We start from the raw sequence: 57671 nt of genomic DNA on the forward strand, positions 1-57671 counted from the left end.
CGTTACGCTCAGCTGCATAGGCGCGGTGGTGGGTGCCAGGCTTCTGGCCTGGAGCCGACGCACCAACCCGCCTCTGGTGAGTATGGCTAACGTTAGCAACGAGCTGGCGATTGTGGGCGGCTCGGCGTTTATTGGCGCGGTCATCAGCGCCGCAGTGCTGGGCCAGATTAATGGTGATTTGAACCTGCCCGACTGGCTTTGGCCGGTGCTGGCCGCGGCCGTGCCCTGGGTGTTTTTCATCGCCGGACTTGGTGGCGTAAACCCGATTGTGATCGGCACCCTAGCCGGCGGTATTCTGGGTGCCGTGTGGCCGGGAAGCGCTCTGGTGGGCTTGGGCTTTGCCATGGTCACCGGTTGGGGAATTACCGCCTTTGGCACACCGTTTGCCGCTAACGCGCTGATTATGGAACGTCTGACCGGTTACAAAGCGGTAGACGCGTCACTGCGCTGGAGCCTCAACCTGGCTCTGTCAGGGTTAACCGCCGCCAGTGCGTTGGCGGCTGGCCTGACGCTCGTTCTGGCGTAGCTCGCTTGCTCGTTACGGCTTTGTGGCATCTTTTGAGATGCGCCCGGCGCCCCGGCTTTATGGCAATCACCTATGGCGTATGCCAAAGCCCTCTGTTACTGTCTGCGCCATCCTGCCTCTAGGGATTCCGCAGTTTTAGGCTTAAAGCCTACATGCGAACCATCCATACGACCTGTCAGAGGACGTCACCCCGTTAACGGCGTGTGACCGTAGTCGTCTTTTACGCCATGAATCTTCATGGCATCTGCCCGCATTCGCCCAAAACGGTGTTCGTGGAGGCAGAATAATCAAGAGTTAATCTATTATGAGTTTTTCTTCACTCGGTTTGTCTGAGCCGCTAGTCCGTGCCACTTTGGACCAAGGTTATGAAACCCCGTCACCCATTCAGTTAAAAGCTATTCCAGCGGTATTGGCCGGTAAAGACGTGATGGCCGCCGCGCAAACCGGCACCGGTAAAACTGCTGGTTTTGTTCTGCCAATCCTGCAAATGCTGGAGCAAAACCCGCGTACCGGCAAAGGCCCGCGCGTGTTGATTCTGACGCCTACTCGCGAACTTGCCGCCCAGGTGCACGACAGCGTAAACCTTTATAGCCGTTACGTGCCAACCCGCGCGGCTGTGGTATTTGGCGGTGTGAAAATCAACCCGCAGATGATGAAGCTGCGCAAAGGGCTGGACGTTCTGGTGGCAACACCCGGCCGCCTGATGGACCTGTATCAGCAGAACGCTGTGCGTTTCAACGAAGTAGAATTTCTGGTCCTGGACGAAGCCGACCGCATGCTGGATATGGGCTTTATTCGCGATATCCGCAAGATTTTGGCCATGCTGCCTGCGAAGCGCCAGAGCCTGCTGTTTTCTGCAACCTTCTCCAACGAAATTCGCACCCTGGCTAAGGGCCTGCTGAACGACCCGGTGCAGATTGATGTTGCCGTGCGCAACACCACCGCCGAAAGCGTTATTCAGTCGGTGTATCCGGTGGATCAGAGCCAGAAAACGGCGCTGTTGAGCAAGCTGGTGCGCGACAACAGCTGGGAACAAGTGCTGGTATTTACCCGCACCAAGCACGGTGCCAATCGCCTGACCGAGAAGCTGGGCAAAGACGGTATTACCGCTGCTGCGATTCATGGCAACAAGTCCCAGGGCGCCCGTACCCGTGCTTTGGCCGAGTTCAAGCAGGGTGATATCCGTGTGCTTGTGGCTACCGACATCGCTGCCCGCGGTCTGGATATAAAGCAGTTGCCCCAAGTGGTGAATTTTGAACTGCCTAACGTGCCGGAAGACTACGTTCACCGCATTGGCCGTACCGGCCGCGCGGGCGAAAGTGGCCACGCGTTGTCGCTGGTGAGTGCTGACGAACTCAGCATGCTGGTGGGTATCGAAAAGCTGATCAAGAAGCAGCTGCCGCGCAAGGAAGTAGAAGGCTTTGAGCCGAAGAACCACGTGGCGCTGAAGCCAAAAGCCAAAGCGGACCCGAGCAAAGCCCGTAATCGCAGCGGTGGAAACGGTGGCGGCAATGGCCGGCCAAGTGATAAGCCAGGCGGGCGCAGCGCAGGCCGTAGCCAGAATGGCAATGGCGGCCGTTCAGGTCAGCGTCAAAACCAGGGTGCTTGAAGCCATAATGGCTTGAGGTAGCAGGTTAAAAAATGCGGAGCTTCGGCTCCGCATTTTTGTTTACGGAATTTGAAAATAAAAACGGGGCCATGTAGAAACAGGGCCCCGTGGAAGTCAGTGCTTTCAGAGTCTGCTGGGCCGGTTGCTCAGCAGACTATCCGCAAGGGATCAGAATTTGTAGGTGAAACCTACCATGTAGACCATCGGGTCGATTTCGACTTCAAATTTTTCGGTAGCAGCTAAAAAATTGCCCGCTGGACCATAAACTGATATTTCAGCATCGGTGTTGATATCAGCCCACCAGATAGCCGCGTTCAAACCAAAGTTCTCGCTCAGCATATAGTCCATGCCGATTTCTACAGCAATGCCTACGCTATCGTCTAGGTCGAGCTTAGTTGAGCCTGCGACAGGTACACTTACGGTACCGCCCAATCTTGTATCGATAACACTAGTCAGCGTGTCTGAAGTCTTTTCTTCAAAGAAAGTGGTGTAGTTTACGCCCAAACCCACGAACGGCTGGAAAGCTGAGGAGCTATGCATTGGGTAATATTGCAAAGTCAGCGTTGGTGGCAGGTGTTTGGTTTCGCCTAGTTTGGCATCGGCAGATATATCGCCTGCACCAGTAATATTGTGTTTGAAGGGCGTTGCGCCGAGTAGGCCAATACCGATGTTGCTGGTAAACATGTAAGTCGCACGAATGCCCAGCTGAGTATTGGCGTCAACATCAACACGGGAGTTAGCTGTAGGAAATGCGCCGATGCCAGAAACGGTAATTTGCTCACTAGACGCATCCGGCGCAACATGAGCAGCACCAGCGCGAACAATAAAATCACCCGCTTCAAAAGCCTGAGCAGCCGGCGCAATCGCCATTACAGCTGCAGCCAAAACACCAATTTTTAAAGTATGGGACATGGTAAATCTCCAGGGTTCGATTCGTATTGGCTGTAAGAGTAATGGTTGTTACAAAGGCAATCTTGATTTAGCGCAATAATTAAAAAAAGAGGAGCGCTATTTCAAGGCACCTTTGATTCAGCTCAAGTAATGAATGTATTGCGGGGTGTTTTAACGCCGTGGCCAGTAGCGTTGCATTTCCATAAATAGGAAAGACGCACTCCAGCCCACCAGTACCAGCCCGGTCAGGCCTTCAATACCGGTCAGAAACCGTAAATTACCGATAGGCTCAATGTCGCCGTAGCCTACAGTGGTAAATGTGCTGAACGAAAAGTACACGCAGTCCAGAAGGGTGCCATTAAAGTTACCAACCAGCAGCCCCCAACCCAGGGTATGGTGCATAGCAAAGTACGCTATGGCAAAAGTCCATACTTCCAGGGCATGAGCGGCCAGAACCCCCAGCACGGCCACAATCAGGCGGAAATGGTGATGATTACCCATTTGCCCCAGTACGCTGCTCAACCGCACCAGTACTTCGTGATGAATCAGCACCACGGTCACAACCAGCGCACTGAAGGCAATAGTGGCGATAAGCAGGCTTCCGGGTTCTTCTACAGGCAAAGGTGAATCTCTCCACGCTGGGTGACAGGCCCGCAGAGCGGGTGAGCTTACCCAGTTTATAATGGGTTCTTGCAGGTATTATGGTTGGGTTTGTTTTTTCTGTCACCCGATTGGCGCTATGATGCAAGTCTAAAAATGTAGAGTAGTTCCCACAGGAGTGAAGGCGATGTTTGTGAAAAAAATCTCGGCAGTCGTGTTGATGGCCGCTACCCTGACGTTTGCAGGTTGTGCATCTGTGGGCCAGGATTTTGCCACCCACAATGTTGACCAGATTACGGTCAATGAAACTACCCGCTCAGAAGTGCAGGCGTTGTTCGGTGAGCCTTGGCGTACCGGTATGAAAGACGGCAAGCGCACCTGGACTTATGGCAAGTATCGCTGGTCTGCGTTTGGCGACGACAAAACCGAAGACCTGATTATCACGTTCGATGGCAACGGAGTGGTGCAGTCTTACACCTACAACGCCACCCAGTAAATCGAGGAACGTGAACAAATGAACGGGCTGCATTTGCAGCCCGTTTTTTTTTAATCGATTTTACATTGCTAAACCCTCTTTATAGCGCTGAGTAGGTCCACTTCCTTACGGTAAATCCGGGATGACGAGACTATGCTTGGCGCCCAAAATCTCCTTCTGTGGAATCCTTCGGTAATGATTGAGTTGTTTTTCTCGACCTACATCAGTAGCTCTATCCGCTTTTTGTTTTTGTTAGCGCCATTTTTTGTGGTGACCATGTTTCTGGCGCTAACCCGCGGGCTGCCGGCGGACGAGAAAACCGCGATTATTCGTCGGGCCTGCATATCGGCGCTGGTGTTGGGTGTGATTTTGTTTTTTGCCGGTCCGCTGTTATTTGGTGCCATTGGTATTACTCTAAATTCGTTCCGCATTGGTGCAGGCACACTGCTGTTTTTGACGGCCATCAGCCTGGTTAACAATGGCACTCGCAGCCACGCCACGGGTTTACCGGATGACAATCGCGACGATATTGCGGTGGTGCCCCTGGCGATTCCGGTCATGATTGGCCCGGCGACTATTGGTGCAATTCTGGTTTACGGTGCGGAGCTGAAGCAGGTTGCGGCGGTGGCCGGGGGCCTGTTGGGGTTGGTGTCGAGTTTGCTGATTCTGGCGGTGTTGTTGCGGTTGTCGGGTTATCTGGAAAAGGCGATGGGCAAGAATGGCCTGAATATTATGTCTAAGATCAGCGGGTTGATTTTGTCGGCTATGGCGGCGGAAATAGTGTTGACCGGGTTGTCCGGGTTTATTGCGGCTTCGGGATTGGTGGCTAGGTAACGAGCTGGAGCGGGAGCAACGTCGGGGACAGATTTGAAATCTGTCCCCTTTTTTTGTCCCCATTTTGTTCGTCACTCTGCCGCTCGAGGACTCTATTTTTTCGAACTCCGTAGCGCTGGGTTGAAGCCTCTTGCCGGGTATTTTCTTCTTTGGGTCAGGCCGATCAGGATCAGCGGTATCACGATCATCAAGCTGCCAGCCAGGAACCATAAATCTGGGACTTCGTTAAACCATATCCAGCCGATGGCGACGGCCCAGATCAGGCCGGTGTATTCCGCGCTGGTGACCTGGTTGGCGTCTACCTGGCGGTAGGCCAGCAGTACGGTGATGTTGTAACCCAGTATGAACAGGGAGGAGCCGGCGGCGATGATGACCAGGTCGGTGGTCCAGCGTGAGCCTTGTTGCCAGTCCCAGATTGCCAAGGCGCCGGCGACGGGGATGATCAGCAGGTAGTTCAGGACCAGTTTGTGCACGGTGGTCTGTTGTTTTGGCAGTTTGCGCACCAGTACAGCGTTAATGGCCAGTGAGAACGCCGAGCCCAGGGCCGCAAACGCTGCCCAAGTGAAGTCTATGGGTCTTAATATCAGAATAATGCCGGCGAAGCCGCTGAATACGGCAATCACGCTCAGGGGTGTCAGGCGTTCGCGGAAAATCACGACGGATAGCAGCATCACCAGTATGGGCGCGGCATAGAATACGGCGTTGGCGGTGGCCAGGGGCAGGTTGGCCAGGGCGATGATCATGCACAGCATGCCAATCAGGTGAACATGGGCGCGGATGGCGTGAATGCCGGTGCCAGCAAAAAACTGGCGGCGGTCTATTTTTTTTGCCAGCGGTAACAGCAGCAGCAGAGTTAGCACGCAGCGCAGGAAGGCGAACTGGAATATGGGCGCGCCGGGCTCCAGCAGTTTTATCAGAACGTCGGAAATTAACGCCATGGCGTTGCCGATCACCAGCAGAAAGATGGCGCTGCCAACGGTTTTGCCAGCCATGAATAACCTCAGAAAACGCGGAATGGATGCAGCAGGGCAGTATAGCCGTGGCTCTGGTCAGCCTGAATGCCGTTTAGTACCTATCTAATGTTTAAGCACCTATCTAATATCTATGTTCCTACTTAATGGTCAAGCCATTTAAATAAAGGCGCCGGCAATCTTTGGGGGATTGCCGGCGCAGCGATCAGTCTCCTGCGGGCCGCTCGACCACTTTCCGTTTTCCGGTGGCGCACTTTGACAGCTCTTTCAGGCCGTCGCTGTCAAACGCATCCACGCGAATAACGTCGTAGAGCGCGGCAAGCGCTTCTTCCAGTTTTTCGCACTCATCGGCTTTCACCACGCCTTCGGCACAGGCCCAGTCGACCAGTTGTTTGCGTTCGTGGCCCATCAGCAGGGCAATGCCGTCTAGGTCATCTTCATCGCGGTTTCGAATAGCCTGGTGTAAGCGGGCACGCATATCGCTGGTTTCGTTGGCCAGGCGGTAAGCGTTCAGCACCCGGCCCAGAGAGTCGCTGCTGTCTGTGGGTATGTAGGCGCCGCGGTGAATGCGCTGGCGCAGCGGGGTGTCTTCTACAATGCTGGCAGCCACTTTGGTGCCCAGGCGATCGTCGGGGCCATTCAGGCCCGTCGCGCCCAAAGGGAACACCAGCAATCGCAGGGGCCAGCGTAGGGCTGGAACCGGGAAGTTGATGATGGCTTCACGCATGGAACCCTGCAGGTCGCGCAGGCAGGTTTTCAGGCACCATTCCACCATGTGGCGCTGTTCTTCCGGGTAGCCTTCTTCGTGCCATTGTTTGATTACCGCAGTGGCGTAATACAGCTGTACCAGGCAGTCGGCCATGCGCCCGGACAGGCGCTGACGAGCCTTCAGGCCGCCGCCTACGGACAGCAGAGTAACGTCGGTCATCAGCGCAAGGGCCGCCGAAAAGCGCGCCAGTTGGCGATAGTAAGGTTTCAGGTTGCCCTGGCGCGGCACTGGTTCGGCCAGGCCGCCGGTTAAGCCCAGTACCAGTGCGCGCAAACCGTTGCGGGTGGTGTGTGCCAGGTGGTGGTAAAACACGCCGTCGAACTTTTTGGCGGCCTGATTTTGGTCTTCCATGCCAGCCGCAGCGATTTCGTCAACAATAAACGGATGACAGCGGATGGCGCCCTGACCAAACACCATCAGGCTGCGGGTAAGAATGTTGGCGCCTTCAACGGTGATACCGATGGGTATAGCCTGGTAGGCGCGGGCCAGGAAATTGCGTGGCCCGGTGATAACCCCGCGGCCGGCTACTATGTCCATGGCGTGGTTGATCACAATGCGCATCAGGTCGGTGTTGCGATATTTCAGCAGCGCGGAAGGCACGGCCGGGCGTACGCCGCGGTCTAGCATACCGGCCGTGAGCAAGCGCGCGGCGTCCATCATCCAGGTATAACCGGCGATGGGTTCCAGCGCTTCTTGCACGCCTTCAAACTGGCTGATGGAGCGGCCAAACTGTTCACGGGTAAGCGCGTATGAGCCGGTGGCCAGGCTGGCAACTTTGCCGGCGCCTGTGCCCAGAGCCGGCAGCGAAATAGAACGGCCTATGGACAGGCATTCCAGCAGCATGGTCCAGCCTTTGCCCAGCATGTCCTGGCCGCCGATCACCTGATCCATGGGAATAAAGACGTCGTTGCCCCAGGTCGGCCCGTTCATAAACACCGTGTTCATGGGCAGGTGGCGGGCGCCGGCGTGAACGCCATCGGTTTCCCGCGGCACCATCACGCAGGTAACACCAATGTCGGCGTTGTCGCCCAACAGGGCGTCGGGGTCATACACTTTGATGGCCAGCCCAATCAGGGTGGCCACCGGCGCCAGCGTAATGTAACGCTTGTTCCACGTGACTTTCAGGCCCAGTACTTCTTCGCCCTTCCACTGGCCTTTGCACACAATGCCTTTGTCTGGAATAGCACCGGCATCGGAACCTGCCACCGGGGATGTCAGGGCAAAACAGGGGATTTCCTGGCCGCCGGCCAGGCGCGGCAGATAGTGCTGTTTTTGCGCATCGGTGCCGTAGTGCATCAACAACTCACCGGGCCCAAGAGAGTTGGGCACCATCACGGTAACCGCAGTGGACACGCTGCGGGTGGATATTTTCATCACGATTTCGGAGTGCGCGGTGTTAGAAAAACCCATACCGCCGTCCTTCTTGGGTATGACCAGTCCGAAGAAGCCGTTGCCGCGTATGAATGCCCAGACTTTTTCGGGCAGGTCGTAATGCTCGTGGGTGATTTCCCAGTCGTTCAGCATGGCGCAGAGTTCTTCCACCGGGCCATCCAGAAACGCTTGTTCTTCGCTGTTCAGGTGAGCGGGCTTTGCGCCCAGCAGTTTTGACCATTGTGGCTTGCCCGAAAACAGTTCGCCGTCCCAATCCACCGAGCCAGACTTCAGCGCTTCGGCTTCGGTGTTCGACAACTGTGGCAAGCGAGAGCGCACCCAGTTCAGCAACGGCTTGCTGAATTTATTCAATCGTAGATCGCCGGGGTTCAGCAGAATTAACGCCAAAGCCAAGGCAAGCCCGCCGACTATAAAGCTGACCAGATGCCAGTCGTCTTGGGCCAGGCCAATCAGCGTAGCAACGCTCAGCACAACGCTAGCCGTTTTTCCGCCAATACTGAGGTAAATCAGCACCAGCGCGCTCAACAACAGAAGCACAACACTCATGGCAACTCCTTGTCACAATGAAAAATGTCCGGAACAACCCATGATGCCCAGAATAAACACTATAGCAGGCCTCCGTAGAGCGGGTCGCACTCTGCGCCCTGTAATGATTTGTAATATTGCTAAAATAATGCAATAAAAATCGACAGTCAGCAGCACTGAAGCGAGCTGAGGGCGTGATCACCACCCCCGTTGCATGCTTAGCCCGATAATCAGCAAAGCCAGTGTGGCAAGCAGGCAGGCCACGTTCATGGCCAGAACCGGCTGTAAGCGGTGATGATCGTCTGCCACCTGGGGTAATTTGAAGGCAATCCACAGCGCCAGAGGCAGGGTTATGAAGCCCAGCGCTGTTGCCATTGGCAACCAGCCGCTGACCAACGCCAGCGTCAGTACGCCATAACTGGCCAGTAACATGGTTCCGGCCAGCCACGCGGCTTTATAAACACCCAGCACGATCACCGCGTGATAACGTCCGCCGTGGCGGTCGGCTTCGGCGTCGGGAATCTGGTTCATCAAAAGCAATGTGCTTACCAGCAGCAGACTGATGACAGACACCGCGACGGCCGCGGCGTTGATTGGCGCCCCCAGTGCTACCAGAGTCCCCAGTACCATCACCGGGCCAAACCCCAGTCCGGGAGCCAGCAGGCACAGTAGCGGCGAACGGGTAATCCAGCGGGTGTAGGTAACCACCAGAGCAACGCCGGCGCCCCCCAGTACCAGCATCGGCACGCCCCGTTGCCATAAAAAATACAGGCCAATAGCCACCACCAGCCCTAACGTAACCAGTGCCCCCAGCAAAACGGAGCGCGCTGCTGAAGGCAGCTGCGGCAGGGCGCCGCTGCCGCCTGAAAACGGCGTACGGCGGGTGTGCAGATCCAGCCCGGAGGTAAAATCTTCGTACTCATTCAGCATATTCACCGCGGCATGGGCCAGCAGCGCACCCACAAACACCAATAGGGTGTCTAAGAGAGGCGGCGGCGGAGCTTCTGGCTGCCGCCATGCCAAGGCAACGCCCAGGCCCACACACAGCGGAGCCATCACCAGAAAGTTTGGACGGGAAGTGCGGATAACGACGGCGGTTTCAGACATGGATTACGGGGCCTTGTGATGTATGCTGATACTTTGCTATCAATCAATTATAACCTCAAGCTTGGGTTAGGCTCGCATTGGCGAACGGCTTTGCTTGTGGCAATTTCAGGGAGTGACCTGTGTCCCACGCAGATTTTGATCAGCCCATAAACCGGGAAAACACCCATGCGGTAAAACTGGACGCCCGCGAAGCGGTGTTCGGCCGCGCCGATGTGCTGCCGGTGTGGGTGGCCGATATGGATTTTGCCGCGCCGCAAGCGGTTACCGATGCGCTCAGCGAGCGCGCCCGGCACCCGGTATACGGTTACACCATGTTCCCCGACAGCCTTTACAGCGCCATGGGCGACTGGTTTCGCCAGCGCCACCAATGGAGTTTTCGGCGTGAATGGGTGCTGATGGCGCCGGGTGTCGTGCCGTCATTAAATGCCGCGTGCATGGCGTGTACCAAGCCCGGCGACGAGGTGATTATACAGCCGCCAGTCTACCCGCCGTTTTACAGTTCGGTGCGACAAACCGGGCGCCAGGTTCTGGAAAATCCGCTGCTGGCGGAAAAACAGGAAGATGGCAGCTTGTACTACCGCATGAATCTGGCCCACCTGGAGCAATGTGCGGCGCGCTCGCAGGCAAAGATGCTGGTGCTGTGTTCACCCCATAATCCTATCGGGCGGGTGTGGTCTGAGGCCGAGCTGACGGCGGTGCTCGACATTTGCCGACGCCACAAACTGGTGCTGCTGAGCGATGAAATTCATTGCGACCTGGTGTTTTCCGATAGCCACCGGCACCGTATGCTAGCAGCCCTTGCGCGCCCCGATGATCAGTTGATCACCGCCATCGCCCCTAGTAAAACCTTTAATATTCCCGGGCTTGGCTTGTCGGCTATGGTGATTGCCGACAGCGGGCTACGGCAGAAAATGGCGGATGTGCTGGAATCTTTTCACATGCCCCAGAGCAATCCGTTCAGCGTAACCGGTTTTGAAGCCGGTTACCGCCACGGTGGCCCTTGGCTGGACCAGTTGATGGGCTATCTTCAGGCCAACCGCGACTTTGTGGTGAACCAGGTTGCCCAGCGCCTGCCTGGCATAGAGGTGAGTGCTCCCGAAGGGACTTATCTGATGTGGCTGGACTGCCGCGCACTGGGATTAGACGACAATGGCCTGAAACGCTTGTTTGTGCAGCAGGCCGGTGTGGGTATGAATCCAGGGGTTTCGTTTGGCGCCGCTGGCAGCGGTTTTATGCGCCTGAACATTGGCTGCCCGCGAGTCACCCTGGAGCAGGTGATCGAGCGTATCCAGGCGGTGCTTAGCACTCGGCAGTAGATTCGCGGTTAGTAGTGGGGTGGCGGCTTAACCATCGTTGTCGATGAGGTCGTCACCGCTTTGAACAGCTTGCAGGCTCTCTTCAACCGCCGCAGTGTCAGCGCCATTAAGCTCATCACTGGTGTGGAAACCCGGGGTGTTGGCTTTGGTACCCAAATGGTAGGCGGCGAATCCGGCCATAACCACCTGGTCTACCGCCATGCCGATCACGCGGCCGCTGCGGGTGGCACGCACCGGATACTGGGCGTTGGTAATGGGGTCGGTAACCTGGCCCATCAGATCGCCCTTATTCACCTTGTCGCCTAAGCCCACCTTGCTGAACAGAATGCCGCCCTGATCAACCCGCACCCACAGTGAGTCGTAGTAAACCGGCTCGGGTGCGCCCCACACAAACATCCGTGAAATCATTTCCTGTTTTTCCAGCAGGCTGATCAGGCTGTTAACCCCGGCTTCTATCTGGTGTTCTTGAATTCGGTGGGATTCCCTGGCTTCCAGAGTGACCGCGCGAATACCTGCGTTAACCGCTGCGGTACGCAACATGCCGGGTGAACCGCTGCTGTGTACCACCGCCATGCGGTCAAACCCGCGGGTGAAGGTTGCCACATCCGGATTATTCATATCGGCGCGCAGCTGGGGCAGGTTAGTGCGTTTTTGCGAGCCTGTGTGAATGTCCACCAGCATATCGCAGTGGTTGATGACTTGGGTAAACAGCGAGTGGGCAATGCGGTCCGCCAGGCTGCCGTTGATGCTGCCGGGGAAGTGACGGTTGAGGTCGCGGCGGTCAGGCAGGTAACGGCTGCCTTGCTGAAACCCCGGCAGATTCACGATAGGAATACCCACAACCCGTCCGGACAGTTTGGTCGCGTCCAGGTCATACAGAGTGCGGCGTACAATTTCGATGCCGTTTAGCTCATCGCCGTGAATGGCCGAGGTCAGGCACAGGGTTGGGCCGGGATTGACGCCGTTGACTACCAAAACCGGTGTTGGCTGCGACAGGCCGGCAATCTGGATGTTGGAAGACCAGGCCAGGCGGGTTGAAATGCCATCATCACCCTGTGTTTGCTAGCCATACTACCTCTTTCGATCGTAACTCCCAGCTTTTGCCGAGGCTAAAGGTCGACAGATTAGAGCGCTTTATAGGCGGTTGATATGGCTGTGACAAAGGTTTAATGCCGTTTTCATGAAGCCTTTTCCGGATTTGACATAATAGCCGGCGGATTGAACTAACATTCCAATGTCGTGTTTTTTTACTAACCAAGGAGTCGGACCTATGGACCTTCTGCGTATTCTGATTGCCATTTTGGTGCCGCCGCTGGGCGTTTTTCTGCAAGTGGGCATTGGCAAGCATTTCTGGATCAACATTGTGTTGACCCTACTAGGCTACATTCCTGGCATCGTGCACGCGGTGTGGGTTATTGCCAAAAAATAGCCGCAGGAAAGTAGCGCCGTGAAATAAAGACCGGGCGCAGAATGCGCCCGGTATAGGCGTAGTCAGGTATGGCGGGTTGCATGCCAGGCGTCGCCGTTTGAACTGGCGCGGTCCTCCTGCTCCAGCTTTAACAGGTGGGCCAGCGCCGAGCGCGCGGCCACACCGTGAATCGCCGCCGGTACGTCGTCATAAGCGCTGGCGGTAAGCTTTTCCAGGCTGACCGGTGTCAGTTTCTTCAGCACCCGGGCAATTTTGTGTTCGCGGGTCAATCGGTGGGTAATTAAATAATCTACCGTTGCCTCTGGCCGCGCCATCACGAAGCCATGGCCGGGTGCAATAAAACTCAGCGGCTCGGCCAGTAAATCATAGAGCGATTCTATGTACGCCTTCATATCGCCGTCTGGCGGGTTAATCACCACGGTGGAACCCTGCATGATGTGGTCCCCGGAAAACAGCATTCCCTGCTCCAACAGCAAATAACACAGGTGATTCGACGCGTGCCCCGGCGTGTGCAACACCTTCAGGATGCCGGCGTCTGTGACAATCAGATCGCCGTGATCAGGCTCGTCATCCGGATTGAAACTGCTGTCCTGTGACGCGCCTGCCGGTGCGGCGCGGCCGATCAGCCGACAGCCGGTGCGGTCTTTTAGCAAGATGGTAGCCGGTGAATGGTCCTGATGAGTGTGAGTCACCAATACCTGGTCAACACGTCCACCGGTTAGTGCCAGAATCCGCTTGATGTGGGCGGAATTTTCCGGGCCCGGGTCAATCACGGTGAAACGATCGTGGCCCACCAGGTAAGTATTGGTGCCTGGCCCGGTCATCACGCCCGGGTTGGGCGAGGTCAGGCGGATAACGCCTGCGGCAATTTCTACCGGCTCGCCGGGGACAATCACTGCGTTGGTGGTGCCTGCGCCTTCCGGGTCAAGCTTGCGAGCTTCATCGTAGGCCGGCGCGTCGGGCTCCAGAACGATGGATTTATCGCGCCGTCTGGCGGGCCAGGGCTCACTGGGCAATGGCTCGGGTGGATTGGCGTGGGCGTAACGCATAACCGCGCCGGTGTCGGTGAAATCGTGCAGCACCCGCAGGGTGCGCAGGGTCGGCAGGCTGAACAGGCGTTCGCCGCTGCGATATTCCGCCAGGCCCTGCTGCGGGGTTATCCACAGGTGGTCAATGGTTTCTTCGCCATCGTGGCTGGCGATCTGGTTTTCCGGGGTAACCGCCACAAAAAAGCGGGTGTCGAAACGTCGCGGAGGCCCCGGCGGGGTTACCCAGTGGCTCAGGTAAGCCAGCCGGTCCAGAGGCAGAATCAGATTGTGTTGCAGGCACAGCACCTGCAAGCTCACGTCGCCGCGAAACAAGGCCTGCCGTGACTGGTGAATGGGGTGGTCTGCGCCGACCAGTTCGCCGTTATCGTTAACTGCCAGCAGCAGGCCGGCTTCTTCGAAGCATTCCCTCAATGCCGCCACCATGTAGTCTGCGCCGCCCTCGCTTAGGCTCATGATCTGGCTGATGGCACTATCGTCAGGGCCGGCAATGTGGGCGCGGCAGGCTTGGTCGGCGTCATCCACCGCGCCGCCGGGAAAAACGAAATAACCCGGCAGAAAAGAGGCTTTCCAGGTACGTTGTAGCAGCAGCACCTCAAGACCCTTGTCGCTATCGCGGATCAAAGCAAGAGTGGCAGCAGGGCGGATATCCATAAAATCACCAGCAGTCAGTGGTCAATACGGCGCAATTGGGATTTTTGCGTGATTATGCCAACATACCTCATTTCTCGGCATAGGCGAATGGATTGTGGCTCGAATAAAACTGGAATTTCCCGAACAGGTGTTTTGTTTTCAAACTCGTCTGGCAGTGCGCAGCACCGATCTCAACGGTGCCAATCATTTGGGTAACGATGCACTGATTTCCATGCTGTCAGAGGCACGGGTGCAGCTTCTTTCCCATCACGGGATTGACGAAGTCGGTCACAATGGCCTGGGCATTCTGGTGACTGACCTGGCTACTGTGTATCAGGCCGAAACCTACTACCCGGAAACCCTGGTGTTTGACGTAGGAATAACCGACTTTAATCGCTACGGCGGTGATTTTGTATTCCGCGTAACCCGCGAACGGGACGGCGCTGCAGTGGCGCAGGCCAAATACGGTTTTGTATTTTTTGATTATGGTGAAACACAGGTAACGCCCATGCCGGATAGCTTTCGCTTGAAGTTCGCCGTCTGAGGCTCGTTTAACGTTCGCCTAACCGGCATTACGGGCAGTTACTTCGCCGGGTCCTTGCCTGCTTTTTGCGGACAGCCTTGCCATTCCGGCGCGGTAAAGCTGCCAGGCGATAATGCCGGCCAGCAGATTGCCCACCAGCGCGCCGGTCATCAGGCCGGGAATGCCATTAAGCTGGCTGCCCAGCCAGAGCATGGGCAGGTAACACAGAAACAGTCGCAAGGTGGAAATTAGCAGCGCCCGCAGCGGCAGCCCCAGGGCGTTGCACACCGACACCATCAGCATGCAGGCGCCCAGCCCGCCGTAGCTCAACGGCACCCGCCATAGATAGCTGGCCAGAATACTTTGCACCTCAGCATCGGTGGTGAACAATTCGGTCACCAGGCCGGAACCCAGCAGCCACAGCAGGCCAATGGCCAGCTGCCACACCACCAAAAAACGCACCGCCAGACCCACAAGGCGACGAATATTTTCTATTTCACCCCGGCCCAGCATGCGCCCGATCATTTGCGGCATCGACATAGTCAGCGCCAGCACCACCACAATCGAGAAAAACTCCAATCGCGAGCCCAGCCCCCAGGCCGCGACGGCGGTAGAACCAAAACTGGCGACCAGCGCTGTGGCCAGTACCGCGGCCATTGGCGGCATCATCTGGCTGACCATGGCCGGCGCCATAATGCCGCCCAACTGGCGCACCGCGCGCACCAGCTGCAGGCCGGCCAGGTCAAACCCGAGCCAGCCGCGCTTGAGCAGCAGCGGATAGATCAGCAGAGCGCCCAGGCCGAAGGCGGTGGCGGTGGCCCAGGCCGCGCCGGGCAGGCCCCAGCCAAAATAAAAGATGTACAGCCAGTCCAACCCTATATTTAGCAGGCTGGTGGCCACCATAACCGCGCCGGGCAGTTTGGTGTTGCCGTGGGAGCGGCACAAGCTGTAACCGAAATACACCATGGCGCCGATCCAGGCTGCAATCAGCCAAGGCGCCCAGTATTGGCGAATAACCGGCCATAGTTCAGGCTCGGCGCCCAGCAGGGTCAGAATCGGTTGCTGACCGAACCACACCAGCAGGCACAACACCAGCACCAGCACAGCGCCAATCAGCACCACCAGCCCGCCCAATTGGCGCGCGCGATCGTTGTTGTTCAGGCCCAGGGTGCGGGAAATTACGGCGGTGGTGGCAATGCCCAGGCCAACATACATACCGCTGACCAGTTGCTGCATGGGAATGGTAAAGCCCAGTGCTGCCAGCGGGTCGCGGCCAAGCTGGCCGATAAACGCGCTGTCGGTAAGCTGAAATGTCATCAGCGATAACACACCGAACAGCATTGGCCAGGTCATGTCGTAAAGCTGGCGAGGCAGGCTGGCGCCGGCGCTGGCGTTGGTGGGTAATTGACTCACAGGGGCAATCCGGATGTCGGTTCTGAAGGAAGTCGGGCAGTGTAACAGCAAGCGCCGGGGCATTGGATGCTTGCGCGTTGAGTTGAATAGCAACGCAAAATAAAGAAACCGGCACCGCAGGCGCGATGCCGGCACTCGTTATGGCAGATTACAGAGCGTTCAGAGCGGCGTCGTAGTTGGGTTCGTCTTTAATGTCGCCAACCAGTTCGCTGTGCAGCACCTTGTTGTTCTCGTCCAGAACAATCACCGCGCGGGCGCACAAACCTGCTAACGGGCCGGTTTGCATAGCAACGCCGTAGTCCTGCTGAAAGCTGTAGTTGCGGAAGCTGGACAGGGAAATGACGTTGTCCAGGCCTTCGGCGCCACAGAAACGGGCAAAGGCAAAGGGCAAGTCTGCGGAAATCACCAACACCACGGTGTTGTCGAGATCAGCGGCTTTTTCGTTGAATTTTCGGGTAGATGCGGCACACACGCCGGTATCTATGCTGGGGAAAATACTCAGAATTTTACGCTTGCCGTCCCAGCTGCTGAGTTTAACGTCTTCCAGGCTGTTGTTGGTCAGAGTAAAAGGTTGGATGGTTTCGCCAGGTTGGGGGAAGTTTCCGCTCAATTCTACGGCATCGCCGCCAAGTGTTACGTTGCTCATAACATTCTCCTTAAGGATGGAAGTGTCAGAAAAACAGACTTTATAATACCGGTGAACTTACTCTTTCTAGTCTAAATTGGATGCATTTGCACGTTTTCGGCCGCCAGGCGCCCTATTAAACACTCGCTTCCGGCTCGAAACCCGGTGCAGGGAAGCGTTGTACCAATAGTACATAGCTGGCGAGCGCGGCGAACGTCGACGTTGCAATCACCAGTGCCATCACCAGCGACGTGCCATCGTGTAGGTAGCCTACCAGAGCACCGGAACCGGCGGCTATGGTCATCTGTGCGAAGCCGAACAGCGAAGAAGCTGACCCTGCCATGCGCGGGAAATTTGCCAGTGCGCCGGCCATGGTCTGGGGCAGTACCATACCGGTGCCGCATAGAATTACCGCCTGGGGCAGCATAACCGCCCATACCGAATACACCTCAGCCAGCGCCAATGATGCCATAACGGTGCCACCGGCCGCAGCCAGTAAAATACCACGGAGCAAGATCTGATCGGGTGACAGGCGTGTGCCCAAGCGCACCGCCAGCAGGTTGCCCACTATGTAGCCGGCCACCACAAAGGCAAAGTAGAGCCCGAAGTGCTGCGGCGACACCCCCAGAAAGTCGATGAGTACGAAGGACGAGCCGGAAATAAAGGCGAACAGGCTTGAATACATCAGGCTGTTGGTCAGGGTATAACCCAGAAAGCTGATGTCGGTGCCAATCAGGCGATAGTTCTTCAGCAGTGATGAAGGCCGAAGTGGCTGGCGGTATTCCGGGCGCATGGGTTCGGGTATGCCGATAGCAACAATGGCCATCATTGCCAGGGCGTAACCGGCCAGCACGTAAAAAATCGATGCCCAACCCAGATGGGTCACCATTACGCCGCCAATGGTGGGAGCCAGCGCCGGAGCCAGGGCCATAATGCTGGCCAGAATGGCCATGATGCGAGCTGATTGTTGTGGCGTGTAAATATCGCGCACCGCAGCGCGCCCCAGTACCGGGCCGGCCGAACCCCCAAGCGCCTGCAAAAAGCGAAACAGCATCAGGCTGTCAACGTTGGTGGCGCGGGCACAGCCAATACTGGCGAGGGCAAATATAAAGAAGCCGGCAATCATGATGGGTTTGCGGCCAAAGCGATCGGCCAAGGGGCCACAAAACAACTGCGCCATGGCAAAACCGGCCAGATAAAAGCTCAGAGTAAGCTGAACATCGCCGATGCTGGCGTTCAGGTCGCTGCCAATCTGCGGCAGTGCCGGCAGGTACATATCGGTTGCCAATGGCCCCAGCGCCACCGCGGCAGCTAATAATATGGTGGTCCAGATACTGGTTAAGGCAAGCATGACATATTCCGTAAAAGCGTTGATTCGGGCAGGCAGTTTACGGATTTAAAGGCAGCGGGTAAGCCGGTCAGTTGTCATACAACCTATGAATGATATCGATTGATTATTGCGTCATTCCATTCATGGTGGCCGCCACCGCGTTTATCTGGTTGCGCAACCAGCGGTGGGCAGCATCGTTCTGATAGCGCTGGTGCCAGATCATCAACAGGGTAAAGGGCTTGTAGTCGAAGGGCAGTGGCACCCAGGCGGCCCGCGACAACAGCTGCTGACCCATACGTTCCGGCGCCACTGCCAACATGTCGGTACCGTATAAAAGGCTGGCAAGGGCCGAGAAGTTCGACACGCTCACTCTCTTGGTGCGGCGCAGATTGCGTGCGTTCAAGGCTTGGTCCAGCCCCGGTTGTTCAGCGGAACCCAGCATCAGGCTGATGTGATCGGCTTTGAGAAAATCTGCCAGGGTATGAGGCGGCTCGCGCCGGGCCGGATCATAAAATACCACCATACGGTCGGCCATCAGGCCACGTTGCATAATATCGCCGGCTTCTGGCGGGTGAGGCGACACAATCAGATCGCAGGCTTCCTGGCGTAACAGCTCGGCGCTGGGAATGCCGGCAGCAATCACCTGCAGGCGAATGCCCGGCGCCTGCTCACGCAGAATGGCCAGCAAGCCGGGCAACAGAAGGTCGCGCTCGTAATCGTTGGCGGCGATAGTAAACACCATATCGGCGGTTTGCGGGCTGAACGGCGGGCCGGAAGACAGCGCGCGCAAATCATCCAGCACCTGGCGAATATGCGGGCCGGCCTGTTGGGCGTAGCGGGTAGGGGTAATGCCACGCCCGGATTTCACAAACAGCGGATCACCCAAAGCCTGGCGTAAGCGTTCCAGGGTGTGGCTGACGGCTGACTGGCTGACCCCAAGCGTTACTGCGGCCCGCGATACGCTGCCTTCGTCCAGCACCACCAAAAAGGTGGCCAGGGCGCGCAGGTCCAGATTGAAAGGTTCAACAGGGTTCATCAGCGGGAGTCCGTTTGTGTTGCCATAATGGTGCCACAATAACGCAATTACGATACCACGCTGTTAACAGTAGAAGGCATTCGCCTCTGCCCAAGACCTAACGTGGTTGTTATGATTAGCCAACTTGAAATTTCAAAATGGAATGAACCCATGCTCAGTTTTTTACCTGCGCCGGTGATTGGTGTACTGAACTCGTTGCTGTTGTTACTGAACACCCTGGTGTGGTGCCTGTTGTTATATATTCCGGCGCTGTTGAAGCTGATTATTCCCCACAAGGGGTTTGGTGTGCTGTGCACCAAGCTGATTATTCGCGTGGCCGAAATTTGGGTAGCGTGTAACAGTGGCTGGATGAAACTCACCCAGGGCACCCGCTGGGAAGTGACCGGGGCCGACGAGCTGAAGCAGGAAAGCTGGTATCTGGTGCTTAGTAACCACCAGAGCTGGGTGGATATTCTGGCCATGCAGCGGGTTTTTCACGGCAAGGCACCGTTTCTGAAGTTCTTTCTGAAGCAGCAGCTGGTGTGGGTACCGGTGATCGGCTTGGCCTGGTGGGGGCTGGATTTCCCGTTCATGAAGCGCTATTCGCGCCAGTATCTGGTAAAGCACCCCGAAAAACGCGGTGAAGATATGAAAGCCACCCGCCGCGCGTGCGAGAAGTTCCAGCACACGCCCGTCAGCATTATGAACTTCGTAGAAGGCACGCGCTTTACGCCGGCCAAGCACGCCGCCCAAAAATCACCCTATATTCACCTGTTACCGCCCAAAGCTGGCGGTGTCGGTTTTGTGTTAGACGCTATGGGTGACTCCGTCAAAACATTGGTGGATTTGACCATTGCCTACCCCGGCGGTGCGCCGACCTTCTGGCGGTTCTTGTGTGGCCAGGTACCAGAAATCAAAATGGAAATTCACACCGTGGCCATTCCCGACAACCTGAAAGGCCGCGACTACATGGCCGACTCTGAATACCGCCGCAACGTAAAGCTTTGGCTTGCCGAACAGTGGCAAGCCAAAGACCAGCGCCTTACGCAGATGCTGGGACAGGCTCCTGCTTCGGCTCCTGCAGCGTCAGATTGATCTGACGGCGTTCGTCATCCACCCCGGCCAGGCGCACGGTAACGGCCTGGTCGAGTTGGAAGATGCGGCCATTTTTGTTGTGAATCAGACGCAGGGTGACCGGGTCAAAACTGTATTTGCCATCCAGGTCACGGCAGCTGACAAACCCTTCCAAACCGTTGCAATTTAAGCGTACAAAAAAGCCGGCGGGAATGGTGCGGCTGATAACGCCGCCCATATCGTCGTCGCCCAGGGTTTTTGCAAATTCGCTTTTAAGCCAGTTCTCTACGCCGTTGGCGGCCTGGCGAGCCTGTATCAGGGTCGCCTGAAGTGTGCTGAGTGCGTTGTTGTCCAATTCTTCTAGCGGCGCCTGCCAGATCAGTGACTTGATCACCCGGTGCACGTAAAAGTCAGTGAACCTGCGTAGCGGCGAGGTAAACGTGGTGTAGGCAGCAAGCCCCATACCCTGGTGCGGTGCGGGACTGAAAGCCAGCTCGGCGCGGGCCAGTTGGCGCGCGACAATGGATTTCACCGGGGCATCCGTGTTCAGGCTGTCGGCGGTTTTCATCAGTGTTTTGAAACTTTCTGCCTGGGCAACGTCCAGCTCTGCAAGCTGGGGCGCGTGTTGTTCCAGCAGCTTGCGGATGTTGTCGTGACGGTCGGCGCGCAGGCCGCTGTGACAAATAAACAGGCCCTTGTTGTGCTGTGAAAGAAAGTCGGCGGCGCAGCGGTTGGCCGCCACCATGCATTCTTCTACCAGGCGATGGGCTTCATTTTGAACCGTCGGTTCGATGCTGCGAATCCGGCGGTTTTCGTCCAGCCGCAGGCGGAAGTCCGTGCGGTCACCACTAATCAGAGCGTGTTCGACGCGCCAGCGACGCAGCGCCGTAGCGGCTTGGTGCAGCTGGTCGAGGCTGTTAGACACAGTTGGCGACAGAGCTTTAATGTCGTCGTCTTCGCGGCCGTCAATCAAGTTGGCAACCAGTTCATAGCTGAGCTTGCCGTGGGAGCGGATGCTGGCCTGGTGAAAGCTGTAATCGCCCAGACTGCCATCGTTGTTAACCTGCAGATCGCATATCAAAGCCAGGCGCGTAACGTCAGGCTGAAGCGAACACAGGCGGGTGCTGGCGGCGTCGGGCAGCATCGGCAGCGGCTCGCCCGGGAAGTAAATGGCAGTGGCACGGCGCATGGCTTCGCGCTCGGTGGCGCTGCCTGGCTCAATCAGTGCGGTGGGGTCGGCAATCGCAATCGACAGCGCCCAGCCGGTGGCATTTGGCACCGCCATCAGGGCGTCGTCCATGTCTTGGGTGCCGGGGCTGTCAATGGTGACATAGGGCTGCGAGCAGCGGTCTTCGCGGCCGGCGCTGTGCGCGGCTATGGCGTCTTCACTGAGTGCCTGGGCGTGTTGCTGCACTGCCTCTGGCCAGGCGTCGGACAAATCAAAGCCGGCCATGGTCAGCGCCCGTTCAATACCGGCGTCGCCGGCCTGGCCTATTACCCGCAGTACCCTGGCCTGGCCTTTGCCGTCTTTGATCGGATGGCGGTGCAGGCGGCAATATATGTAATCACCGGGCTGGGCATCGTTTCGCTCTTTTGGCGGTATGAAAATCCAGCGGTTAATGCCCGCGGTTTCCGGCACCACAAAGTGACCTTTGCCCTTGACCTGGTAGCGGCCTACGAAGGTATCCAGCGAGCTGTTCAGCAGCTCTTCCACCAAGCCTTGGGTTTTGCCTTTCTCGACATCCTGTTCGGTGATGGTGATGCGGTCGCCAGGAAGCACTTTTTGCATTTCCTCGGGCGGAAGAAACACATCTCTGCCGTCATCCAGGGCAACAAAGCCAAAGCGGCCATTGGTTGCTTTTACGGTGCCGGGCAAGACCACTTTGTGTTCTTCGATATCGGATTTCAGCTGGCGCAACTGGCTGAGAGCGTCGGCATTGAGCATGAAGTAACCTGGCTGATAAAAAATGAATGTTGCCGCGCAGTATAACTGTAAAGGTGCAATGAGTCAGACCCGTTCGGCAATGAAAGCGTGACTGATGCTTTATTTGTTGGGTCAGCCCGGGATTTGATGGTCTTTATGTGCGGCCTGTTACATAACGCCAGAACCGAAATTATGCCGACCGGCGCATTGGCCGGCCGGCGTAACCGCACCCCGAAATATCGCGGCAATCAGTTGTGTTCGGCGAACACCCGGGTCTGGCCGTTGGCGTTGAATAACAGCACTTGGTAGGGGTCTTTGCGATCGCCCATTTCCATTCCCGGTGAGCCTGCAGGCATGCCCGGCACGCTCAAGCCGCGGGCTTGGGGCGTTTGGCTTAACAGGCGCTTGATGTCGTCCGCAGGCACGTGGCCTTCAATCACGTAGTCGTCGATAAACGCGGTGTGGCAACTTGCCAAAGCCGGTGTCAGACCGGCTTCGATTTTCACCGGCGTAACATTGTCGACTTCGCTGACGTCTACCTCAAAGCCGTTATCCTCTAGATGCTTTACCCAGTCGGTGCAACAGCCACAGGTGGGCGACTTGTAAACGTGAATGTTGCGCTCAGTTTCAGCGCTGACCAGAGCCGAGCCAAAGCTGAGGCTGGCGCCAAGAATAATGGCCAATGTGCGTTGTTTCATCGTTTTTACCTTTGTGTTTTGGAGTCAGTTGTGGCGAGCCAGAACCACCAGACGACGGCGGCCATCAACGCTAAACCTGTGAGGTTGACCAGAAAAGATGTCATTGGTTCTGTTCCTGATTGGCTGAGTTGTTTATTTTATGACTGGTTTTGAACATTCGTAAACGATTGGCGTTGGTGACCACGGTGACCGACGACATCGACATGGCTGCACCGGCAATGATCGGGCTTAACAAAATGCCCCACACCGGATACAGCAGGCCGGCGGCAATGGGGATACCCAGGCTGTTGTAAATAAACGCGCCGAACAGATTCTGGTGAATGTTCTTCACCGTGGCGCGGGATATTTCTATGGCGTCGGGAACCCCGTGCAGGGACCCGCGCATCAGAGTAATGGCGGCGCTTTCAATGGCTACGTCGGTGCCGGTACCAATGGCAAAGCCCACATCGGCGGCGGCCAGAGCAGGGGCATCGTTAATGCCGTCACCCACCATGGCGACTGTGTAGCCCTTTTTACGCATGTCATTAACCACGTCGGCTTTGTCTTCCGGCAACACTTCGGCGCGGTAATCGTCAATACCGGCGCTGGCGCAGATGGCTTTGGCGGTGGCGTCCACATCACCAGTGACCATCATCACTTTGATGCCAGCTTGGTGCAGCCGTTCAATGGCGGCCCGGGAATCGGACTTGATGGCATCGGCAACGCCAATGACGCCTAGCACTCGGGTGCCCAAGGCTACAAACAACGGGGTGCCGGCGTTGTCGGTTATGCTGCGGGCGGCCTGGTCCAATGGGGTGACATCCAACCCTTCATCTTCCAGCCAGCGCCGGTTGCCCAGGCGCAGGGTGTCGCCGTTGTGTTCCCCGGCTACGCCCTTGCCATTAAGGCTGTCAAAGCCGGTTATGTCGGCCGGTTGGAGTTTGTTCTGCTGGGCTTTTTCCATGATGGCGTAAGCCAGCGGGTGTTCGGAATGCTGTTCCAGACCGGCGGCCAGGGCCAGCAGGTGGCTTTCGTCACCCTCTACTACGACATGCACTTGGGTAACCGCAGGTTTGCCTGCTGTGATAGTGCCGGTTTTATCCAGAATCACCAGATTGATTTTGCCGGCTGTTTGCAGAGCTTCACCCTGGCGGATCAGCGCGCCGTATTCGGCGGCTTTGCCGACGCCAACCATCACCGACATAGGCGTGGCAAGGCCCAAGGCGCAGGGACAGGCGATGATCAGTACGGTGGTGGCGGCCACCATCATGTGCGCAATCACCGGGTCTGGGCCCAAGTTGTACCAGGCCAGCGCCGCTGCGATAGCAATCAGCATCACGCTGGGCACAAATACCGAGGAGATTTTATCCGCCAGGCGGCCTATCGAGGGCTTCGAGCCCTGAGCTTTTTTCACCAGGCGAATAATCTGCGCCAGGGCAGTGTCGCTGCCTACCCGTGTGGCTTCGTACACAATACTGCCACGGGTGTTCAAGGTGCCGGCAGACACTTCGTCGCCCTCGGCTTTACTGACCGGCATGGGTTCGCCAGTAAGCATGCTTTCATCAATGCGGGTGTTGCCCTCGCGCACCACCCCGTCCACCGGCAGCTGTTCACCGGGCCGAACGCGAATCTGGTCGCCTTTACGCACCTGTTCTATAGGCAGGTCCTGCTCCTGGCCGTCGCGGATCACACGGGCGGTTTTGGCGCGCAAGTCCAGTAGCCGGCGCACGGCTTCAGAGGTTTTGCCTTTGGCCCGCAGCTCTAGGGCCTGGCCCAGATTGATTAGGCCGATGATCATCGCCGAGGCTTCAAAATACACGTGGCGCGCCATCTCCGGCAGCGCTTCGGGGAAGACTGCCACTACCATGGAATAAATCCAGGCGGTGCCGGTACCGAGGGCCACCAGGGTGTCCATATTGGCGTTGTGATGAACAAAGGCCTTCCAGGCGCTGGTAAAAAAATGGCTGCCGGCGGCAATCATCACGCCCAGGGTCAGAATGCCCAGGTTGATCCAGGTGGTCTGGTTACCGGCATCTACGGTCATCGAGCCGAAACCCATGCCCCAGACCATCAGGCCAACACCCAGTGACAGACTGACCGCCATTTTTACCAGCAAGGTGCGGTAGCGTTCGCGATCCTGCTGCTGACGGTTTTCATCTGCGGCGTCTGGGTCTTCAATCACGCTGGCGCCGTAGCCGGCACTTTCGATGGCGTTTATTAGCGCTTGCGGGGCTACTTGGCCGCTGGCAGTGGCGGTGTTGTCGGCCAGGTTCATGTGGGCGTGGGTAACGCCGCTGACCGATTTCAGAGCTTTTTCTATGGTACTGACGCAAGACGCGCAGGTGGCGCCGGTGACCGCCAGTTGAATGCCATCGTTGCTGTCATTGTTCGCGTTGCTATTGCTGGCGGCGCTGGCCGGCTTTGGCACAGGGGCGCCTGGCTCATCAGCATCACTTTTTTCGCTGCGACAGGATGGCGTTGTGTTGCTGGCACAGCAGCTTTTGACGACGGTGGATCCGGCATCAAGAATCTGCGCCGGGAAGCCCGCTTCGGTGATTCGGCGGGCGGCGTCGGCGGGGTCAATGCTTGGGGGTAAGGTGACAGTTTTTTGCTCTATGTTCACATCCACCGCGGCGCTGTCGTCGACCAAAGGTGCTAATGCCACGCGGATTTTACGGGCGCAGCCCTGGCAGGTGGCACCGGCAATGCTGAGCCGGTTTTCGGTGTTAGCGGCTGTGCTGTCCATGATTCAGGATTCCTCCGTCAGACCAGGCTCGGCCTGATCCCAGTGTTCAATTAAACGGCAGATGGTATGGCCGTCCGGCGTGCCATCGGGCATGCCTTGCCAGGCGTCCAGAGCTTTTCGCATGCGCTGGTGCAGCTGCTGGAGCTCGTCAATCTGGCGTTCAACATCAATCAGGCGCTGTTCAAACATGCTGCGCACCATAGGGCAGGGGGAATGTTTGTCGTCAGCCTGATTCAGAATGTTGCGGATCTCGGGTAGGGAAAAACCGAGCTGGCGGGCCTTACGGGCAAAGCGCAGGCGACGCAGGTCTTCGCTGGAGAACTGTTGGTAGTTGTTCGCCGGATCGCGGCTGGGTGCCAGTAGTTTTTCGCGGGTGTAGAAGCGCACAGTGTCGGGCGTTACCCCAGCGGCACGGGCCATGTCCTTTACTTTCATAAACTACCTCATCGCCTTTTACGATAAGTATAGCTTAGAACCTGTTAGCCGCTCACAGGTCAAATGTTACGAACGCGTTGTCAGCCTTTGGCGCGCAGAAAGCAGCCGCAGTGCTTGCATTGATCTGGCACCATCAGTTTGGCTTGCCAGCCCAGCTTTTCGCTACAAGCGGGACACGTCAGTTTTAGCTGCATAGCCACAATCGGCGCCACCAACACCACCAGAATGATGCCCAGCCCGCCCCAATCATCGCCGCTGGACAACCCCAACTGGCTGCTGAACACCAGAATGATGATTAATGCTGTAAAGGCGAACAGAAAATAATTGCGGTTCCAGCGTTCCCAGCGGCGCAGGCGTGCGTCTTGTTCGGTGCTCAGATAATGTGCCATGGAGTCTCGCGGTTAAAGTGGGTTTTCAGCGTGCCGTGGCTTCAGCCACTGCTCCAGCTGGTCGGCGGGAATCGGACGGCTGATCAGATAACCCTGAGCCACATCGCAGCCTTGCTGGCGCAAAAAACTGAGCTGGCTGGTAGTTTCTACGCCTTCGGCGACCACCTGGATGCCCAGGTTGTGGGCCAAATTAATAATTGCAGAGGTAATGGTGGCATCGTCCTGACGTTCGGTGACCTGGGTGATGAACGAGCGGTCAATTTTTAGCAGGTCAATCGGGAAGTCTTTGAGATAGCTCAGCGAGGAGTAGCCAACGCCGAAATCGTCAATTGCCAAGCGCACGCCAAGTTGCCGCAGGCGTTTGAGCTGGTCCAGATTGTGGTGGATATTGCTCACGAATATCTCTTCGGTTAGCTCGATTTCCAGCTGTTGCGGTGCCACACCGGTGGTCGCTAACGCCGACTGTACATAGTCCAGAAGGTCAGAATTTTCCAGTTCGCGCCCGGACAGATTCACCGCAATTTGCAGATTCTGGTAAGGGGTTCCACGCCATTCGCTGAGCTGATTGCAGGCGGCCGTCACCACCCAGCGACCAATATCGGTGATGCGTCCGCTTTCTTCGGCCAGCGGTATGAATTCACCTGGCGTCAATAATCCGCGCCGCGGATGCTGCCAGCGAATCAGCGCTTCTACGTTGTCGATGCGATTGCTGTGCAGGTTTAGCTGGGGCTGATAATATAGTACAAATTCATTATTGCTAAGGGCAAGGCTGAGATCTTTTTCCAGTTCCAGGCGCAATACTTCCCGCTCTTGCATGCCTTCGGTATAAAACTGGTAGCTGTTGCGTGCCTGCTGTTTGGCCCGGTAGAGCGCGATGTCGGTATTGCGCAACAGGGTTTCGGCGTCTGGCCCGCTTTGCGGGTATACGGCAACACCCATGGTGGCGGTAATCTGAAGTGGGTTGCCTGGCAGGCCAAAAGGTTGAGCGAAAGTCTGCTTTACTCTGCCCAGAAGGTGGATGACATCATCAACGGCGGTGACCTGCTGCTGACAGATCAGGAATTCGTCACCGCCGGCATAGGCCACCATAATACGTTCATCCGCCAGGCCACTAAGGCGCTCTGCGACCCTGCTGAGAATTTCATCGCCAACCTGATGCCCCAGCGAGTCGTTGAGCATCTGAAAACGGTCCAGGCCCAGCATGATTAAAGCTACCTGTCGTGACTTACGCTCGGCCATAGAGAGGGTGTACGAAAGATCGTCCATAAAAAAACGGCGGTTGGCCAGACCGGTGAGAGGATCGGTGGATTCCAGTCGGGCCAGATCCTGCTGGATGGCGCTGCGTTGGGCGATCTCCCGGTCCAGTTGGCTGCGGGTTTTCAGCAGTGCTTGATTGCGGCTCAAAATCCCCTGAGCCAGAAGCGTTGCCACACTGATAACCAGCCCCAGAGTCAAAAGACTGGCTAACGTGAGCCAGGCCCAGGGGCTGCGTTGGTTCTGCACCCAGGTGTGGCTGGGGCGCAACGTCAGGCTCCAGTCTATGGTGGGTAAATCCAGGGCGATCTTGCTACTGAATTCGCTACTGATAGGCAGCGACGGGTTCAGCTGAGATTCAAGCTTGCCGTCTTCGTAAATATCGACTTGAAACAGTGCCAACGCGCGGCTGTTCAGCAGGGTCTGTACCAGAAGATCTACCTGGAAAACCCCGCCGATAAGACCGTTGTTATCGTCGCCGGTACCCACCGGCGCGTAGACTACAATCCCTCTGCCACCCTGGTACAGGGGAATAACCCCTGAAACATCCACGTTGCCCGTCAGCATTGCGCTCTTCAGTGCCTGAACCCGCTCAACATTGAATGCAACTTTGTAGCCAACCAGTTCTGGCCAGTCTTTCGACTGCTCAATCCAGCGAATGTAAAAATCACGATCAATCCACTCAATTGCCTGGTAAACCCTGAAGTCTTGCAGATAGTTGCGGGCATCATTTCGCCACTGGGCTTCGGTAATTCCTCCGTTGAAGTGCAGACGATCAGCGCTGCGGCGCAGGCCCAGCAACAGGATATTGAATTCCCGCTGTAGATTGTTGGCCATTATTTCGGCCTCTGTGTTCAAATGCGCCTGAATTTGGCGACTGTCTTGCTGGCTTTGACCAAATCGCAAACCCAGGGCCAGCAATAAAAACAGGGAAAAAATAAACACCGGCAGGGCTGGATGCAAAAGCCCTTTTGCCACAACACGCTGTGTTGAATCGGTGTTTTTCATCGAGCTCTCTAGGGTCGGGGTATAAGTCGGGGTATTTCCATTTTTGGACAGCGGTCCATCACCACTTTCAGGCCCGCCTGTCGTGCGCGCTCGGCACCTTTTTGATTAATAACGCCAATTTGGAGCCACAGCGCCGGAATGTTCATGGCGATCGCCTGGTCGATCACCGTGTCAGTGCGTTGCGGAGCCAGGAACAAGTCCGCCATGTCTACCGGGACCGGCAATGACTTAAGGTCCGCATAAACGGTTTCACCCAGCAGCTGCTGGCCGGCCAGACCGGGATTAACGGGTATTACCCGGTAGCCTTGCTGTTGCAAGTAATGCATAACCTTGTGGGAGGGCCGGTTGGTTTTTTCACTGGCGCCCACCAACGCTATGGTGCGGACCTGCTGCAGAATGTCGAGAATCTGCGAATCAGACGTCTCGGGCATAGTGTAACGCTCCTGTCAAAGAAGAAAATAACAATGTAAGTGCTGCTATTTATCCAGTGTCCCGTCTGGCCAATGTGAGCCTGATTAACGGTTGGTGCCGATCAGATTGAAGAACTCGAGGCGGGTGGCCTGTGATTTGCGGAACTGGCCGAGCATCATCGAGGTCTTCATTTTCGAGTTCTGTTTTTCGACGCCGCGCATCATCATGCACATGTGCTGGGCTTCGATCACCACGGCCACACCTTTGGCGTTGGTCACACTTTCAACCGCTTCTGCGATCTGTCGGGTCAGATTTTCCTGGATTTGCAGCCGCCGCGCATACATATCCACAATGCGGGCGAACTTGGACAAGCCCAGTACCTTGCCTTGGGGCAGGTAGGCAATGTGGCACTTGCCGATAAAAGGCAACACGTGATGTTCGCACATGCTGTAAAGTTCTATGTCCTGTATCACCACCATTTCGTCCATGGCGGATTCGAACACGGCGTTGTTGACCAGGTCGTTCAGATCCTGCTGGTAGCCGCGGGTTAGAAACTGCATGGCTTTTGCCGCGCGCAAAGGCGTGTTCCGCAGGCCTTCGCGGTCACAGTTTTCACCCAGGCCGTCAATAATGGCGCGATAATGGCCAGCAAGATCGTCTGTCAGGGGATTGCTCATAAATAAGGGTCCGGTTTACTGAATCTGGCAAGGGCAGAAGCTTAAGACAAATTGGCCACGATCTCTATGGGTAAACATTGTGATTATGGTCAGCTGTTGCCCTCATGGCCGGCGGCTTTGGTTTTATAAAGTGTTGGCGCAGGATTGTGCCAGGCCCCAATGGTTATACTTTGTGGCCTTCTCCAATGCGCTCCCTATAAGGAAAAACCATGACCGCTATTCATATTCGCACACCGGCTTTAACCATTCGCGCCGGTACTCGTGCCATGAGGCGGTTACGGGATAACCCGCTAAGCGCCGGGGATGTTCACGTGGTTCCTGGTGCTGCCGGCGGGCCAAAAGCCCTGGGCCTGAGCGGCCTGGATAAAACTCTGTTTGGGCATTGGCTGCCGAGCGCGCCGCAACCCAGAGCGTTGGTGGGTTCGTCTATCGGCAGCTGGCGCTTTGCGGCGGTGGCGTCGTCTGATAACCCGGTTGCCCAGTTGGAGTTGCTGGCGGAGCTGTATACCCAGCAGCGTTTTACAAAAGGGGTCAGCGCCGCCGAGGTAACCCGTAAAAGCCTTGAGTTTCTGCAGCAGTTATTGGGCGGGCGCGAGCAGCATATTTTGAACCACCCGCAGTATCGGCTCAGCGTAATGGTGGTGCGCAGTTTGGGATTATTGCAGCACGATAGCCGCGGTCGTCTGACCCTGGGGCTGCTACACGCCATTGGCAGCAATATGCTGGGGCGCCGGCACTTGGGCCGCGTTATGGAGCGGGGTATTGTGCAGGACAGCCGCGCACCGGCACCTTTAGAGGAGCTGCGCGATTTCGCCAGCCACACCATTGCCCTGACTCAAGACAACCTGCTTCCGGCGTTGCTGGCCTCGGCTTCAATTCCAATTGTGATGTCGGGAGTGGCGAACATACCCGGAGCGCCAGCAGGGCTTTATCGCGACGGCGGTTTGCTGGATTATCACCTGGACCTGCCGTACCAGCAGCCCGGTGTTGTGCTCTATCCGCACTTTACCGACCGGATAATTCCCGGTTGGTTCGATAAGTCTTTACCTTGGCGTAAGTCTAAAGCGTCACATGTGCAGGATGTGCTGTTGGTGGCGCCCTCGGCGGACTATCTGGCGAGTTTGCCCAATGGCAAGCTGCCGGACCGTCGTGACTTTGAAAAGTATCTGGGCGATGACGCCGGCCGCGAAAAAATCTGGCGTAGGGCGATTGCGGAAAGTGAGCGCCTGGGTGATGAGTTTATGGAGCTGGTGGAAAAGCAACAGTGGGGCTCAGTGATGCAGCCGCTCTAGCCTGACTCCCGCAGTCATTTCTTGAAGACACTCTATTATGTCCACTCCCTGTAATCCTGCGTTGTGATAAAGGCTGCGTAGTGACCTGCTATCGAGCAGGTTTATGCACGCTGCTTGCCGCCAACCGCGGACACCAGCAGGAAACAGCTGAATGCGGTAACCACCACCGACGGCCCCGCCGGTGTGTCCAGTTCCCATGACAGCGTCAGCCCGCCGGTCACGGCAATAAAGCCGAACCCCATCGCCATGGCCACCATCTGTTCAGGTGTGCGTGCCAGGCGTCTTGCGGTGGCGGCGGGAATTATCAGTAACGCCGTAATCAGCAGCACGCCAACAATTTTCATGGCGACCGCAATGACAATAGCAAACATCAGAATCAGCGCTAGCCGCAGGCGTTCTACCGGCACCCCTTCCACCCGCGCCAGTTCTTCGTGAATGGTGCTCATCAGCAGACCACGCCACAGCAGTGCCAGCAGGCAAAAAATGGTGGCGGCACCGCCGTAAATCCACCACAGATCGCTGCGGCTCATGGCCAGCAGATCACCAAACAGCAGCCCGGTCAGATCCATTCGCACCGAGGGCATAAAGCTGAGGGTGACCAGGCCAATGGCCAGCGCGCTGTGGGCCAGTATGCCCAGCAGGGTATCGGTAGCTAATGTTTTGCTGCGGGAAAACAGCACCAGCGCCAGAGCCAACCCCAAGCAAGTGATAATCACCCCGACATTAATCGGCACCTGAATCACAAAGCTCAGGGCAATGCCCAGCAGCGCCGAATGAGCCAGGGTGTCGCCGAAATAGGCTAGCCGCCGCCAAACCACAAAGCAGCCCAGAGGCCCCGCGACCAGAGCCACACCCAGGCCACCAATCAGCGCACGCCAGAAAAAATCATCCAGAATACTGTCAATCATGGTGGTGCCCTGAGCAGGTAGGCACTGCTTCGGCGTCGGTAAGCGTGCCATCGATAGCGGCGCCGTTGCCAATAACGTTACCGTGCAGGTCATGGCGGTGATTGTGATGGTGATGGTACACCGCCAGTGATTCGGCAACGGCGGTGCCGAAGGTTTCAATAAAGGCCGGATCGTGGGGGATGTCTTCCGGAAAACCGCTGCAACACACGTGCTGGTTCAGGCAGATGACTTTGTCGGTGGCGGCCATAACCAGGTGCAGGTCGTGGGAGATCATGATAACGCCGCAGTTGAGCTCGTTCCGAAGTTGACGCACCAGATCGTAAAGTGCCGCCTGGCCATTGATGTCGACCCCCTGGGCTGGTTCATCCAGTACCAGTAGGCCGGGCTGGCGGGCCAGCGCACGGGCCAGCAGCAGGCGCTGTTTTTCGCCGCCGGACAGATGATGCACAGAAGCTGCCATCAAGTGGGCCACGCCGGTGCGCGCCAACGCCTGTTGGCAGCCTTTGCGATTGCAGCCGCCCAGGGCCATAAAGCGTTCCACACTCAGCGGCAGGGTGGTTTCGAGATTCAGGGTTTGTGGCACATAGCCAATCACCAACCCCGGTTGCAGGCTAATCGAGCCAGAAGTGGCTTTCTGGATGCCCAGGATGGTTTTGATCAGAGTGGTTTTGCCGGCTCCGTTGGGGCCAATAATGGTGATGATATCGCCGCGCTTTATACTCAGAGATACTCGATCAACAATCAATCGGTCATTGAGCGTCACCGATACCTTGCTCAGTTCTGCCAAAACCTCATTCATGATGGCGTCGGCTGATCAGTGCTGTCGCTCTGACAGCGAGGGCACAGGCCGGCAATTTCCAACGTAATCTGCTCTACCTGAAACGCTTCGGCTGTTGCAGCCTGGTTAATGGCCGCGGTTATGTTCGGGGCGGCCAATTCCAGCACGTTGCCACAGCTGCGGCAGATCAGAAAGGTGGCGCAGTGGTGCTGGCCCGGGTGGTCGCAACCGGTGAACGCGTTAAGCGACGCAATACGGTGTACCAGGCCGTGCTGCTGCAAAAAATCGAGGGCGCGATACACCGTTGGCGGCGCAGCCTTGTGGCCATCGGCGCTTAACTGAGCCAACACGTCGTAGGCGCCCAAAGGTTTGTGGGACTGCCAAATCAGCTCCAGCACTCTCTCCCTGACCGGGGTTAGCCGCGCCTCGTTACGTCGGCAGATTTCCTTGGCTTGAGCCAGGGCCTGATCAACGCAAAGATCGTGATTGTGGGGGCGATAGGGTAAAGCGCGGGCGGGCATGGCGAGCATCCGATAAAATTTGCAACATTATAACAGTTGCTATCCTTGCTGCCAGGGTTTCCACACCCTTGGGTGAGGCCTCAGCGTAATTGCTGTACCAGGCTTTCTAAATACTCCAGATTGGGAATCCAGGCGCGCTCGCCGTCTACTTCGACTTCCATCAGGTCGGCGGCGCCGGTTGGGCTGTCCAGGCGCTGAATCTGGCTTTGGTTAATACGATTCTGGCTGGGTATACCCTGAGTCATCAGCGCAATAAAGGGCTGTTCGCGGTGTTCTTCGACGATGCTGTTAAGAATAACTACCCGGCCGCGGCGATTATTCGGTTGTGCCAATTGGCCGCCGCTGGCGGCGTCGTAGGATATAACCGGCAGCCTTAGCCCGCGCCAGTCCAGATAGCCGGCCAGCCAGGCGGGTGCGTCGGCGTTTGAGTTGATGTCGGGGCTGTAGTCCACCACTTCAGCCAGTGATACGTTGGGCAGCAACAGCTGGCGGCCGATCATTGGAATCATGACGCAGGCCAGGGTCTGGTTGTTATCGCTCATAAGTTACCTGTCAGCCTGCGGATGGTTTCTAGCAGAGTTGTTTCCTGGAACGGCTTGCCCAGGTATTCGTTAACGCCAATGGCCAGTGCGCGCTCACGATGTTTTTCTCCGGTACGGGAGGTAATCATACAAATGGGTGTATTTCGCAGAGTGTCGTCGTGGCGAACAAAGCCGGCCACTTCGAAACCATCCATACGCGGCATTTCAATGTCCAGCAAGATGATGTCAGGCTGGTAATCCTGCAGCTGGGCCACGGCATCCAGGCCGTCTTTGGCAGTAAGCACTTCCATGCCGTTGCGCTCAAGCAGGCGCGACGTCACTTTACGCACGGTTACAGAGTCGTCGACCACCATCACCAGGGTGGCGCGCTGGTTCAGCCGCGGATTCTGGCGTGTCTGGTCTGCTTTGCCGCCGTGGCGCTGCTGATCTGACAGTATGTCGGAGCGGATCATTGCTGGCAGATCAAGAATAACCACCACATTTCCATCACCCAGAATGGTGCCGCCGGATACGCCACGCACCGAGTTGAACTGGGGCCCCAGAGATTTCACCACAATTTCGCGGCTGCCCACCAGGCTGTCTACTTGCAGTGCCATGGGTTGCTCTGCGCCGCGCACCAAAATAACCGGCAGGGGCAGTGCCTGGCCCTGAAGCTTGGGCTGATGTTCGCTGTTCAGTAGATTGCCAAGGTATTGCAGGCGATACTCCTGACCGGCGTACTCGTACAGTGGCGCTTCAGGTTTGTAATATTCTTCCAGCTCGTAGGTGCTCACCCGCACTATGCCTTCAATGGTGTTCAGCGGTATGGCGTAGAAATTATCGCCGCTGGTGACCATCAACGCGCGGTTGACCGACACGGTAAACGGTAGCCGAACGGTAAATACGGTGCCGTGGCCGGCGTTGGAGTGAATGTCGAGGCTGCCACCCAGCTGTTTGATTTCTGACGCCACCACGTCCATGCCGACGCCGCGGCCGGATACCTGGGTAACCTGCGTTGCGGTGGAAAAGCCCGGAGTCATGATCAGCTGCAGAATCTCGCGCTCTGTCAGCACATCATTCGGGCCGACCAGGCCCTGACTGACGGCTTTGCTGTGAACCTGCCCGGTAGAAATGCCGGCACCATCGTCCCGCATACGCAGAACAACGTCGCCGCCTTCGCGTTGCAGCGACAGGCTGATTTCCCCTGTTTCTGCTTTGCCTGCGGCCAGGCGCTCGTTGGGCGCTTCAACGCCATGGTCCAGAGCGTTGCGCAGCATGTGCTCCAGCGGTGCAATCATCCGCTCCAAAATGTTGCGGTCCATTTCGCCTTCGGCGTTATACACCTCAAAATTGACTTTCTTGTCGAGCTCGGCGCTGATCTGACGCACAATACGGCGTAAACGCGGCACCACGGAGGTGAACGGAATCATGCGGGTCTTCATCAGACCTTCTTGCAGTTCCGTATTGATACGCGACTGCTGCACCAGCAGGGTTTCGGTATCGCGAATCCGGTCGGCCAGGGTTTGGCGCAGATCGATCAGGTCCGAAGACGATTCCGACAGAGCCCGTGATAGCTGCTGTATCGACGAATAGCGGTCCATTTCCAATGGGTCGAAGTCTTCACCGTAATCGGGTCCGAGTTCTTTTTCGGCGCGGAACAGAATCTGGGTTTCGGTTTCGATATCCATGCGCCGCAGCTGTTCACGCAGGCGCTCAATGGTGGCGGCCATCTCTTCCAGAGTGTGACTAAAGTCGCTGGTTTGCTGTTCTAGACGGCCGCGGGCGATACTGCTCTCGCCCGCAAGGTTGACCAGGTCGTCAAGCAGCGGTGCCGACACCCGAATGGTCTCTTGCGTGGTGCGCAGAGTTTTACGGGTTTGGCTGCGCGCCGGCTTTGGCTTGGGCACTGTAACAGCGGGTATTTGCGGCTGTTCTGGTGCCGGCGCTGGCGTTTCCTGTGCGGCGGTCTGTTGCGGCGGATGCAGTTGGTGCACCTGCGCGATCAGATCCTGAGCCGGCGGGCAGGCTTTTCCAGTAGCGATTTGTTCTACCATGGCGGCCAGGCGGTCGTGACAGGCAAACAGAGGTTCGTACAATTCTGGTCCGGGCTTCAGCTCGTCCCGCGTAATCAGCTCGAACAAGTCCTCAAGAGCGTGTGCCAGATCACCCATGGCGTCTGCGCCCGCCATTCGTGCGCCGCCTTTCAGGGTGTGCACGTCGCGCTGCAATTCGGCGGCAAGCATGCTGTTTTCGGGATTCTCGCTCCAGCTGTGCAATGCGCTGCCGGTGGCGTTGATCAGGTCATAGGCTTCTTCCAGGAAGATGCCCATCAGTTCCGGGTCGGTGGTTACGCTGTTGGTGTCGTGTGCGACGGGGCTTGGCTCCGTTTGCAAAGCAACCGTGGAATGATCGGCGCCAGCGCTTGCAGCGTTGCTGGAATAACGTTGTATTTCTGCGATCAGGTCGGGCGCTGAGCGCGGACTGTCGCCATTTTCCAGGGTTTCTACCATGCTGGCCAGACGGTCGTGACAGCTGAACAGCAGGTCAGACAGCACCGGCGATATTGCCAGTTGCTGCTGAACCAGCCCTTCGAACAGGGTTTCCAGTTCGTGGGCCAGATCACCAATACTGACCACTTTGCTCAGGCGCGCACCGCCTTTAAGGGTGTGCAGGTCCCGTTGCAGCAAGTGCAGTAAATCGTGATTGCCGCTGTCATGACTGAAGCGCTGAAGTGCGTCGGCGGTGCTGTCGATTAACTCGCGGGCTTCTTCCTGGAAAATTTCCAGCACTTCGTGATCTATGTCGTCTTCCGCATCCGGGGTGTACTGCGGCACGGGTGCTTCAAATGCTATCTCAGCAGCTGCGGGTTCGTTGTCTATGTGTTGGTGATGGTTCAGGTCTTCGACTTCCTGGAACTCGGCAAGGAAGGCGTCGCTGGCTAGAACATCATCGGTAAGATCCATGATTTGCTGGCGCAGCGGATCTGCGCTGTCGATGGTCAGTCCGGCGGCGGCCTGGTCCATCATGTTGATGAGTTGCTCATGGGCGAGGTGCAGGCAGGCCTGAAGTTCGGGTTCTGGCTCGCGGTCGCTGTCAGCCAGAACGCTGTAGCTGCCTTGCAACGCCGCTGACAACGCGGCTATGTCGTCCAGACCTACAATTTCGGTAGCCGCGGTCAGCAGCGTCAGTTCGTGACGCAGCTGTTCGAGGGCATGGCCATTAGCGGGGCTGGCAATCCAGCTGTCCAGTATGCTGCTGGCATTAAGCACGATGTTGATGTCGTCGCTGAGGAAGAGTTCTAGCAAAGCGGAGCTGCCATTGGCCGACGATGGCTGGGCACCATCGGAGCTGGCGCCCATTAAGGTAGCGCGAGCCAGCTGTGCCAGTTGCTCGAGAAACTCGCGACTGCCCGGCAGTTCTGCCAGTGGCTGGCTGTGCAGTTGCAAAAGACCCTGGTTTAACAATGACACGCTTTGCTTTAGCAAGGAGATAGCGTCGCGGTCGCACCGTTTGTTTTCGGCGCGGGCGTCTTTCACAAAGCGTTCAAGGGGGGTAACCAAATCGGCAATGGGCGTTATGCCGGTGGTGTGAGCGCTGCCTTTGAGGGTGTGCAATGCCCGTGTCAGTTCGTCGGTATAGGCCGCGGTTTGTTTGTCTGCGGCACTGGTAATATAAGCCTCCACCGTATTCAGGTGAGACAGGGCCTCGCTCTCGAAAATGTCCAGCAGAAGTTGGTCTACGTCTGACTCTGGCCCGAAGTCTGACTCTGATTCGGGCGGCTGGAGAACACCGCCCGTGGCGATTTTGCTTGTGGCATCTGCACCTGGCACGTCTTTGCCGTCGGCCAGAGCATGGGCGCGGGCTTGTGCTTCATGGGGGTCAACGGTTGCGGTGCGGTGTTGCTCAAAATCACTGACCAACGCCGGCAAAATCGCGATCACATCGCCAAGCAGCGCGGCAACGGCGTCGCTCATGCTGCGGCTGCCGTCAAGCACCCGGTTCAGCAGATTCTCCACCGACCATGCCAACTCACCGAGTACTTCGGCGCCAACCATGTGGCCGCTGCCTTTAAGGGTGTGATAGGCGCGGCGCATTTCGGCCAGCGCTGCACGGTCGTCGTGATTGCGCTGTAAGCGCGGATAATGTTCGTGGATGGTTGCCAGAACTTCTTCGGCTTCCTCGATGAAAATGCCGACAATTTCATCATCCAACAGTTCATCTGCGGATACGCCGGTACTTATGGTGAGCGCAGATGCGGTGTCCGGCATGGGGGCCTCCAGTAAAGGCGCGTCCACCAGGGGAATGTCGTCTTCGTTGATGTCAGCTCTGGGGCGCCAGGTAGGCGCCTGGCCTGCCGGGAATCCGAGGCTTTCGAGACTGGCTTCCGCCACCCGCAATACGCTGTCGTTGTCGCGGATCCCTTCACTCAAGCGTTCCAGATAGTACTCGATACTGGTAACGGCATCGGCCAGAGTGTCCAGTTCCTGCCCGTCAGGTACCTCGCGACTGCCCAGCAGCACGTCGTTAATGTAGCGTTCCATGGCTTCCAGCAACTCACTGGCACGCTCAAGTGGTATCAATCTCAGGCCGCCGCAGATGCTGTGCAGCAGCGCCGGCAGGTGTTCAATCTCACGGGTATCCCACTGTGAGGCAATAAAGTTGACGACAGCCGATTTGGCCTGTTCCAGAGTGTTGCGGGATTCTCTCAACAGTGCTCCGTTGGCGTCCCCCAGCTCTCGCGAACCGGGATTCAGCAGGTCGTGCTGGTTGATATCTTCATGTTGGCCGTCCTGGCCCAGATTGGCCAGACTGGCTTCCACATAGAGCAGGGCGCCGGCGATGTCCATCAGGGTGTTGTCGGATACCCGCTGATCCTGAGCAACCAGCTGGGCCACCAGATCAATCTGTTCATTGACCACTTTACGCGGCACGCCCAGACCAATAACGGCAAGGGTGTTGGCTACTTGATGCAAACCTGGCAGCAGGTCTTCAAGTTCGTCGTTGCTGCGCAGATCGGCGCGCACGAACAGGTCCAGGGAGTCTTTGAGCTTGGTCAGCTCTTCGTTGAGGGCATGCACAACAGAATGGATGGCATCGCGATTGGGGCCGCTGACCCGTGAACGTGCTGCATCTACATCATCGTCAGAAGGTAATGCTTGGGCCAGCTGGTAATCAGCGCGCAGGGCTTCTATGCGTGGCGAATCGAGTTCGCGTGCGCGGGCTACGTAATACAGCAGATTTTTGAACAGCGCCTCTGGCGCCGGTTGTGCCAGGGCCGTGCCGGGATTTTCTGTGAGTTGGCGAATTTCGCTGTCCAGCTCCCGCAGCAGCGACTTTACCGCTGCGTTAACCGGGTTGGCCTTGAGCTGAAGGGTTTCGACAAAGCCGGCTGCAGCTTTCCACAGCTCACCCCGCGGCGTTTTCTGACACAGCCGGACCAGGCGCTTGATCACTTTTTGCATGTAGTCAAAGTTGGCGTCAAGGTCGGCCTCCCGCACCACTCCAGCCAGTGCAAACTGATACATTTGCCGCAGTTTGCGCACATGGTCGCAAACTTTTGGTTCCTGCAGGCGGTCGTCTTTTGTGTCGCTGCGGGCGCGCGCCGGCGACATGTCGGGCTTGAACAAAGAGGTGTCGGATAACAACGCTTCGCCGCGTGCGGCGCGCAGGTCATTCAGCAGAGGCAGCACCACCAGGGGGAAGTCATCACTGCTGCTGTCAATATGGTCGAGGTACTGCGGCAACTGCAGTATGGCCTGCATCAGCACTTCAACGGCTTCGTTTTCGCTGTCAACCTGATTGCCCAGAATGGCCTGGGTGAGTTTCTCCATCTCTTCGGTGAGCAGAGCTGCACCGTAGAGCTCAACCATCTGCAATGTGCCGTGCACCTGGTGGAGATAGTTCAGGCAAAAGCGCAAGCGGGCCGTATCTTTACGGTTGTCCACATAACTCTCCAAAGCCTGCTGGCCCTGAGTCAGCGTACTCTGTATTTCGCCCCGAACCCAGTCGAGGGCGATACTGTCATGGTTATTGCCCATAACCTCTCCGGTTATTCGTCGTTGCTCTCTGCATTACGGTTGTCTGGAGCATTTGCCATTGCTGCTCCCACCTTTGATTCAGACTCAGCTCACCAGCGGAACCTTGGTGTCTGCTACTTCGTCTTCTTCCGGAAGTTTGAAACCTGCTACCGACGAACGCAGCTCGAAGGCCATGTCTGCCAGATTACCGATCGAGTAAGCCGTGGCGTTGGTGCCTGATGAGGTCTGCGAGGTAATTTCCTGAATGACGTTCATGGTATTGGAAATGTGCGAAGCAGAAGAAGATTGCTGGCGAGCCGCGTTGGAAATGTTCTGAATCAGCTCCGCCAGGTTGGTGGAAACGTTTTCGATCTCTTCCAGGGCGACACCTGCGTCTTGCGCAAGGCGGGCACCACGAACCACTTCGGCAGTGGTGTGCTCCATCGAGATAACCGCTTCGTTGGTATCTGACTGGATGGTTTTTACCAGAGCTTCGATCTGCTTGGTGGCGGCAGAGGAACGTTCTGCCAGGCGCTGCACTTCGTCCGCAACGACGGCAAAGCCACGGCCTGCGTCACCCGCCATAGAGGCCTGAATAGCGGCGTTCAGCGACAGAATGTTGGTCTGGTCTGCAATGTCGTTGATCAGCGATACAATGTCGCCGATTTCCTGAGAGGATTCGCCCAGGCGCTTGATGCGCTTGGAGGTTTCCTGAATTTGCTCGCGAATATTGTCCATTCCGCGGATGGTGTTCTGCACCACGTCGGTGCCTTTTTTGGCGATAGCAACCGAACGTTCCGCTACCGCAGACGATTCCGCAGCGTTAGACGATACCTGGTCGATAGATATGGCCATTTCGTTAACCGCTGCTGAGGCGCCGGCAATTTCTTGTGCCTGGTGCTCGGAGGCGTCGGCCAGCTGCATAGCCGTAGACTGGCTTTCCTGAGCCGCTGTAGCAACTCGCACGGCGGTACCACGAATGGCTTGCACCAGCCCGCGCATCTGGTCGATGGCGTAGTTGATTGAGTCAGCGATGGCACCGGTAAAATCTTCGGTTACCGTGGCTTCCGCGGTCAGGTCACCGTCGGCCAGGTCGGCCAGTTCGTCCAGCAGACGCAAGATGGCGTTCTGGTTCTGGTCATTCTGCGCTTGGGTTTTGGTCAGTCGAGTCTGGGATTCGCGATAAACCGCCAAACCAATGAACACGACGATAGCAATAACGGCGGCCAGCAGCGCAAAGGCAAGGGTAGGGCTGATGACCCGCGCGGTTGAAAGGTCACGCAGTTCTGTGGCCAGTTCGGACAGTTCTGTGAGCAGAATTTCGGAGTTTTCGAAGATATCGTTGGCGGCGTTGGAGACCTTGAACAGATCGGGAGACGCCTGCAATACCGCATCGGCGTTGCTGGCAATGAACCCGAACAGCTCGGCGACCGCTTCGAGCCCGTAAAGTGCGTCTTCGTTGGCAACGCGGGTGATGGTCAGCGCGTTGTTGCCGTCAAGCTGGCCGTTCAGCACGCGGCCAAACTGGGTGGCATCGGCCAAAAAACGGTCGGCGGCGGTCACCGCGTCTTCATCACCTGAAAGCACGTTGTTCACTGAACGGAACATACGCTCAGCCAGCAACGACTGACGTCGCGCCAGAGCAACCTGGGCGTCCGGGGCACCGCTGTCCTGCAGAACCATAGAGACGTCATCGTATTCAACCTGCATCTGCGGGATGATTTCGCTGAGGGTGTTGGTCACTTCCCGCATGTTCATGACCGAGTCGCGGGCGGCCAGAATAATGTCGGCGTTTTCGCGCACCGAATCCCAGTGCTGCTGCACCTGGCTGGCCGCTGCGGCGTCACTGGCGGGCAAGCCAGTTTGCGGGTTGCCTTCAGTCAGATTGCTCCAGAGCTGGCGGAAGCTGTCGCGGGTGTTGCTCAGCTGGTCAAAAGCGCTGGCGTTGCCACTGACGGCCTCGGTGGCGTTTTTGGCGATCTGCTGCGATAACACTCTCAGCTCGGCGGTGGTGTTCGTGTATTCGCGATCATGCTGGCTGTCACGGTTAACCATGAACAGCACCACAACCAGTAATACGGTGAGTGCGATCAGCACGGCAGTCAGCCCGGCAATCAGTTTGTTGCCACCTTGTCTGCTACCGAGTCTTCCGGCTTTGTTTTTCATCTTCTGGCTCCCGGCCTTTGTTCTGAAATGGACAAATCTTTTGGTTCGGAGTGGTTGCGGTTACAGGCTGATGGGCCTGCCACGGCCGTTGCGATCACCGCTGTGCAACGTCAAGAAAGTGCTCGTCACCGAGCAGCTCGATAGCCGAGAACACATTCCAGGTTTCCCCGTTGCGCGTATAGCCGCCGGCAACAAAGGGTTGGACACGATCAGGAACGCCGCTGGTATCTGGTGTGAAATTCTCTGCCCCGAAATATTGCATGCCCAGAACCGAGTCAACAACCAACCCGCTAAACAGGTCGTCTTTTTCAACCACCAGAACCCTCCGTTGGCGTGGGCTGGTGGCGGAGCGGGGCAGTTCAAAAAAAGCGTCAAGATCGATCAGGGGCAATAACCGGCCGCGCACGTTGGCCGCTCCCATCAGAAACGGGCGCACGCCTGGTATCTGGGTAAAACGGGGGACATGGAGTATTTCGGTAACTTCGCCCATAGGCGCAACGTAGTGTTCACCGGCCAGCATAAAACCGATCCCATTCCATTGTTCGGCCGTTTTTTCCTGCTCTGGGAGGCCGGCTGATAACTGGCGGCTGCGTAAAGCTATGCTCGTCAGAACAGCAAAGGGGGCAGCCTGGGCAGACATACGTACTCCGTGTTTGAAAATTAGCCAATCAGGCTATTGATGACCTGAATCAGATCATTCTCGTTAACTGGCTTGACCAAATAACCTTTGGCGCCCTGGCGAGTACCCCAAACCCGGTCTGTTTCCTGATCTTTGGTGGTCACAATGACGACCGGAATCGATGCGGTTTCTGGTGCACGGGTTAGTTGGCGGGTGGCCTGAAAACCGTTCAGGCCGGGCATAACGACATCCATCAGCACCAGGTCCGGGGTTTCTGATCGAGCTTTGGCTACTCCATCGGCGCCATTGTCTGCGGTCAGCACTTCGTGCTGGTGCTTTTGCAGCATGGTGGTGATTTTTTTCACCTCGGTGGGCGAGTCGTCAACAATAAGAATGCGAGCCATGGTGTCCCCAATGAGTTCCGGAAGTGTCAGAATTAGTGCTGCGCCTGCGGCACGAAATAACGAATGGTATTAAGCAGTTCGTCTTTGCTGAATGGTTTGGTCAGATACTGATCGGAACCCACAATGCGGCCTTTCGCCTTGTCAAACAGGCCATCTTTGCTGGACAGCATGATCACCGGTGTTTTCTTGAAGGTGGAGTTGTTCTTGATAAGGGCGCAGGTTTGATATCCGTCTAGCCTCGGCATCATGATATCAACAAAAATAATGTCGGGTTTGGAGTCGGCAATTTTGGCCAGAGCATCGAAACCGTCAGTAGCGGTTATGACATCACAGCCAACTTTCTTCAAAAGGGTTTCGGCAGTGCGACGAATCGTTTTGCTGTCGTCGATTACCATGACTTTCAAGTTCCCGAAGTTGTCGTCCATTGTCCAACTGCCTTGCGTTCAGCGACTGTATTGTTAGCAAACCGGGGTTCTAGCACAAACACCAATGTTATCCTATGAACTCCGCTCCTTTATAAAGTATAGGTGCCCGAATAGACAGTACTTGTTCGTCAATAAATGTACTTTTGCCGGCCGCATCACGTTATGGACTGAGGATTTCTGCAGATGCAATCACGGCTCGGGTACAATACCATCTGAACTCTCAGCATAGCACTATGTGAAAGGCCTGCTCTGCAGGCCGGTTCGTATTTTTAAACACCCGGCCATAGAAAGAGATGTTATGACAGTCCGACTCGGTATCGTGATGGATCCCATTGACAGGATCCAGTTCAAAAAAGACAGTTCGCTGGCCATGCTCTGGGCCGCCCAACAACGGGGCTGGCAGCTGGTTTATATGGAACCGGAGGATATGTACCTGGATGGCGGCCAGGCTCGGGCCCGCAGCCGCAACCTGACGGTGCGGATGGACCCAATCGACTGGTACAGCTTTGAGTCGGAAGACGACATTGCCCTGGGTGATCTGGACGTCATTCTTATGCGCCAGGACCCCCCGGTAGACCGTGAATTTCTGATGGCGACCTATATCTTGAGCGCCGCTGAAGAGCAGGGCGCGCTGGTGGTGAACCCGCCGGCTACTCTGCGTGACTGCAACGAAAAGCTGTTTGCCACCCAGTTTGAAGATCTGACGCCGCCGCTGATTGTCACTTGCTCTTCAGTGCGCTTACGCGCGTTTTACGCCGAGCACAAAGACATCATCATGAAGCCAATCGATGGCATGGGCGGCAGTTCTATATTTCGTATTAAAGAAAACGACGGCAACCTGGGCGTGATCATTGAAACCCTCACCGAGCACGGCACCCGGCAGGCTATGGCGCAGAAGTTTGTGCCCGCAATCACACAGGGCGACAAACGCATTCTGATGATTGAAGGTGAGCCCGTACCCTACGCGTTGGCGCGCATACCCTCCGCCGGTGAAAATCGCGGTAATCTGGCTGCCGGTGGCCGCGGTGAAGGCCGCGAACTGACCGACCGCGATCGCGAGATATGTGCCCGGGTGGCGCCGGTGATAAAAGCCAAGGGCCTGATGTTTGTGGGTTTGGACGTGATTGGCGATTACCTGACCGAAATCAACGTAACCAGCCCCACCTGTATCCGCGAATTGGACGCCGCCTTTGGCATTGATATCAGCGCGTTGTTGATGGATGCCATTGCCAAAAGGCTGCAGCAGCGCTGATCGTTTCAAGCGGCATTAATTTGATGGTTCAAGAGCAACGGGAATGGCAGTTCAGGTAAGCGATGTTGACCGGTTTTCGTTCACCCTGTTTATGGCTTTGGCGATTCATGGGGTGATTGTGCTGGGCATTACTTTCGCGCCCGAGACACCGCCGCCATCGGCGCAAACCATGGAAATTACCCTGTCGCGTTTCGCCGATGAAAAAGCGCCGGAAAAAGCGGATTTTCTGGCGCCCACCAATCAGCAGGGCAGCGGCACCGAAGAACAGGCGAAAGAACTGACCAGCCCGCAGCCGGTGGAGCTGAACCAGACCGAAGTGGCGAAGGTTCAGCCCGAGCCCCAGGCGCAGCCCGAACCACAGCCGGCGCAGCAGCAAGCGGTGGTGAGTGCCAAGGCGCCCAGTGCAAGGCAGGTCGCCAAGCCAGAAATCCGCGCCGAAGCAGTAAAAGAGTTGCCAACAAAGCCAAGACCCAATCTGCTGCAGCGTAGTCTGGAAATTGCCAGTCTGGAAGCCCGGCTGGACGCCCAGCAACAAGCCTATTCACGCAAGCCCCGTGTGCTGCGGGTGACCGCGGCTTCAACGCTTCAGTCCAGCAACGCCTGGTATGTTCAGAACTGGGTTAGCAAGGTTACCCGAGTGGGTAACATGAATTATCCCGCCGAAGCCCGGAACAGCGGTCTTTATGGTGACTTGCGCTTGCTGGTCACACTGCGCAAAGATGGTAGCTTGAAAGAAGTTTTAGTGGTGCAGTCATCGGGCAGCACTTTGTTGGACGACGCAGCCATTCGTATTGTGAGACTGGCGGCACCTTATCCGCCATTCCCCGAGGAGATGAGCCGCAATGTCGATGAACTTGAAATTATACGTACCTGGTCATTCCAGCAGCGGGGGCTGACATCCGGATGAGCGATACTGCCAATACAACGGACAATTTCCGCAATCATTTTCTGGTGGCGTCACCGTGGATGGGTGATCCGCGTTTTCACGGCGCGGTGATTTACGTGTGCGATCATTCCGCCGAGGGCGCACTGGGCTTGACCGTCAACCAGCCTCTGGACATCCACCTGGGGGAAATCCTGGAACAGCTCGACATGCACGGCGGCGAACTGGATTTGCCGGTGTTTGCCGGTGGCCCGGTGCAGACCGAGCGCGGCTTTGTGCTACACAACCCCGGGCAGCGCTGGCAGCATACCGCGGAAGTGACCGCCGACATCTGGCTGACCACCTCGCGCGACATATTGGCCGACATAGGCGCTGCCAAGGGGCCGGATGAATTTCTGGTGGCCCTGGGTTACGCCGGTTGGGGTGACGGTCAGTTGGAAGCGGAGTTAGGCGGCAATACCTGGCTGACCTGTCCGGCCAGCCCGGACCTGTTGTTTCGTACGCCCTGGAATCGTCGCTATCAGGCGGTTCTGGCCAGTATGGGCATCGACATTAACCAGCTTAGCGAGACCATAGGCCATGCGTGAAGCCGGCCAACGCCGCGTTATGGCGTTTGATTTTGGCACCCGCCGCATCGGCGTTGCCGTGGGCCAGGAAATGCTCGGCCGCGGCGAACCACTGACCATGATCGCGGCCCGCGATGGTACGCCAGATTGGGCCCAGCTGGAAAAGCTGCTGAACGAATGGCGCCCTGACCTGGTGGTGGTCGGCTTGCCATTGAATATGGACGACAGCGAAAACGAGATGTGCGCCCGCGCCCGCAAATTTGGCAAACGCCTGCACGGGCGCTTTCATGTGACGGTGGAAATGGTGGACGAGCGCCTGACCAGCTACCAGGCCAAAGGTGAAGTGATGGCCGCCGGCGGTAGCCGCAATTATGGGCGCCATGGCGTGGATGATCGCGCCGCGGTGCTGATTCTGGAAACCTGGTTCAATCAATAGCCCTATCTGACAACCCATGTTGACCTAACGAATGTTAACCACGGTGCCTGCCCGGCGCTGCGATGAGGATCTATGAACGGACAACTTGATATAGAGCCACTACTGGACAAAATGGAAACCGGCCTGCGCCAGTTGTTGCAGGAACGTGGGGTAAGTTCACCGGCACTTATCGGAATTCGAACCGGTGGTGTGTGGCTGGCCGCCGAACTGGCCCGGCGCCTGCAATTGCAGGAACCGTTTGGTGAGCTAGATATTTCATTTTACCGCGACGATTTCAGTCGTATTGGCCTGAACCCCAAGGTAAAGCCGTCGAGCTTGCCGTTTGATACCGCCGATCGCGACGTCGTATTAATAGACGACGTGATCATGAGCGGCCGTACGATTCGTGCCGCGATGAATGAAATCTTCGATTATGGCCGCCCGGCCAGTATTATACTCGCCACGTTGATTGATTTGGGCGCCCGTGAACTGCCGGTGCAGCCCGACGTGCGGGGTCTTACGCTGACGCTGGCGACCAACCAGCGCATAAAGTTGCGCGGGCCCGGTCCGCTGCGCATTGAACTTGAACAGGCCTAGCCGCACTCAAGCTAAACCCTACCCATGCCCCAGCCACCTTTGTTTGTACAGGCAATCCATGACCGCAATCGCTACTGGCCCCCATCATTTGCAGCTGACCCGGGAAGGTCAGTTGCGACATTTTCTGACTCTGGACGGCCTTGGCCGCGAGTTACTGACCGACATTCTTGACACCGCTGACTCCTTCATAGAGGTGGGCGAGCGCACTATTAAAAAGGTTCCATTGCTGCGCGGGCGTACCGTGGTGAACCTGTTTTTCGAATCCAGTACCCGCACCCGCAGCACCTTCGAGCTGGCGGCCAAACGCCTGTCTGCAGACGTACTGAATCTTGATATCAGCACCTCGGCGACCTCCAAAGGCGAATCCCTGGCGGATACCTTGTACAACCTGGAGGCCATGGCCAGCGACATGTTTGTGGTGCGTCACGCCCAAAGCGGTGCGCCTCACTTTATTGCCGAAAGCGTGACGCCCAAAGTGGCCATTATTAACGCCGGTGACGGGCGCCATGCCCATCCCACTCAAGCCATGCTGGACATGCTCACCATTCGCCAACATAAAAAGACCTTTGATGGTTTGAAGGTGGCGATTGTGGGCGACGTGCTGCATTCCCGTGTGGCGCGCTCGCAGATTCGCGCTCTTAACGAGCTGGGCGTGGCCGAGGTGCGGGTGATTGCACCGGGCACGCTCTTACCCCGGGATGTGGAAGCGCTGGGTTGCACCGTAGAGTACGACATGCTGCGCGGTATGAAAGATCTGGACGTGGTGATTATGCTGCGCCTGCAAAAAGAAAGAATGGAAGGCGCGCTGCTGCCCAGCGAAGGCGAGTTCTACCGCCTTTACGGTCTTGACCGGGCCAAACTGGCGCTGGCCAAACCGGATTGCATTGTGATGCATCCGGGGCCGATCAACCGCGGCGTGGAAATTGAATCGGCGGTGGCCGACGGGCCGCAATCGGTCATCCTGAATCAGGTCACCAACGGTATTGCCATCCGCATGGCGGTGATGTCCATGGCCATGGGCGGTCAGTTGGCGGAGCGTCAGCAGGCGTTGAGCAAAATGATCCAGCAGGAGGCGCGCTCATGAAACTGTCTTCCCGCCCCCCTGCCGGTAGCGTGAAAATCATTGGCGGCCAGCTGTACCGCGGAGCCACGGTCACCAGCGCAGGTGCGTTGGAAGTTAATCCCGGCTTGCTGATAAAAAATGGCCGCGTTGCGGCTCTTGGCCCCGACGCCCTGGCGCAAACGGCCGATGAAACCTTGATGGCGGAAAATTGCATTGTCAGCCCGGGGTTTCTGGATTTGTGCTGCAATCTGCGCGAACCGGGCAATGGCCAAAAAGGCAATATGGCCTCGGAAACACGGGCCGCTGCCCACGGTGGCTTCACCAGCGTGTGCGCCGCACCTGACACCTCGCCGGTAAACGATTCTGGCGCTGTGACCAACCTGATTCGTGATATGGCCGCCAGCCGGGCGTTGGTACGAGTGCTGCCCATAGGTGCGGTTACCCGTGGCCTGGAAGGCGAATTGCTCAGCGATATGGCGGGTTTGCAGAAGGCAGGTTGTGTCGCATTGGGTAATGCCTCACGGGGCTTGCGTAACGCACGGGTTTTGCGGCGTTGCATGGCTTACGCTCAGACCTTCGGATTAACGCTGATGTTCAGCCCGGAAAACCAGGCGCTGGCCGCCGATGGTTACGCCCACGATGGCCTGGTGACTACGCGCCTTGGTCTGCTGGGGATTCCGGAAGTGGCGGAGACCACCGCGGTCATGGAAATGATCCTGCTGGCCCAAGAAACCGGTGTGCGCTTGCACCTTAGTCAACTGTCGTGCGCCCGCAGCGTGGACATGCTGGCGGAAGCGCGCCAACGGGGAATTCAGGTCACCGCCGACGTGGCTATGCACCAGCTGGCCTTCACCGAAGACGCGCTGAGTGGATTTGATAGCCGTTTCCACGTGCGCCCGCCATTACGCTCGGAGCGCGACCGGCAAGCCCTGGTGGCGGGTGTTCGTGATGGCGTTATTGATGCCATTGTGAGTCAGCATCAACCCCATGAAAGCGCCGCCAAGCAGGCGCCTCTGGCTGCCAGCGAGCCGGGGTTATCGAGTATTGAAGTTGTGCTGTCGCTGGGCCTGGAGCGGGTAGCTGCTAACGAGCTGAGCCTGCCGCAGTTGCTGCGCGCGCTGACTGCTGGCCCTGCTGCTGTGCTGAGCCAGAGCGCGGCCAACAACGCAGGCCTGAGCGCCGGTGCGGTGGCAGATCTGTGCATTTTCAATCCCGATCAGTCGTGGCAGCCCGGCCCCGGAACTCTGGTGTCTGCCGGCGGTAACGGGCCGGTGCTTGCGCGCTCAATGCCGGGTGTGGTGCATTACACTCTGGTCGCTGGCCATAAGGCCTGGCCGTCACTGTTGTCTTAGAGCGCGGATGGCGAAGGGCTGGCGAGTGCCGGTGTTTGAAAAGCCATAAAAAAAGCGCCTTGCGCAACCCGCAAGGCGCTTTTTTGTCAGCTTGGCTTCACTGCTTGGGGCCGGCCGCAACGATGGCGTCTGACACGTCAAACTTTTTGAAGTTCTCCACAAACTGGCCGATCAGCTCGGCGGCTTTAGCGTCGTAGGTTTCGGTGCTGGCCCAGGTGTTGCGCGGGTTCAGCAATTTGCTGTCAACGCCCGACACGCGAGTTGGCACGCTCAGGTTCAGTGTTGGCAAGTGCTCGGTTTCCACATCGTCCAGATCGCCATTTTGAATGGCGCTGATCAGGGCACGGGTAGTGGGAATGCTGAAACGCTTACCTTCGCCGAAGGAGCCGCCGGTCCAGCCGGTATTGACCAGGAATACCTTGCTGCCGAATTCGTCCATCCGCTTCATCAACAATTCGGCATAAACACCGGCCGGACGCGGGAAGAAGGGTGCACCAAAACAGGTAGAAAAGGTGGACTTCAGTTTTGACGAAGAGCCCATCTCGGTTGAGCCCACCAGAGCGGTATAGCCGCTAAGAAAGTGATAGGCCGCCGCTTCTTTGCTGAGAATTGATACCGGAGGCAGAACGCCGGTCATGTCGCAGGTCAGAAAGACAATGTGCGACGGCTCGCCGGCCAGGTTTTCTGCAACGCGCTTTTCGATGTGCTCGAGCGGGTAGGCGCAGCGAGAGTTTTCGGTCAACGACACGTCGGTGTAATCTGGCTCGCGAGTTTCTTCGTCAATCATCACGTTCTCGACGATGGCGCCGAAACGGATCGCGTCCCAGATAATGGGTTCATTCTTCTTGCTCAGGTCAATACACTTGGCGTAGCAGCCGCCTTCGATATTGAAAACGGAGCCGGGGCCCCAGCCGTGCTCGTCGTCGCCGATCAGATAACGCTCCGGATCTGCAGACAGGGTGGTTTTGCCGGTGCCAGACAGGCCGAAGAACAGGCAGGTTTCACCGTTGTCGCCCACGTTGGCGGAGCAGTGCATGGGCAGCACGTCTTTCTCCGGTAACAGGAAGTTCTGCACCGAGAACATGGCTTTTTTCATTTCGCCGGCGTAGCGCATGCCGGCCAGCAAAACCTTGCGGCGGGCAAAGTTGATAATAACGGCGCCGTCACTGTTGGTGCCGTCACGCTCGGGCACGCATTTGAAATTGGCAATATTAAGAACCTGCCACTCCTGCTTGTCAGCCGGGTTGTAAGTGTTCGGACGTATAAACAGGTTGCGGCCGAACAGGTTATGCCAGGCCAGCTCGGTGGTCATCTTGATGGGCAGGTAGTGCTCGGGATCAGAACCCACGTGCACAAAAGATACGAAAGAATCCTGCTCGGCTACGTAAGCTTCAACTCTTTCCCATAGGGCGTCGAACTTGTCGGCGTCGAACGGGCGGTTGATCGGGCTCCAGTGAATATCATCAGCGGTACTGGGCTCTTGCACGATATAGCGGTCCATAGGCGACCGGCCTGTGCGTGCTCCGGTTTTAACCACCAGCGAGCCATTTGCAGCCAGTTGGCCTTCATTGCGCGCCAGTGCTTGTTCAACCAGCTGTGCTGTTCCTAGCTCTTGATAAGATTTGCTCACTGCGATCTCGCCCTCGGGTGTCTTGGTGATTGCCAGGGCCGCACCGGAAGCGGTGGAAAACTGAACAATCGAGTCAATCTAGGCTCGCTATTATGCCAGACGCGTCAGTAAAAAACGACTGCCATCAAGGTCTGCCGGGTGGCCTTTTTGCGGCCGCTATAGTTACCCGTTAACACCCGCTCAGTGCAGGGTGTGGCCGGTAAATAACTGGTCTATGTCGATACGGTCAAAACGGTAGTGTGCATGGCAGAACTGGCAGTTCATTTCAATGGAGCCCTGTTCTTCCAGAATGCTATAGCATTCCTCGCTCCCAATCGCTTCCAGCGCGCTCATTGTGCGCTCTCGGGAACAGCTGCAGCGGAAGGCCACCGGTTCCGCGTCAAATACCCGCACGGTTTCTTCGTTGAACAGGCGGTGGAGTAGTGTCTCGCTGTCCAGTTCAAGCATTTCGCTGGCTTCCACGGTGCGTGCCAGGTGATTGATGCGCTCCCAGAGTTCGTCATCTTCCTGGGTGTGACCGGGAAGGCGCTGCAACAGAAGACCACCGGCTTTGTCTTCGCTGGCAAACAGCAGCAACGATGTGGCAATTTGTTCGGAGCGCTCGAAGTATTCTTCCAGGCAGCCAGCCAGGCTGTCACGTTCGCGGGGTACAACACCTTGGTATCGCTGGCCCTGGTCCGGCGTGATGGTAATGGCCATGCGGCCGTCGCCCAGCAACTGTTGGAAATCACCGTCGCCGATGGCCTGATCGTCAAACCGCGCTACTCCGCGTACGAAGCGGTCGTGGCTGCATTCCGACATTAGCGTTTGCACAGGGCCATCACCTTGAGCCTGTAATGACAACGCACCGTTAAACTTCAGCGTGCTGCTCATTAACACGCTGGCCACCAGCGACTGGCCCAGTAATTGGCGCACAGATTCCGGGTAGGGGGCCTGACGACCGATTTGCTGATAACTTTCATCCAGCTGTACCCAAGCCCCGCGAATCTGGCTGTTTTCAAATATAAAGCGCTGGAACTGATCGCCGGACGCCATTGTGTGTCTCCTGAAAAATCGTAAAATAAAGCGGCTGCTAGAGCCCGTTGTGTTCGCGAAACCGGTCGATGTCGCGGCGGTCCTTTTTTGACGGGCGCCGTGCCGGCGGCAGCTGGGAGGTTTGCAGGGTTTTGCGTTGCAAGGCCAGGTCTTCGCGCTTTTTCACGCTGTCTTCGGTTTCGTGATAAAGCAGGGCCGCTTCCGCCGCCCCACGGCGGCGGTCGCTGATATCGTCTACCATCACAATTTTTTCTTGCCAGCCCAGCCGTATCGACAGTTCCGCTCCGGCTTCCATCAGTTTGCCGGGCTTGCAACGCTGGGTGTTGTAACGCACTTTGCCGCCTTCCACCGCGTCTTTGGCCAGCGCACGAGTTTTGAAGAAGCGCGCTGCCCATAGCCACTTGTCCAGCCTGACGCGGTCATCGTCGTTTTTGTTGGGTGTAGCCATGTCATCTCACCTTTTGCTGCGCGAGTTGATTATAACGGTGTCATCCCGCAGATGGCAGGGGCCGTTGCTTCTGCAGTTGTGGCAGTACTTCATCGAAGTCATGAATGCCGGTGATTTGCGGGTGAGCGCGATTGGCAGGCTGCTGGCTGTCTGGTGCCAGTACCGCCAGCAGTTGTGCAATACCGGCTTTGGCGGCGCTTTCAAGCACGGGAAAACTGTCGTCTACCATCAGAGTGCGGCTGCGATCGTAGGGGGTCACACGGTGCAGTGCTTGCCAAAAAGCAGGGTCTTCCTTGGGTTTGCCAAGCTGATGGCTAGACACTATGTCGTCAACCAGGGTGTTCAGGCCGGTACGCTCAAGTTTCATGGCCAGGGGGTCCGGGTGGCAATTGGTGGCAATCACCGTATACAAGCCGCGTTCGCGCAGGCTGGATAGAAACGCCCGCACATGGGGCCGATAGCCCACACGCTCACCCACCTCGGCTTTCAGTCCATTGATGTCCATGGACAGCTGGTTGCTCCAGTAATCGGTGCAGTACCAGTTCAGCGAGCCTCGCTGGGCCATAATCAAAGCCATCAGCTGCTGTTTGGCTACCTGAGGTTGCAGATTGTTCTTCTGTGCGTAGCGCAGCGGCAGATGTTCCAGCCAGAAGTGGTTGTCGAAATGCAGGTCCAACAGTGTTCCGTCCATATCCAGGAACACCGTATCAAGAGTTGACCAGTTCACCATAAACAAAAATAGCCTGTGAGATTTCTCACAGGCTGCCTCAATTGATTGCGCCTGGCAACCCAGGCTTGTGCTGACTCAGGGCCATTGAAACGGGCTGAATCAGTTCGTTGGTTGCTCAACGGTATCGTGCTTGCGCCCGCTGCGGGTGCAGCCCAGACAGCGCTTAAATGTGGCTCGGGCCGGCCCTGCTACCAATACTTCGCCGGCTTCAGCGGTGTTGCCGCCCAGTAGTGAAAATGGCAGTGACACCAAGTACACCGCGCTGCCCACAATAGTCGTCGCCAACAGCAAAGGACGCACAATCAGTGCATCGGTCGTCATAGCCAGCGCAGAAGGGCTTTCATCTAGCGTGTTGGCGTGGCCGATGGCGGAAAATGAGAGCAGGCTGGCGACCATCATGGTCGTCAAAATTCGGGTCAGCTTGCGGGTCATTCGATGTCTCCTGAGCGAAATCAGCCCTGATGAGTCACAAGAGCTATGATCGGCTGTTTTGTGTGGCTACTTAATTGAACAGCGGCCGCAACGATGGGTGTATTGCCAGTGTTCAGTTTAGCAGCGCTAGTCTGTAGCACTGTTAACTATGAAGCATATTTGCGCTTTTTCAAACGATTTTGGCAGATTGAACACGGCCTCAGCGCTGGCAACGGGTGCAGTATACCGTCGCCCGCTGATTCATGCGGATTTCCCGCAGCGTAGCCTGACATTCGGAACAGGGCTGGCCACCGCGGCCGTACACCAGCAGCGACTGTGCGAAATAGCCGGGCTGGCCGTCGCTGTTAACAAAGTCCCGCAAGGTGGTGCCACCCATCAGGATGGCGGCCATCAAGGTTTCCTGAATCACCTCGACCAATCGGTGGTAGCGGCTAAGGCTGATGCGTCCGGCTTGTCTTCGGGGGTGAATGCCGGCCTTGAACAGGGCTTCGTTGGCGTAAATATTGCCCACGCCCACCACCACATGGCCGTCCATAATAAAGGATTTGACCGCGGTGCTTTTGCCCCGGGAACGGCGAAATAAATAGGCGCCGTTGAATTCGGGCGCCAACGGCTCTGGCCCCAGGCTAGCGATCAGCGGATGAGTGCTGGGATTTGAGGACCACAGCCAGCAGCCGAAACGGCGTGGGTCGTTGTATCTCAGGCGTACACCCGAATGCAGCATCAGCTCCACGTGATCATGGGTTAACGCAGCGCTGTCGTCGGTAATGATTCGCAGGCTGCCAGACATGCCCAGGTGCACAATAACGCTGCCGCTGTCGAGATTCAGAAACAGGTATTTGGCGCGCCGCTCCACACTGCGTATCACTTCTCCTTCCAATCGGACACCCAGATCCTCTGGCACCGGCCAGCGCAATCGACCATTACGAACGCTGACAGAGCGAACGGTTTGGCCTTCCAGGTGGGGTGCTATGCCACGGCGGGTGGTTTCAACTTCAGGCAATTCGGGCAAGGTGATCACTCCGTCATAAAAAGCAGCGTCAGGCTGATGTTGTGTCGGTTATCCGAAACAGGCAGTAGCATACCTGCCCGGCGCTCTTTTGCCGCTGCAATTGCCAGCCGGCCGGCACCGCTGGGGTCGTCAGTTCACTTTCGTGTTCTAAATAAACCCAGCTACCGGGTTTGACCCAACCGTTGTCTGCCAGCGCGGGCAGCAGTCGTGTTAGCCAGCCCTGACGAAAGGGCGGGTCAATAAATACTATGTCAAAGCTTTCCCCCGGGCTCGCCAGAAAGGCGTCGGTGTCCTGGCGCACAACACGGGCATTGTCGGCCTGCAGAAGTGCAAGATTACTGTTGAGCGCTTTGACCAGTTCTGGCGTGTGGTCCACAAACACGCTGTGGGCTGCACCCCGTGATAATGCCTCTAGCCCGAGTGCACCGGAGCCCGCAAACAAATCCAGGCAGCGAGCCCCGGCCAGATGGAAACGCAACCAGTTAAAAAGGGTTTCGCGGGTGCGCGCCGGCGTTGGCCGCACACCTCCGCTGTCTGGAAATGTCAGCTTGCGACTGCGCCAGTCGCCGCCGATGATGCGTAATTCGCCCTGGGCGCCCCCATTAGTAGAGGCCGATTTAGGGCGCTGACTATCGGCGGCGTGTTGCTTGGGCAAAGGGCGCGGTGACTTGCGGCGCTGAGGCATGGCATGTGTCCTGAAAGGCGGTGTTTGGGCCGGCCCATGATAAAACAAAAGCGTCGCCGCGTGCGCTACCTCGCTAACCGGCAGCAGTCTGTTAGAATGGCGGCCTAATTTGTCCCGCTTATTTTTGGATTCAATGGTATGACTATAACGGCAGAGTGGATTTCAATTGGCCTCGCGGCCTTGCTTGTTTTGTTGTTCGTGCTGGATCTGGCCAGCAACCGGCGAAAGATTCCGCGCCCGCGCCCGTTCGAGTTGCGTCAGCCAGACTCGCAAGCCGCGCCTGCGCCGCAACCGCTGCCTGAAAAAAAGCCAGAGGTTGATGCCGAGCCGGCCGACACCGCCTTGGCTGAGCCCCAGTCTAAACAGGCGCCCATCGTACCCGAACCGGCAGCGTTCAAGCCGGAGGTTGTACCTCAACCGTTAGTTGAGCCAGAGCCCCAGATTAGCGTTCTTGAGCGCATTCGCCGCGGCCTGGGCAAAACCCGCGCTAGCTTTACCGGTGGCCTGGCGGATATGTTCTCGGCGGGCAAGAAGATTGACGCAGACTTGCTGGAAGAAATTGAAACCACGTTGTTAATGGCAGACGTGGGCGTAACCGCAACCACCGAAATTATTGAATCGCTGACTGAGAAGCTTAAGCGCGATCAGCTCAAAGACGGCGAAGCTCTGCGCCAGGCGCTGCGCGATCAGCTCCACGGTTTATTGAAAGATGTCAGTAAGCCGCTGGTGATCGACCCTCAGGCAAAGCCTTATGTCATTTTAATGGTTGGCGTAAACGGGGTTGGAAAAACCACCACCATTGGCAAACTCACCAGGAAATTTCAAGACGAAGGCAAGTCTGTCCTGCTGGCCGCGGGGGATACATTCCGCGCCGCCGCCGTAGAGCAGTTGCAGGTTTGGGGCGACCGCAATAAAGTCCAGGTGATCGCCCAGCACACCGGCGCCGACAGCGCGTCTGTTATTTTTGATGCCATTCAGTCAGCCAAGTCTCGCGGCATTGACGTGGTCATTGCCGACACAGCCGGGCGTCTTCAGAACAAAGACAACTTAATGAGCGAGCTGGAAAAAGTCGTGCGGGTGATGAAAAAGCTTGATGCTGCAGCGCCCCACGAGGTCATGTTGGTACTGGATGCCGGCACCGGCCAGAACGCATTGAATCAGGCCCAGGTGTTTCAGCAAGCGGTGGGGGGCAGCGGCATCACGCTGACCAAACTCGACGGCACGGCCAAAGGCGGTATTGTGTTCGCGATAGCTCGCCAGCTGCAGCTACCAATTCGCTTTATTGGCGTGGGGGAGCAGGTTGAAGACCTGCGCAGCTTTGACGCCCGTGCATTCGTCGACGCTCTTTTTGACTAACGTTTGAGCGCTAACCACCAGGGATTGTGATGATCGAGTTCCGCCAGGTCACGAAACGCTACGACAGCGATCACACCGCGCTGCGACAGGTGAACTTTGCTCTTAACCGAGGCGAATTGGCGTTTCTGACCGGGCATTCCGGGGCGGGCAAAAGTACCTTGCTGAAACTGCTAATGGTAATGGAGCGCCCCAGCGCCGGTGAAGTATGGGTTGGCGGGCAGTTGCTGAACAGTCTGCCGCGGCGGCAAATCCCCTACATTCGCCGTCACATTGGCGTGGTGTTTCAGAATCACCAGCTGTTGTTTGATCGCACCGTATTCGACAACGTTGCCATGCCGCTGCAGGTCATTGGCGTTGCCCCGGGTGACATTGGTCGGCGGGTGCGCGCGGCCTTGGACAAAGTGGGTCTGCTGAGCAAAGAGAAGATGAACCCCTTGCAGTTGTCCGGTGGCGAGCAGCAGCGCGTTGGCATTGCTCGGGCGGTGGTGAATAAGCCGCCGGTGCTGCTGGCCGATGAACCTACCGGTAACCTCGACCCGGAGCTGTCTGCCGATATTATGAATCTGTTTGGCCAGTTCAGTCAGGTTGGTGTAACCGTGTTGATTGCCAGCCACGACATTACATTGATTAACGATATGAACCGCCGCACTCTAAGGCTAGACCAAGGCCAGCTGGTGGCTGATGGCCGCCCGCGGACGGAGGCGAACCATGGCTAAAGCACCGGTTCCGCGCCCCGGCGGCGCCCGTCAAAGCGCCTCGCCGCTGAAGCAGGTTGCGGGCAGTTATCTGGACCACCACCGCACGGTAGCCCGCGACAGCATAGCGCGCATGTGGCGTAACCCGGTGTCCAGCATGATGACCTGGGCCGTTATGGGCGTTGCGTTGGCGCTGCCGGTGGCGTTGTTACTGCTGCTGGCCAGTTTGCAGAGTGTTAGTGCCG

53 protein-coding genes and 1 pseudogene (2 of these 54 cut by a window edge) are annotated in these 57671 nt (G+C 57.1%); 19 read left to right on the forward strand and 35 right to left on the reverse strand.

The genetic code is table 11. The annotated features are described in order from the left end of the window. Both ATG98_RS08885 and ATG98_RS08890 read left to right on the forward strand, forming a co-directional pair. Positions 1-526, forward strand: the 3' end of a protein-coding gene (locus ATG98_RS08885; protein WP_098422650.1) for a hypothetical protein. It extends 815 nt beyond the left edge of the window; the window shows 526 of its 1341 coding nt (coding positions 816-1341); the start codon falls outside the window, past its left edge; it ends in the stop codon at positions 524-526. Positions 527-830: 304 nt separating this feature from the next. Next, the gene (locus ATG98_RS08890; protein ID WP_098422651.1) at positions 831-2135 is read left to right on the forward strand and encodes a DEAD/DEAH box helicase; all 1305 of its coding nucleotides are present in this window, start codon (positions 831-833) and stop codon (positions 2133-2135) included. Positions 2136-2303: 168 nt separating this feature from the next. Here ATG98_RS08890 and ATG98_RS08895 read toward each other — a convergent pair whose 3' ends face one another. Both ATG98_RS08895 and ATG98_RS08900 read right to left on the reverse strand, forming a co-directional pair. Beyond that, positions 2304-3047, reverse strand: coding sequence for an OmpW/AlkL family protein (locus tag ATG98_RS08895; RefSeq protein WP_098422653.1), 744 nt, complete (start codon positions 3045-3047; stop codon positions 2304-2306). Between the two features lie 150 nt (positions 3048-3197). Further along, on the reverse strand, positions 3198-3647 hold the full coding sequence (locus ATG98_RS08900) for a potassium channel family protein (protein WP_098422655.1): 450 nt from the start codon (positions 3645-3647) through the stop codon (positions 3198-3200). A gap of 166 nt (positions 3648-3813) precedes the next feature. Between ATG98_RS08900 and bamE the strand changes: the two genes are divergently transcribed. Both bamE and ATG98_RS08910 read left to right on the forward strand, forming a co-directional pair. Further along, on the forward strand, positions 3814-4122 hold the full coding sequence (gene bamE, locus ATG98_RS08905; protein ID WP_098420714.1) for an outer membrane protein assembly factor BamE domain-containing protein: 309 nt from the start codon (positions 3814-3816) through the stop codon (positions 4120-4122). Positions 4123-4296: 174 nt separating this feature from the next. Beyond that, positions 4297-4935, forward strand: a complete 639-nt coding sequence (locus ATG98_RS08910; RefSeq protein WP_098422656.1) for a MarC family protein — start codon at positions 4297-4299, stop codon at positions 4933-4935. Positions 4936-5027: 92 nt separating this feature from the next. Here ATG98_RS08910 and ATG98_RS08915 read toward each other — a convergent pair whose 3' ends face one another. The 3 genes from ATG98_RS08915 to ATG98_RS08925 all read right to left on the reverse strand — a co-directional run bounded on the left by ATG98_RS08915 (position 5028) and on the right by ATG98_RS08925 (position 9699). Further along, complete coding sequence (locus ATG98_RS08915; protein WP_098422658.1) at positions 5028-5927, reverse strand: DMT family transporter; 900 nt, start codon at positions 5925-5927, stop codon at positions 5028-5030. A gap of 184 nt (positions 5928-6111) precedes the next feature. Next, complete coding sequence (locus ATG98_RS08920; protein WP_098422660.1) at positions 6112-8613, reverse strand: acyl-CoA dehydrogenase; 2502 nt, start codon at positions 8611-8613, stop codon at positions 6112-6114. 177 nt (positions 8614-8790) lie between these two features. After that, positions 8791-9699, reverse strand: coding sequence for a prenyltransferase (locus tag ATG98_RS08925; RefSeq protein WP_098422662.1), 909 nt, complete (start codon positions 9697-9699; stop codon positions 8791-8793). A 119-nt stretch (positions 9700-9818) separates the two neighbouring features. On the opposite strand from ATG98_RS08925, the gene ATG98_RS08930 reads away from it, so the two are divergent. After that, positions 9819-11015, forward strand: coding sequence for a MalY/PatB family protein (locus ATG98_RS08930; protein WP_098422664.1), 1197 nt, complete (start codon positions 9819-9821; stop codon positions 11013-11015). A 27-nt stretch (positions 11016-11042) separates the two neighbouring features. Here the strand turns inward: ATG98_RS08930 and ATG98_RS08935 are convergent. Further along, positions 11043-12059: pseudogene (locus ATG98_RS08935) on the reverse strand (succinylglutamate desuccinylase/aspartoacylase family protein); the annotation flags it as partial. A gap of 226 nt (positions 12060-12285) precedes the next feature. Here ATG98_RS08935 and ATG98_RS08940 point away from each other — a divergent pair. After that, entirely contained in the window at positions 12286-12444 is a 159-nt protein-coding gene (locus tag ATG98_RS08940) for a YqaE/Pmp3 family membrane protein (RefSeq protein WP_098420720.1), read from the forward strand. Positions 12445-12506: 62 nt separating this feature from the next. Here the strand turns inward: ATG98_RS08940 and ATG98_RS08945 are convergent, their stop codons facing one another. Next, a complete protein-coding gene (locus ATG98_RS08945) occupies positions 12507-14144 on the reverse strand; it encodes an MBL fold metallo-hydrolase (protein ID WP_098422666.1) in 1638 nt (545 codons plus the stop codon). A 94-nt stretch (positions 14145-14238) separates the two neighbouring features. Between ATG98_RS08945 and ATG98_RS08950 the strand changes: the two genes are divergently transcribed. Beyond that, positions 14239-14667 carry a thioesterase family protein gene (locus tag ATG98_RS08950; protein WP_098420722.1) on the forward strand — a complete coding sequence of 143 codons (429 nt, stop codon included), beginning with the start codon at positions 14239-14241 and terminating at the stop codon, positions 14665-14667. Between the two features lie 18 nt (positions 14668-14685). On the opposite strand, the gene ATG98_RS08955 is transcribed toward ATG98_RS08950, so the two are convergent. The 4 genes from ATG98_RS08955 to ATG98_RS08970 form a co-directional block, all read right to left on the reverse strand. Then, entirely contained in the window at positions 14686-16059 is a 1374-nt protein-coding gene (locus tag ATG98_RS08955; RefSeq protein WP_098422668.1) for an MATE family efflux transporter, read from the reverse strand. A 148-nt stretch (positions 16060-16207) separates the two neighbouring features. Beyond that, positions 16208-16705 (reverse strand): thiol peroxidase, encoded by a 498-nt coding sequence (gene tpx, locus ATG98_RS08960; protein ID WP_098422670.1) that lies wholly within the window; start codon positions 16703-16705, stop codon positions 16208-16210. Positions 16706-16820: 115 nt separating this feature from the next. Further along, complete coding sequence (locus tag ATG98_RS08965) at positions 16821-18035, reverse strand: multidrug effflux MFS transporter (protein WP_098422672.1); 1215 nt, start codon at positions 18033-18035, stop codon at positions 16821-16823. A gap of 103 nt (positions 18036-18138) precedes the next feature. Continuing rightward, a complete protein-coding gene (locus ATG98_RS08970; protein WP_098420726.1) occupies positions 18139-19050 on the reverse strand; it encodes a LysR family transcriptional regulator in 912 nt (303 codons plus the stop codon). Between the two features lie 150 nt (positions 19051-19200). On the opposite strand from ATG98_RS08970, the gene ATG98_RS08975 reads away from it, so the two are divergent. Further along, on the forward strand, positions 19201-20124 hold the full coding sequence (locus tag ATG98_RS08975; RefSeq protein ID WP_098422674.1) for an acyltransferase: 924 nt from the start codon (positions 19201-19203) through the stop codon (positions 20122-20124). On the opposite strand, the gene ATG98_RS08980 is transcribed toward ATG98_RS08975, so the two are convergent. The 8 genes from ATG98_RS08980 to folE all read right to left on the reverse strand — a co-directional run bounded on the left by ATG98_RS08980 (position 20072) and on the right by folE (position 29624). Then, positions 20072-22048, reverse strand: a complete 1977-nt coding sequence (locus ATG98_RS08980; RefSeq protein ID WP_098422676.1) for a ribonuclease R family protein — start codon at positions 22046-22048, stop codon at positions 20072-20074. The genes ATG98_RS08975 and ATG98_RS08980 overlap by 53 nt on opposite strands. 227 nt (positions 22049-22275) lie before the next feature. Then, positions 22276-22725: a DUF411 domain-containing protein gene (locus ATG98_RS08985; protein WP_098420728.1), complete on the reverse strand. Its 450-nt coding sequence runs from the start codon at positions 22723-22725 to the stop codon at positions 22276-22278. A gap of 100 nt (positions 22726-22825) precedes the next feature. Further along, on the reverse strand, positions 22826-25450 hold the full coding sequence (locus ATG98_RS08990; protein ID WP_098422678.1) for a heavy metal translocating P-type ATPase: 2625 nt from the start codon (positions 25448-25450) through the stop codon (positions 22826-22828). A 3-nt stretch (positions 25451-25453) separates the two neighbouring features. Next, positions 25454-25885 carry a MerR family transcriptional regulator gene (locus ATG98_RS08995; protein WP_098420730.1) on the reverse strand — a complete coding sequence of 144 codons (432 nt, stop codon included), beginning with the start codon at positions 25883-25885 and terminating at the stop codon, positions 25454-25456. Between the two features lie 80 nt (positions 25886-25965). Beyond that, positions 25966-26274, reverse strand: coding sequence for a hypothetical protein (locus ATG98_RS09000; protein ID WP_098420731.1), 309 nt, complete (start codon positions 26272-26274; stop codon positions 25966-25968). Positions 26275-26286: 12 nt separating this feature from the next. Next, positions 26287-28536: an EAL domain-containing protein gene (locus ATG98_RS09005; RefSeq protein WP_098420732.1), complete on the reverse strand. Its 2250-nt coding sequence runs from the start codon at positions 28534-28536 to the stop codon at positions 26287-26289. Positions 28537-28544: 8 nt separating this feature from the next. Further along, a complete protein-coding gene (locus ATG98_RS09010; protein ID WP_098422680.1) occupies positions 28545-28967 on the reverse strand; it encodes a CoA-binding protein in 423 nt (140 codons plus the stop codon). 84 nt (positions 28968-29051) lie between these two features. Next, positions 29052-29624, reverse strand: a complete 573-nt coding sequence (gene folE / locus ATG98_RS09015; RefSeq protein ID WP_098420734.1) for a GTP cyclohydrolase I FolE — start codon at positions 29622-29624, stop codon at positions 29052-29054. Between the two features lie 209 nt (positions 29625-29833). Between folE and ATG98_RS09020 the strand changes: the two genes are divergently transcribed. Beyond that, positions 29834-30916, forward strand: coding sequence for a patatin-like phospholipase family protein (locus tag ATG98_RS09020; protein ID WP_098420735.1), 1083 nt, complete (start codon positions 29834-29836; stop codon positions 30914-30916). 101 nt (positions 30917-31017) lie between these two features. On the opposite strand, the gene ATG98_RS09025 is transcribed toward ATG98_RS09020, so the two are convergent. The 9 genes from ATG98_RS09025 to pilG all read right to left on the reverse strand — a co-directional run bounded on the left by ATG98_RS09025 (position 31018) and on the right by pilG (position 43275). Further along, positions 31018-31824: a metal ABC transporter permease gene (locus tag ATG98_RS09025; RefSeq protein WP_098420736.1), complete on the reverse strand. Its 807-nt coding sequence runs from the start codon at positions 31822-31824 to the stop codon at positions 31018-31020. Next, positions 31817-32623: a zinc ABC transporter ATP-binding protein ZnuC gene (znuC, locus tag ATG98_RS09030; protein WP_098420737.1), complete on the reverse strand. Its 807-nt coding sequence runs from the start codon at positions 32621-32623 to the stop codon at positions 31817-31819. Before znuC ends, ATG98_RS09025 begins: the two co-directional genes overlap by 8 nt. Further along, positions 32620-33123, reverse strand: coding sequence for a Fur family transcriptional regulator (locus ATG98_RS09035; RefSeq protein ID WP_098421797.1), 504 nt, complete (start codon positions 33121-33123; stop codon positions 32620-32622). The genes znuC and ATG98_RS09035 overlap by 4 nt, the downstream gene beginning before the upstream one ends. An 80-nt stretch (positions 33124-33203) precedes the next feature. Continuing rightward, positions 33204-33665 carry a chemotaxis protein CheW gene (locus ATG98_RS09040; protein WP_098420738.1) on the reverse strand — a complete coding sequence of 154 codons (462 nt, stop codon included), beginning with the start codon at positions 33663-33665 and terminating at the stop codon, positions 33204-33206. Next, on the reverse strand, positions 33662-39682 hold the full coding sequence (locus tag ATG98_RS09045; protein WP_098422681.1) for an Hpt domain-containing protein: 6021 nt from the start codon (positions 39680-39682) through the stop codon (positions 33662-33664). The genes ATG98_RS09040 and ATG98_RS09045 overlap by 4 nt, the downstream gene beginning before the upstream one ends. 84 nt (positions 39683-39766) lie before the next feature. Next, positions 39767-41827 carry a methyl-accepting chemotaxis protein gene (locus ATG98_RS09050; RefSeq protein ID WP_098422683.1) on the reverse strand — a complete coding sequence of 687 codons (2061 nt, stop codon included), beginning with the start codon at positions 41825-41827 and terminating at the stop codon, positions 39767-39769. A gap of 94 nt (positions 41828-41921) precedes the next feature. Next, positions 41922-42467, reverse strand: coding sequence for a chemotaxis protein CheW (locus ATG98_RS09055; protein ID WP_098420741.1), 546 nt, complete (start codon positions 42465-42467; stop codon positions 41922-41924). 20 nt (positions 42468-42487) lie between these two features. Next, positions 42488-42850: a twitching motility response regulator PilH gene (pilH, locus tag ATG98_RS09060; protein WP_098420742.1), complete on the reverse strand. Its 363-nt coding sequence runs from the start codon at positions 42848-42850 to the stop codon at positions 42488-42490. A 32-nt stretch (positions 42851-42882) separates the two neighbouring features. Further along, positions 42883-43275, reverse strand: coding sequence for a twitching motility response regulator PilG (gene pilG, locus ATG98_RS09065; RefSeq protein ID WP_098422685.1), 393 nt, complete (start codon positions 43273-43275; stop codon positions 42883-42885). A gap of 298 nt (positions 43276-43573) precedes the next feature. On the opposite strand from pilG, the gene gshB reads away from it, so the two are divergent. From gshB to ATG98_RS09100, 7 genes are all read left to right on the forward strand, one after another. Next, positions 43574-44527, forward strand: a complete 954-nt coding sequence (gene gshB / locus ATG98_RS09070) for a glutathione synthase (RefSeq protein WP_098420743.1) — start codon at positions 43574-43576, stop codon at positions 44525-44527. A 43-nt stretch (positions 44528-44570) separates the two neighbouring features. Then, positions 44571-45434, forward strand: coding sequence for an energy transducer TonB (locus ATG98_RS09075; protein WP_098422687.1), 864 nt, complete (start codon positions 44571-44573; stop codon positions 45432-45434). Next, complete coding sequence (locus tag ATG98_RS09080) at positions 45431-45997, forward strand: YqgE/AlgH family protein (RefSeq protein WP_098420745.1); 567 nt, start codon at positions 45431-45433, stop codon at positions 45995-45997. The genes ATG98_RS09075 and ATG98_RS09080 overlap by 4 nt, the downstream gene beginning before the upstream one ends. Further along, positions 45990-46412 (forward strand): Holliday junction resolvase RuvX, encoded by a 423-nt coding sequence (ruvX, locus tag ATG98_RS09085; RefSeq protein ID WP_098420746.1) that lies wholly within the window; start codon positions 45990-45992, stop codon positions 46410-46412. The genes ATG98_RS09080 and ruvX overlap by 8 nt, the downstream gene beginning before the upstream one ends. 72 nt (positions 46413-46484) lie before the next feature. Further along, complete coding sequence (gene pyrR / locus ATG98_RS09090; RefSeq protein ID WP_098422689.1) at positions 46485-46988, forward strand: bifunctional pyr operon transcriptional regulator/uracil phosphoribosyltransferase PyrR; 504 nt, start codon at positions 46485-46487, stop codon at positions 46986-46988. Positions 46989-47046: 58 nt separating this feature from the next. Next, complete coding sequence (locus ATG98_RS09095; protein ID WP_098420748.1) at positions 47047-48072, forward strand: aspartate carbamoyltransferase catalytic subunit; 1026 nt, start codon at positions 47047-47049, stop codon at positions 48070-48072. Next, positions 48069-49403: a dihydroorotase gene (locus ATG98_RS09100; protein ID WP_098422691.1), complete on the forward strand. Its 1335-nt coding sequence runs from the start codon at positions 48069-48071 to the stop codon at positions 49401-49403. Before ATG98_RS09095 ends, ATG98_RS09100 begins: the two co-directional genes overlap by 4 nt. A gap of 97 nt (positions 49404-49500) precedes the next feature. Here ATG98_RS09100 and ATG98_RS09105 read toward each other — a convergent pair whose 3' ends face one another. The 7 genes from ATG98_RS09105 to rsmD all read right to left on the reverse strand — a co-directional run bounded on the left by ATG98_RS09105 (position 49501) and on the right by rsmD (position 55375). Continuing rightward, positions 49501-51033 carry a phosphoenolpyruvate carboxykinase gene (locus tag ATG98_RS09105; RefSeq protein ID WP_098420750.1) on the reverse strand — a complete coding sequence of 511 codons (1533 nt, stop codon included), beginning with the start codon at positions 51031-51033 and terminating at the stop codon, positions 49501-49503. Positions 51034-51213: 180 nt separating this feature from the next. Beyond that, a complete protein-coding gene (gene hslO / locus ATG98_RS09110) occupies positions 51214-52068 on the reverse strand; it encodes an Hsp33 family molecular chaperone HslO (protein ID WP_098420751.1) in 855 nt (284 codons plus the stop codon). A gap of 37 nt (positions 52069-52105) precedes the next feature. Further along, a complete protein-coding gene (gene hslR, locus ATG98_RS09115; protein WP_098420752.1) occupies positions 52106-52516 on the reverse strand; it encodes a ribosome-associated heat shock protein Hsp15 in 411 nt (136 codons plus the stop codon). A gap of 40 nt (positions 52517-52556) precedes the next feature. After that, positions 52557-53246, reverse strand: a complete 690-nt coding sequence (yrfG, locus tag ATG98_RS09120) for a GMP/IMP nucleotidase (protein WP_098420753.1) — start codon at positions 53244-53246, stop codon at positions 52557-52559. Positions 53247-53345: 99 nt separating this feature from the next. Then, the gene (locus ATG98_RS09125) at positions 53346-53678 is read right to left on the reverse strand and encodes a hypothetical protein (protein WP_098422693.1); all 333 of its coding nucleotides are present in this window, start codon (positions 53676-53678) and stop codon (positions 53346-53348) included. Between the two features lie 199 nt (positions 53679-53877). After that, positions 53878-54690: a bifunctional DNA-formamidopyrimidine glycosylase/DNA-(apurinic or apyrimidinic site) lyase gene (mutM, locus tag ATG98_RS09130; protein WP_098422695.1), complete on the reverse strand. Its 813-nt coding sequence runs from the start codon at positions 54688-54690 to the stop codon at positions 53878-53880. Between the two features lie 28 nt (positions 54691-54718). After that, positions 54719-55375 carry a 16S rRNA (guanine(966)-N(2))-methyltransferase RsmD gene (gene rsmD, locus ATG98_RS09135; protein WP_098420756.1) on the reverse strand — a complete coding sequence of 219 codons (657 nt, stop codon included), beginning with the start codon at positions 55373-55375 and terminating at the stop codon, positions 54719-54721. Between the two features lie 138 nt (positions 55376-55513). On the opposite strand from rsmD, the gene ftsY reads away from it, so the two are divergent. The 3 genes in view from ftsY to ftsX are tightly spaced (at most 29 nt apart) and all read left to right on the forward strand, a layout consistent with a single transcriptional unit that may run on beyond the window. After that, positions 55514-56731, forward strand: a complete 1218-nt coding sequence (gene ftsY / locus ATG98_RS09140; protein WP_416376571.1) for a signal recognition particle-docking protein FtsY — start codon at positions 55514-55516, stop codon at positions 56729-56731. A gap of 29 nt (positions 56732-56760) precedes the next feature. Beyond that, positions 56761-57447: a cell division ATP-binding protein FtsE gene (gene ftsE / locus ATG98_RS09145; RefSeq protein WP_007348252.1), complete on the forward strand. Its 687-nt coding sequence runs from the start codon at positions 56761-56763 to the stop codon at positions 57445-57447. Further along, positions 57440-57671, forward strand: the 5' end (the start) of a protein-coding gene (ftsX, locus tag ATG98_RS09150) for a permease-like cell division protein FtsX (protein WP_098422697.1). The gene runs 755 nt beyond the window's last position; only the first 232 of its 987 coding nucleotides appear in the window; its start codon is at positions 57440-57442; its stop codon lies off the right edge, out of view. The genes ftsE and ftsX overlap by 8 nt, the downstream gene beginning before the upstream one ends.

It is taken from the genome of Marinobacter sp. LV10R520-4, assembly GCF_002563815.1.
In the GTDB taxonomy this organism is placed as follows: Bacteria; Pseudomonadota; Gammaproteobacteria; order Pseudomonadales; family Oleiphilaceae; genus Marinobacter.

Bases quoted from the DNA above. Each gene is read 5' to 3' on its own strand.
- ATG98_RS08985 (WP_098420728.1), bottom strand. From the start codon at position 22,725: ATGAAACAACGCACATTGGCCATTATTCTTGGCGCCAGCCTCAGCTTT.
- ATG98_RS09075 (WP_098422687.1), top strand. From the start codon at position 44,571: ATGGCAGTTCAGGTAAGCGATGTTGACCGGTTTTCGTTCACCCTGTTT.
- tpx (WP_098422670.1), bottom strand. From the start codon at position 16,705: ATGAGCAACGTAACACTTGGCGGCGATGCCGTAGAATTGAGCGGAAAC.
- yrfG (WP_098420753.1), bottom strand. From the start codon at position 53,246: ATGGTGAACTGGTCAACTCTTGATACGGTGTTCCTGGATATGGACGGA.
- ATG98_RS08975 (WP_098422674.1), top strand. From the start codon at position 19,201: ATGCTCAGTTTTTTACCTGCGCCGGTGATTGGTGTACTGAACTCGTTG.
- ATG98_RS09035 (WP_098421797.1), bottom strand. From the start codon at position 33,123: ATGCCCGCCCGCGCTTTACCCTATCGCCCCCACAATCACGATCTTTGC.
- ATG98_RS09000 (WP_098420731.1), bottom strand. From the start codon at position 26,274: ATGGCACATTATCTGAGCACCGAACAAGACGCACGCCTGCGCCGCTGG.
- bamE (WP_098420714.1), top strand. From the start codon at position 3,814: ATGTTTGTGAAAAAAATCTCGGCAGTCGTGTTGATGGCCGCTACCCTG.
- ATG98_RS09100 (WP_098422691.1), top strand. From the start codon at position 48,069: ATGAAACTGTCTTCCCGCCCCCCTGCCGGTAGCGTGAAAATCATTGGC.
- ATG98_RS09040 (WP_098420738.1), bottom strand. From the start codon at position 33,665: ATGAGCGATAACAACCAGACCCTGGCCTGCGTCATGATTCCAATGATC.
- pyrR (WP_098422689.1), top strand. From the start codon at position 46,485: ATGAACGGACAACTTGATATAGAGCCACTACTGGACAAAATGGAAACC.
- ftsY (WP_416376571.1), top strand. From the start codon at position 55,514: ATGACTATAACGGCAGAGTGGATTTCAATTGGCCTCGCGGCCTTGCTT.
- pilG (WP_098422685.1), bottom strand. From the start codon at position 43,275: ATGGACGACAACTTCGGGAACTTGAAAGTCATGGTAATCGACGACAGC.
- ATG98_RS08995 (WP_098420730.1), bottom strand. From the start codon at position 25,885: ATGAAAGTAAAGGACATGGCCCGTGCCGCTGGGGTAACGCCCGACACT.
- ATG98_RS09005 (WP_098420732.1), bottom strand. From the start codon at position 28,536: ATGAAAAACACCGATTCAACACAGCGTGTTGTGGCAAAAGGGCTTTTG.
- folE (WP_098420734.1), bottom strand. From the start codon at position 29,624: ATGAGCAATCCCCTGACAGACGATCTTGCTGGCCATTATCGCGCCATT.
- ATG98_RS08910 (WP_098422656.1), top strand. From the start codon at position 4,297: ATGATTGAGTTGTTTTTCTCGACCTACATCAGTAGCTCTATCCGCTTT.
- ftsE (WP_007348252.1), top strand. From the start codon at position 56,761: ATGATCGAGTTCCGCCAGGTCACGAAACGCTACGACAGCGATCACACC.
- hslO (WP_098420751.1), bottom strand. From the start codon at position 52,068: ATGGCGTCCGGCGATCAGTTCCAGCGCTTTATATTTGAAAACAGCCAG.
- ATG98_RS09010 (WP_098422680.1), bottom strand. From the start codon at position 28,967: ATGCCCGAGACGTCTGATTCGCAGATTCTCGACATTCTGCAGCAGGTC.
- ATG98_RS09080 (WP_098420745.1), top strand. From the start codon at position 45,431: ATGAGCGATACTGCCAATACAACGGACAATTTCCGCAATCATTTTCTG.
- ATG98_RS09050 (WP_098422683.1), bottom strand. From the start codon at position 41,827: ATGAAAAACAAAGCCGGAAGACTCGGTAGCAGACAAGGTGGCAACAAA.
- znuC (WP_098420737.1), bottom strand. From the start codon at position 32,623: ATGAATGAGGTTTTGGCAGAACTGAGCAAGGTATCGGTGACGCTCAAT.
- rsmD (WP_098420756.1), bottom strand. From the start codon at position 55,375: ATGCCTCAGCGCCGCAAGTCACCGCGCCCTTTGCCCAAGCAACACGCC.
- gshB (WP_098420743.1), top strand. From the start codon at position 43,574: ATGACAGTCCGACTCGGTATCGTGATGGATCCCATTGACAGGATCCAG.
- ATG98_RS08890 (WP_098422651.1), top strand. From the start codon at position 831: ATGAGTTTTTCTTCACTCGGTTTGTCTGAGCCGCTAGTCCGTGCCACT.
- ATG98_RS08945 (WP_098422666.1), bottom strand. From the start codon at position 14,144: ATGGATATCCGCCCTGCTGCCACTCTTGCTTTGATCCGCGATAGCGAC.
- ATG98_RS09095 (WP_098420748.1), top strand. From the start codon at position 47,047: ATGACCGCAATCGCTACTGGCCCCCATCATTTGCAGCTGACCCGGGAA.
- ruvX (WP_098420746.1), top strand. From the start codon at position 45,990: ATGCGTGAAGCCGGCCAACGCCGCGTTATGGCGTTTGATTTTGGCACC.
- ATG98_RS08970 (WP_098420726.1), bottom strand. From the start codon at position 19,050: ATGAACCCTGTTGAACCTTTCAATCTGGACCTGCGCGCCCTGGCCACC.
- ATG98_RS08915 (WP_098422658.1), bottom strand. From the start codon at position 5,927: ATGGCTGGCAAAACCGTTGGCAGCGCCATCTTTCTGCTGGTGATCGGC.
- ATG98_RS09125 (WP_098422693.1), bottom strand. From the start codon at position 53,678: ATGACCCGCAAGCTGACCCGAATTTTGACGACCATGATGGTCGCCAGC.
- ATG98_RS08990 (WP_098422678.1), bottom strand. From the start codon at position 25,450: ATGGACAGCACAGCCGCTAACACCGAAAACCGGCTCAGCATTGCCGGT.
- ATG98_RS08980 (WP_098422676.1), bottom strand. From the start codon at position 22,048: ATGCTCAATGCCGACGCTCTCAGCCAGTTGCGCCAGCTGAAATCCGAT.
- ATG98_RS09025 (WP_098420736.1), bottom strand. From the start codon at position 31,824: ATGATTGACAGTATTCTGGATGATTTTTTCTGGCGTGCGCTGATTGGT.
- pilH (WP_098420742.1), bottom strand. From the start codon at position 42,850: ATGGCTCGCATTCTTATTGTTGACGACTCGCCCACCGAGGTGAAAAAA.
- ATG98_RS08895 (WP_098422653.1), bottom strand. From the start codon at position 3,047: ATGTCCCATACTTTAAAAATTGGTGTTTTGGCTGCAGCTGTAATGGCG.
- ATG98_RS08940 (WP_098420720.1), top strand. From the start codon at position 12,286: ATGGACCTTCTGCGTATTCTGATTGCCATTTTGGTGCCGCCGCTGGGC.
- ATG98_RS08925 (WP_098422662.1), bottom strand. From the start codon at position 9,699: ATGTCTGAAACCGCCGTCGTTATCCGCACTTCCCGTCCAAACTTTCTG.
- ATG98_RS09020 (WP_098420735.1), top strand. From the start codon at position 29,834: ATGACCGCTATTCATATTCGCACACCGGCTTTAACCATTCGCGCCGGT.
- ATG98_RS09055 (WP_098420741.1), bottom strand. From the start codon at position 42,467: ATGTCTGCCCAGGCTGCCCCCTTTGCTGTTCTGACGAGCATAGCTTTA.
- hslR (WP_098420752.1), bottom strand. From the start codon at position 52,516: ATGGCTACACCCAACAAAAACGACGATGACCGCGTCAGGCTGGACAAG.
- ATG98_RS08920 (WP_098422660.1), bottom strand. From the start codon at position 8,613: ATGAGTGTTGTGCTTCTGTTGTTGAGCGCGCTGGTGCTGATTTACCTC.
- ATG98_RS09045 (WP_098422681.1), bottom strand. From the start codon at position 39,682: ATGGGCAATAACCATGACAGTATCGCCCTCGACTGGGTTCGGGGCGAA.
- ATG98_RS08965 (WP_098422672.1), bottom strand. From the start codon at position 18,035: ATGCTTGCCTTAACCAGTATCTGGACCACCATATTATTAGCTGCCGCG.